Below are 57,671 nucleotides of genomic sequence, written 5' to 3' on the forward strand. Positions count from 1 at the left end.
GTGTGAGTTCTTGTTCTACCGTGGCCAGCCGCAAAGGGTGTCGGAGCTGTTCGATTACATCAACGCGAAGGCGCCGCCAAGTTTCCGGAGGGTCGCTCCGCGTAAGGAGTCAGCGATAACGTCATTGCTTGGCAGATACTCCGGAACGGTCGATGGAATGAAACCCCAATTCTTCTTCATCCGTTCGGGAAGTTATCCAAGCAACGTTTTTGCGCACAACTCGCTTGTAGACCCGGAGGTGCTCTCGGAGCTGTCGGTCGGATCTGATGTGAATTTCAGGATTAGGTTCAATCGGAGCGGACCGTGCGCAATTGACTTGAAGCTGGGGCGATCGACGAAGTGATCGGTTAGAAGCCTTTCTGTGCCAGGACGCTTCCAATGCTTGTGCTTCTCGCAATCCATCGAAAACGGCGGTTCGCAAGTTGGGCCGAGCTGAACTGCTTGGCTTAGCGGACTTGGTCCGAATGCCCCACACACAGCGGACATTCACCAAGGCTAGCACCTGGATGTCGCGAAGAAGGTAACAAGGTGAAACCATCAAACGATGGAAATGCTCGTCGGAGCACGACCGTTTGTCCGCAAGGGTAGCAAGTTAAAACCCCGAATTCTGTGCGCGCATCGCGCTCGCCAATGTTTGACCTTGCTACCTTTGGCGGTTCGATCGGCAGCGAAGTGCTCAAACCATTTAACGCACGCCCCGCGTACGACCGTTTCGGCCTTGTAACCTTTTGATCTGAGCGCCCCAGCTATGCACCGGCCACGAATCGCGATGCCATCGCGGTAAAGCTACTCGAGACCGAGGCTCGATCAAGTTTGCGGAGCTTCACGTAGGTCCGGAAACCCGACAGGCGCGCCGCCCCCTGACGGCATGCGCCTATTCCGGCCCGGTGACGCGAACTACACCAGCGCCTGATGCTCTCGGGCATCAGTTCTTGATCGCTTCCGCGCGAAGTAGGTCGTTGAAATTGAGGTGGTCCACACCTTCTTTATCGCAAACGTCAGGGATTTTTTGTCGCTTGGCGCTATCCTGATCAAGGTTCGTTTTCTTTTCACTGCTGACCACCGGAAGACCAAGAGTCTTCGCTAGCGCAATGATCGTTAGGTCATTCAATCCGATCGTACCTTTGCGATTGCCGTTGTAGTCAGAGATGACTGACGCGTGTCGGACCTTCATCTCCTCGTAGTGCGCCAAGTATGTCTTCCAGTCCCAATTCTCCTCTTCGATTTCCATCTGGAGGGCGGCGCCATTAGCCTTGATGCACTCCCCGATGGGGCCAGGAAGATGTTCGAGCTCCTCGTATATCTCGACTGTCACGGCAAACGTCCCCTCCGTGACCAAACCAGCAACCTTGGCCCAGATGGTCGGGTGGATGTCCTCTGGCATGAACTCCAGAGGGTTGCTCAACCCCGATGTATCGAGGCAATACTTCTTCATTAGTTTCTAAAATGATTCCGGATGTCATCGAGGTGGGCGAGATTTTTGATGCCCATGAACTCCGCCGCATTGTGGTTCGTGATCATTCCGTTCGACCACGCCTCAAGGACAAGTCCAGTGTAAAGGTCGCCGCGCGACGACCGAAATCTTGAGCCATAATATTCGGGTCGACCACCGCCCTTGAAATCTCTCTCTTGCTGAAGAAATTGAGGTCTCTTTACCCGCCAGTAAAACTCTTCCTCGACGTAACCAAGTTCAACGAGGCGAACCAGTGCGGCGTGGCGGCTCACGCAGAAAGCGTTGGCCACGGCGGCAATCCTTGTGTCGTCTATGCCGCTCTCTGGTCGGCGCGGCACCGGATAGAGGACCCGAACGACTTCGGCCTTCGGCATAAGGAAGGCGCCTGCAAATCCATCACACCAATCTTCCACCTGCCGCGCGCGAGTCTTGTTGGGTGCTGTTCCTATTGGCCCACTGATCCCGCTCTCCTTGACGACGACGTGTCCAAGCTCATGCGCAAGCGTGAAGGCCTGCGCGGTAGGGGCTTCTTTGCTGAAGACGAGCACGGGAAGCGGGCTTGCAAAGAGGCACATCCCTCGCGCGCCGAAGGCCGCCAGACCAGAATTCTTCATGGTAATGATGCCGGCGCGTTCTAGGTAGTTCCGGAACGCGCTGATGAACTTCGCCTTGACGTTTCCTTTGCGTGAGTACTGCTCGCTCATCGGCAGCTTCAGCACTTCACGTACGGACGCTGCTGCCGCTTCGGGGCTCTTTCCGAGGGCCCAATAGAACGAGTCGTCAAGGACGGGAGGTTTGATCCTTAGAATATCATAGAGGTCGAGCGCGTTGAGGCGTGTTTCTTCAGCCTCCGCCTGGATTAGAAGGAGCTCGTGCTGCTCGTTCGGGGCTTCAACGTCCGAGTGCAGCCGAAAATCTGGAACCAGCTCCAGCTCTTTTATCTTCGGCCGCTCCTTCGAAAGGAACTCCATGAACGGCACGTCGTAGACATTTGCCAGCTTGCGGGCTTGCTTCACTGTCGGGACGTCTGCACCTGCTTCCCACCGCTGTATATGGTCGGGCGTTACACCGGCTCCTCTTGCGGCGCTATCCAGGGACAGCCGCACTCGTTTGCGCGCCCATTGAAGGACGTCGCGATTGAACGGTGCTCTTTCTTTCTGCGCGGTAGCCATGGCTCGTCACCTTAGCGCAAAATGTAAATTTTATAGTGGGTTCATCGCGCGGCGGTGCGCCGACATGGGGACCGTTCATTGGGAGGCGACCGCCCGACCCATGGCATCGCCTTGCTTGTGCCCTGCGGAGCCCCCGAGCACCGTGGTGCGACAAATTTACATAAGTTATTGTACTTACTGGTGAAATACAATGATTTCGGTTCACAAGAGCGAAAGCTGGATATCGATGCGGTGACGGTGGACTCCAGAAAGTCCTCCGGCGACGGCGGGACCTCGCCGCATTCCGCGCAGCGCCGGCGCAGCTTGACGGCGAAATCAGGGCGCCGGCGCCAAGGCTCGTAGGTCTTGCTGCGCCCCCACCATCCCCAGCGCTTTGCGGTGTGAACGTTGCACTGTCAGCTCCAGATTACATTCAGCTAAAGAAGCTCGCGTTGGTCTGACCCATCGTATCCACGACCAGTGCGCGATCGAGGAACAGATTTCTTGCCTCGCAGCTCGTTTCGGCAATCAAGAGACATCCGTGGCACGCTGCGCCATGAAGCGTTCGATCGTCGTGGGCTGCCGTCGGATCGTGATCGGCGCAAACTGGATCCCCCGAGCAAAGGCGCTCTCGTTCAAGAGCAGACTTGAGGAGCGGCACGAACCGCCGCGTGACCTCGACGAGCCCGCCTAACGTGCCTTGGTTTCCGGCGGAGGCAGTGTAAATCAGAACTCCGCATTGGATTGGCCGTCCAGGAGCACGGGGCAGCACGTAAAGGCGCTCTTTCAACGAGCTTGCGGGATAACCACAATCAATTGCGACTTCACTTATCAAAGCATGCGCAAGAGTATGCGCAAAAATGTACTCAGGTCGTGCTCGCTCACGAACGTTGTTCTCGCTGACCTTCTCGCCACGCGCCCGCTTCTGATTGATCCACGCTGTCGCGCCGCCCTGCAACTGGGTTGCACGCACCAACAACGACGGCCGAGCCAGCCAATCGTTCAAGGCTTCCGGAGCGAATTGTACAAAGAAACCCTCACCAAACTGCTCTACCGCGGGGAGCCAGTCAGGCATCTGAGCGAGCGGGGCGCCGCTGACTGCGAGCCCAACGTCCTCGAGTTCGTCGGTCGCGAGAGGAGCAGGCTCAAACCGCGTGAAGCCGTAAAGGCAGGCTACTTCCCGTAGCCTGTGAACGGCTACGAGGGACTTGATCCCGCTCGCAACAGCGTCTCCGTCCGGATCCCAAATCGTCCGGTCCAACGTCTCTGCATGCAGATGCGCGTCGGGACTGTCTGATCCGATCAACGCGTCACCGCTGGCGAGCAATTGAAACTCTGCGATCCTCGGATCCTCTGCGGTGTCGACCTGCGTTCCAGCACTATGCATCGATTGCAGCCGACTGAAGATCGCCTCATCTGAGTAGGCTTCCAGGCTGGCTCGCAGCGGCGGATTAAACCGGCGCGCCGCCTTGATATCATCAGCCGACCCGCACCCCTCGAGCACCGACCAAAAGGCCTCAATACGTCGCGCAAGCTCGTCCACTCGTTGCGGCAGCGAAACGACCCTGGCGACCTGAGGAAAGTAAGTGTTGATGGCACTCCGTGTGAGCAATCGGAGACCCACAGACGCATTGCATGGATTTGGGTCGCGATCGCCGATCCAGGGCCGCTCCCCGGGGCACGGCCCGAGGCGACCTTGTTGGAAAAGCTCCTCCAGCGACAGCGAAGCGCCGCAGTCGCATGTGATGCGGATATCGCGAGGATCCGCGCTCGTGCCGGCATCCTCCTGCCACATCTGCTCTCGGCAAGGGCCAGAGGCGCCGCCCACACCACGATCACGAAAGCTCTGATGAACAATGCGTCGCCACTCGATGTCCTGCAGGTGTCCGTTCTCGCAACCGCAGACGAAGCGGATCGGTGAGGCCTTCCGGCGCTTGCCATCGTCGCCCTTGTACTCAAGCCGCTTCGGAGGCTCGAGATCCTGGAAGCGAACCAGCCGGCGCCGATTAGGCGGATCCCCAGCAACAGCATCACATGCAAACCAGCGCGGAAAAACGGTCGCCTTGATCCCAGGCGACGGGCGCTTCGGATCTCCCGCATCGATGGGTGGTGTCCGCAACTCGGGGGGACGGTCGGCAACGAGCCTTCCGTCGTCCTTTAGACGCTGATGGAGCAGCCGCGCAAGTCGTACCTCCTCAATGACCCTGAAGGTACCAGTACCGAACATTTCCCAGTGTTCGAGGCCCAGGACGAGCACGGACCGTTCCGGCAGATCCAGCATGGACCCCGGACCGAACACTCCAATCACCTGACCCACCCGAACCCTGTCGTCTGCCATCGTTCGCTCCTCAGCCTAGGGATTGACCGTAGGGGTCGGTGACCTTCAAGACGGACGCATGTTCGACATCACGCATCGACCTGCCTGCTGTGAATTTCCGGTAATCCGGATCAAGAGTACCCAGCAGCGGGTCGAGCGGATCATGGAGGAGCGCTTTTTCCCGCGGATAGCCATAGTAGAGATGTTCTGCGTTGGCGCGCTTGTCATTGGCCAGCGCTTCCCAGGCATCTATCAGCCGCTCTACGGCGTCGCGGAGAGCTGTATGACCGCCGACCACGTCGGCAGCCGGGGCTCGGTCGAGCATCATTTTCAGGATTGTCGCACGGGCTGTCTTGTAGTCGGCGATGTCCCCGGCGCCTGCGTCGGGGGTCAACGCCGGAATGAGGTGGCGGGCTGCGGCTACCAACACGGGCGCCAAGGCACGATCCATGGCGCGGGCCGCCCACGGCGTCACGCTGGTCGCTTCGACAGCGCGATAGAAGCACTCATGGAAATGTCGGAAGCCTTCATAGTGCAGTCGATCGCGTGCCTTGTGCGCATTGAGCAACACCAGCACGAGGCCTGGCTTGTCGGCTTGTCGACCAACACGGCTCGTCGCCTGAATATATTCTGCTGCGGATTTCGGCTGACCCTGCACGACCATTAGGCCGAGCCGTCCGATGTCCAGGCCAACGGAGATCATGTTGGTCGCCAGCGCGACATCCACGCCTTGCTTTGGATCAGCACAAGGTTTGGCCAAAGCGTCCTTTGCGGCAGCGACCTTGTCGGTACTTTCGCGGGAAGTCAGTTCCATGACGTCGCGCAGGCGGCGGTCCGCAAACGGTTCATCGGGCGGCGTGATCCGGCGACGATCGGTGCCGTATGTGGCCAGCTTCGCGCGCACCTCGTCCTCAACGATGCGACGCGCTCCGCCAAGTTCGCGCAGCGCATTGAAATAGCAGAGCGCGGTGAGGTACGCCTCGGCATCTCCGCCGTCCTGCGCCTGCTTCTCGGCTGCCGCGAGCAGTGTCGTCAAGGCTCGCAGGAAGATCAGCTTCGGCCCCTTTCCAGGTGCTGCCATGCCGACATACAGGCGCGCCGGCTTCTGCGAAGGCGGCACCGTGACGGCAAAGAAAGAGTTGCGGCGGCTAAGGCCAGGTGGCGGAAACACCTCCGTCCGATCTCTGTCGAACAGCGCCTTGATCTGCTGCCCGGCGCGACGAACCGTGGCCGTGCTGGCCACGATCTTCGGACGGACCTGCTTGTCGCCCAAGACACGTGTCGCCAGCCGATCGAGCGCCACCTCATAGAGCGCCGCCACCGTACCGAGCGGCCCGCTGATGAGGTGCAGCTCGTCCTGGATGATGAGCGCGGGCGGGGCTAGTGTCCCACCGCCGTAGAGCCGAGTCCCCGAGCCGCTAGGATCTGCGGCGCCATAGAAGCCCCACTGATCCTCCCGGTCGACATGCCCGAAGAACGCGCCGGCCTCGGCGAGCCACGGAAGGCCGGCAAATTTGTCGACGGTCGCGATGATGAACGCAGGTAGCCGCCGGTATATCACCTCGTCGACGGTCAAGATCGGCAGCGACCGCGTCCCGGAGAACGCGCAGCCGGGATTGGCGCAGCGGATTTCCATGTTGCGCGGCGCGTTCACGGTCGGGATGCAGGCGAAACTGTCTTGTGAAAACGGCGTCGAGCACCAAGGGCATGCTTTGATAGGTGCGGGTGCTTCCCGACCGTCGCGCCGGAAACGCCGCACACGAGCGACCGCGGTGTCTTTGCGGCCGTCGCCTGTCTTGCCGAGCCGATTTGGCGAAGCGGCCGACCCAACCCACAATCCGATTTCGATAGGCCAGTCACCGAGGGTGCGTTTATCACCCTCGAGCCATGCAGGTTCGCCTCGCATTAGTTCCAATGCGCAGATCACCCCGCTTGCGCGTGCCAGCTGATCGAGCGTCAAGAGCCTCAGCGTATAACGCATCAGCACCGCGACGCCGGCGCCGAGCGTTCCCCCGTTTGTGATGCGCCGGTGAGCGATCGTCCAGGCCGCTAGACCTAGATACGCCTCGGTCTTGCCGCCTCCGGTCGGAAAGAACAGGAGGTCCACGACTTCCCGATCTGGGTGCAGGCGGTCCTGCAAGCCGGAAAGGTTCAGCAGAATGAAGGCAAGCTGAAACGGCCGCCACTTCGGTACACGCTGTGCTAACGGATCCCCGCCCTGACCGGCATCGCGCTGACGGGCGGCGCGCGCTACCGCCTCGTTCATCGCCCGGAATGCGAGCCGCGCATGCTGATCCCCACTAAGGAGGGCGATGCCTTCGGCAAGGCGGTCACGTGCCTGGCGCGCGGCGGCGACAAGGCGCTGCGCTGTCGCTTGGCGGGGCACGCCCTGGATCGTTGCGATCGTCGCCTGCTGTTCGATGATCCAGTCCTCGTAGTGCGCCGGAAGCTGGCGCAGCGCATCGCGCAACGCTTCCGGACCACTTGCGGCGAGCGCAGCCAGTGCCTCCATTCCAAACTCGACACCGCCGATGTCTTCGTTTGGCTCAACCCGCTCGACCTCGGCGGCCGGCAGGAAATCGGTGTAGGCAGCTCGAACCACGCCATCTTCGTCAGGCTCCCAGCCGGCCGACGTGTTGCACCCAACGGCATAATCCGCGACGTCGCAATAATGGAGGTCGGCGAGAGCTGCATCGAGGTCGGAAGATGCATAGCCGGTGACGTTGGCGCGGGGATAGAGGCCTGGAGCGGAGCGCACCTCGAGCCGCACCTGGAATGCAAAGCTCACATCGATGAAGCGGCGGCGTGTACTGCTACGTCGATTGACCACGGTCACGGTCAATGCCATGACATTGCGCGTAGATCCGTCTGGTTGATCAAGCACGTAGGGCCGCGCGTGCGCCTCGAGGTACAGTGCACCACCGGGACGTTGGACGCCGGCCGAGCCTGGCACGATCACGCGTCTTCCGCGACCATTCGGGACCGGCAAGCGGAGCGTCGCCTCACCGGGCACCCGCTGCCACTGCACATTCCTAAAGGCGGGATCGAACTGCTTCTTCTCGTCAAGGAACACTTCGTCAGGGAGCGGCGGAACGGTCACGTAGTCGCCCCAGTTCAGTGAGACCTCGACTTCCTTGACCGACGCATCGATCAGGACCGTCAGGCCACACGATGAAGGCAGCCTACTTTTCCGCGCCGACGGTTCGTCGTCGGCTGGATCATCGGCTGCGCGTCCGCCACCAGTTCCGGTTTCAGGATCTGCTGGTTCGTCGCTGAAGTGAGGATCGCCTTCATCTTCGATGTTTTCGGCTCCCTCCGGGATGTCCTCGAGCGCTGGCGCGAGATAGCCGGTGAGATACCAGCGAGAAGGGCTGTTCTTCAGCAACTCGCGAGCGATGTCGGCGTCCTCAAGGCTAGGGCCGACGAGATCGCGGCGCAGCGTTTCAACGAGCCGACTACGAATGGCGCCGTTGGAGGGAACGGGAGCTGCTGGCATCAGGTATCAATCTCCTCATCTATTTCGTCGTCCCCCACGACGGTGCTGACCACGCCCATGGCGCGCTCTGCTGCTGCGCGTTCCGCATTCAGCTCGAGGAGCCGACCGAGAACGTTGTCCTTAAACTCCGCCGGCCAGTCGAGCCTCGTTTTCGGCTTCTTGCCTTCGTCGACTTGCTGCTCGATGAATTCAGGAACAGCGCACTCGGCGAGGTCGGGCCAGCCGTACGCGCGCAGGACAACGCGGTCCATTTCGGCGTGCAAGTTGCGCAGATGGGCAACATCGTGCCCGTTCTCGCTGCGAGCGTGGAAGCGGTTGTAGATCTTGGTCAACCCCTCATTGCGATCGAGCATCATCTCAGCGCGAAATGCTTGATAGGATTTGCCAATGTCGTCCAGCGTCCGGTCGGTCTCGAACGCGTGCGGGAATGGAAAAGTGCGGAAGCAGTCGGAAGGAGTGTAGCGAAGATCGTCCTTCATCGATGAGGAGAAAAACCGTGCCCAGAGTTCGTGGACGCGGGACTGAAGCATGGAGAACCAAGCGTCATTCTCGTGCGGAAATGCCACTAGACTAGTATCGGGGATTACGGGCGTCTTGTAGCGGATGATGGCATGATGCGGAGACACTCGTGTTCGGATGAGGATAGAGTTCTTAGACCTAATGATGTTCCACAGTCGAACGCGTGGCCGCCAGAAGGTCCACCAATCAGCCTGCGCAACCTCCTTGCTGCGTCGTGCGCGGTCAGGTTTTACCCGAGCTGCGAGCGCCGCCACGAGTTCGTTGTCGTCGATTGACGCGAGGGGAGTGTCCCCGAAATAGACTATGAAATCAGGTGGTTTTGCCTCTACCGTCGCATTCACAACCTTCCCTCGAGCAAATGGGAATACCCATTTGCCTGACGATGCAGAAGACCGGAACTCGTTCCCCGTGGCCATGAAACCATCGCCATACGGGACCATGCCCTCGAAGGCACCGTCATCGTTTGAAGCAAGCTGGATGGGATCTTCATTGGGGCCGCCGCCAAGCAAGAAGCAAGTAATAGTTGGGACAGCTATTCCGTCCAGAACCGGCGACGGTGCGGCGCCCTTGATGACGTGAATTATACTTACCACAACGGCCGCTTCCCCGGGCCATCTGTAGCGCCGTTGCGCACGAGCAATTGAACCACCCGTATCCAAGATTTTCTTAAGGGCGGCCTTTCGTGTGTCACCCTGTGCGATGGTATTCGAGGCAATAAGTCCAAATGTTGCATCCTCGCGGAGCAGATCGAAACTTCTTCGGAAAAAGTAACTGACAAGATCAGCGCGGTCTCCCGCGTCAGAGAATTGGTCCTTGAGATATTCGACATAACGTTTCGACAATTCGGGCGCAATCCGCGTGCCCCCGAGAAACGGGGGGTTGCCAACTATCGCATCGAAGCCGCCACGGTCCCGTGCAAAGACCTCCGGGAATTCCAGTGTCCAATGGAACGGTCGAACGGGATGTTCGGTAGTGGCCAGTGTTTCGGCGAATAATGCCGCGGCGCCGACCCAGTCACGAGAGTCCAGTTGGGTTTGCACCGCCTTCTGAAATTCGACTAGGCGCTTGATCCGTCCTTTCGGCTTCTCCGCGTGGAAGAAGGCCGAAATTACACCGTTGCCGATCAGGCGTGCCACTTCAAGCTTCGCGTCTATCGCCGTCAGCAGCGGACGCAACTCTGCCTCCGTTGCCCCATCGGCATGGTATCGGATGCGCGCGCGGCCTTCCTCAGCCGCGTTTAAATGATCGCGCACAAGCTTGCCCACAAAAGTGGGAGGCTTGGATGTATCCCAATGCACTGCCGCGATCTGCTCGGTGGTTAGTCCAACAAGGCTGTCGCCACACTTCAATGCATGGTCGAGGAAGGTGAATTCGTGATCGCGCGCGAGCGTTGCGAGCCACAGCGATAGCTTGGCGAGATCGGTCGCGAGTGGGTTCTTATCGACGCCGTAGAGACAACGCTGCGCAACGAGTCGTTTGGCATGCAGATCCGCGTCCTCGTCTGGCGGAATGATCGGCTTCGTGTTCGGCCATCGCTCCCAGGCTTTCACCACACGTCCAGCGAGCGCGCGGCAGACTTCAACCAGAAAGGCACCGGAGCCCATCGCCGGATCGCACACTTTGAGGTCCAGTATTCGCTCCGGGGTCGCATCCGGTCCGAGCCGCGCGAACGCCGGCTCTAGTGCATGGCGCACGATCGGCTCGGTGAGGCTGCGTGGCGTGTAGTGGCTGCCGGTGCGGCGTCGCTCGTCGGTCGGTTGGAGCAGCGGCGTGCCGGGAGGCACGACTTGGCCGCCGGGCGAGCCACGCTCGTCCACAATGGGCCGAAGTGCCGCGACGACGCCGGCGACATCCGTTGCCGCCGCGAGAGGCTTTCCCACCTTGTCCGTGACCGATTTTCGATCAGCCTCTTCCTCGAGGAACGTCGCGCGTTCCGTTCCTTTCTTTGCAGTCAGCGCCGCCACGTCGACGAACACTGGTGTGCGGTCATTCTTGCCGGCGCGGATCGCGATGGCTGGGCCGGGGCGCGTTTCGATCGTGAACCCCATCACAGTCTCGTAGACGCTGCCAATCTGCTCGACGTCGAGAGTGCGATAAGACAGCTGTTCCCCATCGATGTTCAGCAGCAGATCGAGAATGTGCAGAATGCTACCGTCCGATACAATCGGGGGCGCGGGCGGTTCAGCCGGCGCGTCCTGCCCCTGTAGAAACGGAAAAGCTTCGGGGTCGAAGAGTTTCCCGCCGCGGCCGAGGATCCAGCCGGTACCGTCACCACCATGGACGAGGCGGAAGAGCGCCAGCAGGCGCGCCCACGCGCCGCGCCGCTCGTCCATCGTGTCCGGATAGCGGGCAGCGTCGTCGAGCAGGCGCGAATATAAAGAACGAACGCCATAGCCCTGGTCATAAAGCGCTCTCGCCTCGCCATCGGCACGCGATGGGATTAGGTCGCGGTCTTCAGCATAGAGCAGGAAAACAAGGCGCAGCAGAACTGTCAGCAGACCCTCGTAGAGATGACCAGGCCGGCTCGCCGCCAGCGCCTCGATGCGGTCGCGGTCAGCAGAATGCAATCCGCGAAGAAGCTCGTGCAACGCGCCCAGCACCTGAGCAGCAAGCTTGGTCGAGACCTCTGCTTGAGCCTCGCGGCTTTCCTTGAGCAGGCCGATCAGCCGCCGGTCCGGCGCATCATTGTGCAGCCGGAACGAGGAAAGCATCAGCTTGAGCCCGCCCAACATCGGTCGTCCCCCGACCTCGCCGAGAGAGCGAAGCGGAAACTTCAGCCAGCCGCTGGTCTCTCCTCGGGGCGCGAAGACAACACGCAGTTCGTTGTCGGTGAGCAGGAGACCGGCCGGGACATCGGTCTCGCGCAGCAACCGCTCGAGCTGCTGGTGGGGCGTGGCTTCCCAGTCCTGTAGCGCGCCGCGCTGATCGGGTTCGACGCCGGGGGCCTCGAGGCGCACCAGGAGTTGCCATCCCTTATCGGGGTCGGACACCGCCCAGTGCGGAGCCAGGTCGGCGGCGCTTTCCTCGATGCGGATTGACAAGTCTGCCGGCACCGCTGGCCCATCTACCGTACCGGCGACCTGTGTTGCTCGCCAGCCGAGGACTTGCATAAAGAACGCCCAAGGATCGCGCAGTGCCGATCTGTCCTCGTCAGCAGACAGGAGGGCGCGTACGGTTTCAGTGTCGGCGCGGGTCTGCTCCGACGGGTTCAGCCCGTGACGGGCGAGCACATTTGCAGCAACGACGAGGCCGGTCGGCTGGACGTTGCCGATCCACTCGGCGTTGGGATCGATCACAGACATCGTCAGTTGGTTTCCGGCCAGAGATACACGAGGCCGATCGTCTCCAGTCGATCGGCGACGACCGAATAGGCCCGCCGAACTCGCTCGGGCTCCTGCTCAATCTCCGTCGTCAATTTCTCTAGCTTCACCTTCCAGTGACGCCGGTCGCGACGCCGCTGTTCTGCCTCGGCCTGCAGCTCCGGCAGAAGCGAGAGCTGCTTGTCGTCCGACTCGGCATCGGCCCTGGCGACACGCTTGTGCTGGTCTTCCAAGAGACGGCGTAGGGATTTCGCCTCCGCTTCGCCGACCGCGAGCAGCTGTTTGATGGCGGCCGCTTTTTGGGCCTCTGCGCGCTGCCGCAACTCAGGTTCCAGGTCCGCGGCATCCTGCGTCGCCAATTGACGGATGCGTTCGACGACGTTGCCCGCCGGCGATCTCGGATTGCGAAAAGCCTGATCGAGCTGATCCAGGGTAGCTTCTTCCCGCACGTTGCCGAATGGCTTGAGGGGCTTCGTCCCGCGTCCGGCTTCCGTCCAGGCAGACGTGACGAGGATTATTTCTTCATGCAAGCGCGCCGCACCTGGCCCGTACAGGGCGAGACGCCCGAGCAGGATCACGCGCGGCTGAGCGCCAGGGCCAACGACCACGCAAGCTCGAGATAAACCCGACGCGAAGCCCTGGCTCAGGAAACGCGACAGCAGGCGACGAACCAGGCGATGCTCGAGGTGCAGTTGCAGAACACCTTCGGCATCGACCGTGTCCTCGGTGAGCGCCGGCCGGAACGAGATGCTGCGCAGCGGCACCTCCGCTCGCCAGTCCTTCAGCTTCTCGGAGCGCTTCCTGCGCCGGATGCGCAAATCATCGAGTGCCTCTGGCCAGCCGCCGGATGCGAAGAGGGGAGCGTTGGGGTCGAGATTGAATAGCGGCGTACCACCGATCTCGCCCGCCCGCGCGCTATCGAGAGAAATCCCAGCGCGGGCGAGCGCCGTTGCGAACACAGCACACAACCCGTCCGGATCGACGCCTACCTTTTCACGCGAGCGCTCCAGCGTTTCGCGGAGATCGTCGATGTCCTTGGCTTGGCGAGCCCGCCGGGCGCGGGTCTCGTCATCCATCTCGGCGACAGCGGTCTTCTGCAGACCCTCGTCGACTTCCTCATCTATTTCACGCGCCAGCGACTTCGGTCGAGTGATGCCCTCGCGTTCGAGCCGATCCGAAAGTCGATGCGCGATTACCTGGCCGGCCGAGCCAAGTTGCGTCCGGATCAGCTCTGTCTTCCGTACCAGCGCCTCCAGGACGACGTCTTCTTCACGCTGCGCATGAACGAAATACCGACACCAAACCTTCAAAGACGGCTGCAGTTTGCGGTCGATACGGCCGTTGCGTTGCTCCAGGCGCGCCGGGTTCCAGGGGAGGTCGATATGAATGAGATCGTGACACCTCATCTGGAGATTGATGCCTTCGCGCGCCGCATCGGTACAGATCAGAATGCGCAGCGGGTCCTGTGCCGGGTCCGCGTTGAAACGGCGTTTCAGCTCCTCACGACGGATCAGGGGCGTCGCGCCGGTGAACGAGGCGATCCGATCGTCGGCCTGCAGATCGTCGAGCGCCTCGGCTAGCCTTTTTTCAAACCAGCGGCGCGTGTCTTCGTATTCGGTGAAGAGGACCAGACGGTGCTCGTTCCAGCGGCCGCCGGGCGCCATGTTGGTGCGTACCCAATCTGCCAGCCAGGCGATACGACCGTCCGGGCGCTGCGCATGCTCCCTCGCGATCTCGAGCATTTCAGTCACGATGGCGAGATCTGACACCGCAGCTGAAATTGCACCGGCGGCTTCGGCTGCAGCGTCCTCGTCGTCTTGGATGAGCTTCTCGCCGTCTTCCTCGATCGGCTCGTCTTCCGGTTCGGCGCCGCCCTGGACAAATGTTTCTGCTGCCCCCTCGAGGCCGGCACCATCGGCGCGATCAAGGCCCTTCCGATGAACCTCGAGCGTCCTGGCGAACGCCGCAATCGATGACAGAAGCCGCTGCTGCAGGCCGATGAAGCCAAGCCGCGCATTGCCTGCCTGTCGCGCGGGAAGATTTGCCGCACGCGCCCGGATGATCTCGCCGTATTCCGCCAGCTTACGCGCGAGAACCAACTCCGGTGCATCTTCACGCAGATTATCCAGGACAATCGGTTCAACGACCCTCTCCGGAAACTTTTCACCAAAGTGTCGCAAGTCGGACTTGAGCCTGCGGACCATGACCGCATCGAGTTCGCCCGGGCGCACCGGGACACCGCGCGTGAAGCGCTGCGGATCGAGGATTTCGAGCAGGCTCGAAAATGAATTTGAATGTCCGTTGTGCGGCGTGGCTGACAGAAAGAGACGATGTTCGAAACGCGAAGCCAGACCCCGCACGGCCCGGGTGAACTGGCTGTCGATCGCGTAACGCGACCCGCTGGCCGGAGCCGCATGATGTGCTTCATCCAGGATAAGCAGGGCCTGCGCGCGGAATTCGCCCAATAGGTCCCGAAGACCGCCGACGTATGTCTCGTCGACCATCAGCGAGTGCGAGATGATGAACCGCGACCCGGACGACCATGGGTTTGCGGTGTAGCCGCGCTCACGCCGAAGCGTGGTGAGATACTCGCGGTCGACCAGCACGAACGACAGACCGAACTTCGCCTCGAGTTCGTCCTGCCACTGGCGCACCATGCCTGCTGGCGCAGCCACTAGGACGAAGTTGACCCGCCGCCTAAGGAGCATTTCGCGCAGGACTAGGCCAGCCTCGACCGTCTTGCCAGCACCGACGTCGTCGGCAATCAACAGGTTGATGCGCGGAAGCCGCAAAGCCTTTCTCAGCGGCAGCAGCTGATAAGCGTCTTGGTGGATACCCGCTCGAAACGGCGCCTGGAACAAATCACGATCCGCCGCTGTCGCGGTGTTCCAGCGTAGAGTTCGCAAATAGGCCGAAAAAACTGTCGGATCGTCGGTTCCGATCTTTGAGACCGCAGACCACCCCTCGTCGGCTAACATCGCACCGTCAAGTTCCGCGTCCCACAATAACTCGACCGTCTCGCCCTGAGCGTCATCGTCCACACAAGCGAGGCGAAGGGCTCTGAGTTCACTATTGACTGTGCGCTCATCCTCGACAAGCCAACGGCGGGTGCGGACCCGGACGAAGTCACCGGGTTGCGGCGCTCCCGTCATTATATTTTCCCCCTACACCATTGCATCATATCGATGCATGCGCAGGTCGCCAGTTAGACTATGAGCCTAGTAGCTTGCAACCCCCGGGCGCAAATACCCCCATGGCACATGTGGAGCAAGTTGAGGACCCATGCAGGAGAGACTAACCGCATACCGATGCGATTGGAGAAACACTGCCGCCAATCCGTCCTGCGAAGCTCCCTGCGCTGTGGCGTGAGCGCAAAGCGAACGCGGCCTTCCTCAGCTTAAACGTGTTGGGGGTCGTCCGGGTCGACCGAACGGGCGGTCCTCCACGAACCCGCCATAGATATGGTGACCGGGAGAACGATAGAAGCCAGTCAAATAAAATATGCCGCCGACCGCCCCTACGCCGATCCCGACGCAGTCGTCATGCCGCTGCGCTACCCTATGAGGTGCGCGATGCGGCGGAATATTTTGATGACATCCAGGACGTCAAGGTCACCAAGGACATGCTCGACTCCACGCAAAGCACATCGTCGCGCGGAAGAGCGGCCATTTCGAGCCGGAGAAATTCGAGGATCATTACGAGGCGGCGCGTTGGTTCTCGACGGCGAGCTACGCTGCGTTGGCTCGACTGCAGAAACGTCGGTGCGCTACGGCGAGCCAGCGAGCAGCAGCCTGCGCATGCCGATCGATATAGTTGCGGCATCCATGCCGCGCGATCTCCCTCGACAGTCGAAAGCGTAGCGTGGTTAGGATATCCGTTGAGGAGTACGGACCAAACGCCTCGGGCAGATCACGCCAGGGTGCTCCGGAGCGTAAGACCCAGAAAATGCCATTGAGGACACGGCGGTCGTTCACCCGAGGGACGCCTCGCGGCTTATTCGGCAGCATCGGCTTGGTAGTACTCCATTCATAATCGGCGAGTTCGTAGCGCATGATTCGAGCCCCCAGTTTGGGAGCTTGAATCACGGGGCTCTGGCCGAACGCAACGGTCTCTCGGGCCGGCCAGCCCGGGCTTCAGCGCTTATGGACAGAAGCGGACATCAACCAACCGACAATCCGTCGAAAATGACCCTGGCTGTGTGAAAACGCCGCCCGCTGTTATGATCGTCCCGCGATTCTTCGGGGGAATTGATGAAGCGCTTCGTTGCGGGGGCGGACCGCGGGCAGTCGACGCTACTGCCCGAATGCCTCGACGATTTCATTGGCGAGAGCAACCCTGTTCGCGTGATCGACGTGTTTGTCGACACGCTCGATTTGGCCGAGATGAGCTTCGAAGGGGTGGAGCCGGCGACGACCGGTCGGCCGTCGTACCATCCCTCGGTTCTCCTGAAGCTTTACATTTATGGCTATCTGAACCGGGTGCAGTCGAGCCGACGCCTGGAGCGAGAGGCCGGACGCAATGTCGAGGTCATGTGGCTGCTGGGTCGGCTGGCTCCCGATCACAAGACGATCGCAGACTTCCGCAAGAACAATGGCCTGGCGCTACGCAAGGTCTGTGTGCGCTTCGTCGAACTCTGCCGTGAGATGGGGCTTCTTGCGACGGCGAGTGTCGCCATCGATGGCAGCAAGTTCAAAGCCGTGAACAACCGGGACAAGAACTTCACACGGGCGAAGGTGGAACGGCGGCGTGCCCAGCTGGAGGAGAGCGTCGCGCGCTATCTGAGCCAGCTTGATACCGCCGACCGACAGGAGCCGAGCGAGGCGCTGGCTTCGAAGGTGACAAGGCTCAGCGAGAAGCTGACCAAGCTGAAGGAGGAAATGGGCAAGCTTGCCGTCTACGAGAAGCAGATGCTGGCTTCGCCTGATCAGCAAGTCTCCCTGACCGATCCCGACAGCCGTTCGATGGCGACGAGCGGCCGCGGTTCCGGCGTCGTCGGCTACAACGTGCAGGTTGCCGTCGATACCGAGCATCATCTGATTGTGGCACATGAGGTCACGAACAGCGGCTCAGATCGGGCCCAACTAGCCAGCATGGCCAAGCAGGCGAAGGCCGTTCTAAAGACCGAGACGCTCGAGGCCGTGGCCGATCGCGGCTACTTCAGCAGCCTGGAGATCCTCGCGTGCCACGAGGCCGGCGTCACGGTAACTCTGCCCAAGCCGCAAACGTCGGGCGCCAAGTCAGATGGGCGTTTCGGCAAGCAGGACTTTGTCTATTTGCCGGAGGAAGACGCCTATCGCTGTCCAGGCTGGGGAGCAACTGCCATATCGCTTCACGAGCGAGGAAGATGGCAAGGAGATAAGGCGCTACTGGACCACAGCCTGTCAGAACTGTTCGCTCAAATCCCAGTGCACGACAGGGCCAGAGCGGCGGATTCCACGATGGGAGCAAGAGCATCTGCTCGAAGCTGTGCAGCAGCGCCTTGATGCAAATCCACAGGCCATGCGCCAGCGTCGAGAAACAGTCGAGCATCCGTTCGGCACGATGAAGGCCCGCATGGGAGCGACGCACTTCCTCACCAAAACCCTTCCGAAGGTCGCCGCCGAGATGGCACTCTCCGTCCTGGCCTACAACCTCACACGGGTCATGAACATCATCGGAACCAAGCCGCTGATCGCGGCGATCGCCGCCTGAGACACCCTCGGCTCTTGGCTCTCAGAACCGACCTCTCTTGAGACCGTTTTTACACGGCCAAGACCCGGAGCCGACATCGGCCGCTATTTGGCAAGGGGTAATTCTGGCTATACCTGCCCTTCCATAATTGTGGCCTGACCCGATAGGATGCGCCTCCGGACCCCCGGGGGAGATATGGCGCGGCCATCAAAAACGAGAGGCAAGAGGGGCGCGGCGAAAACCCGCCAGGCGAACTCTACGGGCGGCCGCAAAAAGCCCATTAAAAATGGGCGCCGCATTTCTCCGATCTCCGATGTGACCAAAGAGTTGCAGGAGGCCCGCGAGCAGCAAGCGGCTACGGCCGAGATATTGAAGGTCATCGCGGGTTCGCCTGGCGAGCTTGGGCCGGTGTTCGAGGCCATGCTGGAAAATGCCGTGCGCATCTGCCGCGCCAGTTTTGGGACGCTGCTCCTGTACGAAGGCGACAGGTTGCGGCGAGTGGCGCGAATGGCCGCGCAAAGCGTGCCGCAATTGTATGCGCCCGACCAAGAAACGCCGCCACACTTCATCGCGCCGTTTGATGGGGTGCCTTCGCTGCGGCGCCTCGTCGAGACCAAGGCGCTGGTTCACATTGCCGATATTGCGACAGAGCATCCCGACGATCTGATCTACAAGGTCGCCGCAGCCCGCACCGTTCTGATTGTGCCGATGCTCAAGGAGAGCGAGCTTGTTGGCGCCTTTGCCGTCTACCGCAAGGAGGTGCAAGAGTTCAACGACAAGCAGGTCAAGTTGCTGCAAAATTTTGCTGCACAGGCGGTGATCGCGATCGAGAACACGCGGCTGCTCAAGGAACTGCGCGCCCGGACCGATCAAGTGGCGGAGCTTAATCGGGGACTCGAAGCGCGTGTCGCCGAGCAAGTCGAGGAATTGGGCCGGGTCGGACGTCTGAAGCGCTTCCTCGCTCCGCAACTGGCCGAACTGATCGTCTCGCAGGGAAATGAGAAGATCCTCGAAAGCCACCGCAGCGAGATCGTCGTCGTGTTCTGCGATTTGCGCGGCTATACCGCCTTCACAGAGAAAGCCGAGCCCGAGGAGGTGTTGGGTTTCCTGCGCGAGTATCACGGCGCGCTAGGTCCGCTCGTCAGCCAGTTCGAGGGGACGCTCGACCAGTTCTCCGGCGATGGGATCATGGTGTTCTTCAACGACCCCGTACCGATCCCCGACCCGGCCGAGCGCGCGGTCAAGATGGCCATCGCGATGCGCGAGGCTGCGTCGTCGCTGACCGCGGCCTGGCGCGAGCGAGGTCGTGAGTTGGGCTTTGGCGCTGGCATCGCCCAAGGTTACGCGACCCTGGGCCAGATCGGATTTTCCGAGCGCTCCGGATACACTGCGATTGGCACCGTGTGCAATGTGGCGGCGCGGCTGTGCGGCGAGGCCAAGGACGGCCAAATTCTGCTCAGTCAGCGCGTCAATGTGGCACTCAAAGGAAGCGTTGCGACTGAACCTTTTGGCGCGCTTGCTTTGAAGGGTCTCACCCAGCCGGTCGTTACCTACAACGTGCCGCTCACGGCAGGCCAACCGGCTCTCCGCGTTATCGACGGTGGTAATCATTGAATGGCCAGTCAGCGGGTGGAGTCCGGAATTGGCCCAACGCGTCATTTGCCGCGATTGCACAAAGGCCGTCGGTAGCGGAGCGAAGCGGACATTGGCAAAGCTTTATGAGTACGCGCCCTAACACTACTTAGGCAGATTGTCGGTTTTGCTGTGCTTATAGGATTCCCGAATCAATTTTTCAATGATTCATGGGTGGTCGGCTCTTGGAGGGCTGACCATGGCGGGATGGGAAGACGAACTTGAACGCTGGCTGATGCCGTTCTTGGACCGGCTGGGCCATAAGACTCGGCAACGGATGTGTCCTCTGTATGTTGCAGGACTGATTGGTCCTGGCGATCGCAAGAGCGTTCAGCCGATGGCGGGGCGCCTTGCCTCGGGCAACTACGATCAGCTGCACCATTTCATTGCGGACGGTCTCTGGGACGCGACGCCGCTGGAGACGGAGCTGCTCAACCAGGCGGACCGACTTGTCGGCGGCAGGGATGCGGTGCTCGTTATTGATGACACCTCAATGCCGAAGAAGGGCGAACGCTCGGTTGGTGTTGCGGCTCAATATGCGTCGGCTCTCGGCAAAACGGCAAATTGCCAAACGCTGGTGTCTTTGACGCTTGCGCGCGGCGAAGTGCCAGTGATGGTCGCATTACGTCTCTTTCTGCCTGACAGTTGGACAAGCGACGTGTCTCGTTTGAAGCGTGCTCGCGTGCCAGTCGAACACCGAACGCCACGGTCCAAGCCGGAAATTGCCTTGGCCGAGATTGACCGCGCGGTGGCAGCCAACGTGCGCTTTGGATGTGTGCTGGCGGATGCAGGATACGGACTTAGCGCACCATTTCGACAAGGGCTGACAGAGCGCGGGCTGGCCTGGACTGTCGGCATCCCTCGGCACCTCAAGGTGTATCCGGTTGATGTACAGCTCATTTGGCCGATTACCAAAGTCCGCGGGAAACCACGAAAGCACCACGTGCCAGATATCTTATCGATTGCGGCAGAACAAATGCTGGCCAGCGCCAAATGGAAAACCGTGAGTTGGCGCAGCGGAACGAAAGGTCGACTGAAAGCCCGATTTGCTGCTCTCCGTATCCGCACCGCCGACGGCCCTCTCGCAGCGGATTTGGGATAAAAGTCATCAGCATCTCCCGGGAGACGAAGCTTGGCTCATTGGCGAGCAACGTGCCTCAGGGGAGAAGAAATACTATCTCGCCAATCTCCCTGCGGCGACGGATCTGCGCACACTGGCCGCCACCATTAAGGCAAGATGGATTTGTGAGCAGGCGCATCAGCAGTTGAAGGAGGAGCTTGGACTTGATCACTTCGAAGGGCGATCATGGCAGGGTCTTCATCGCCATGCCCTGATGACAATGATTGCCTACGCCTTCCTGCAACATCGTCGCCTCGCATATGCGGGGCGGAAAAAAAAGAATCAACGGGCCTTCGCCTCAGCCAACCATGCCCGCCGTACGTCAAGCCATCGTCGATCTCATCCTGCGGCCGCCGGCTCCGTGGTGTCCGTACTGCCGAAAACAAATCCTTGAAAAACACTGGCGCAAATAGATTCTGCCAAAGTAGTGCTAACCTATAAGCGGCGCATGGTGATGCCGCCAGCGGTTGACTTGGAAGATCAGGCCTGGCTGAGCAGGCGATCCTATCATAGCATCAATGCACTCTTGGTAGGTGGCGTATGAAATCGCGTGCTTGTGGACCACCGTTCCAGATGCAAGACGGTCAGTTGCTTAGCCGAAACTCCACGTCATTCCGATCTGAAAGATGAAGGCAGCGGAGCTGCGAAGACCTCCTCAGGCGACAGCGCGAGCGTTACGAACGTACCCGCGAACCTGCTCCTTAAAGCCACGGCCGTTGAAGTCGCGGACGCGAACTGGGCTCCATCCAAGCGAAACCATCACCTTGCAAAGGTGGCGATAATTGCCCGCAGTACGCTGGCGCTGTGGTACCTCCAAGATGTCCATCAGCAGTTGCGTACTGATCCGCTCCAGGCCGTCGAAGCCCGTCTTGCCACGCACGCGCTCCAGCCGCAGACGCCAGGGGTCTACGGGCTGCGCGGCTTCGGCAGCGGCTGCTTTCACTTTTTCCAGGAATGACACCTTGGCACCCTTCAGATGGCTAGTTGCTTACGTGTAGGAACGCCAGAGCAGGCCAGCGGCGGGTTCAGGATAACACGCAAGCGCCAGTCTCGCGGCGGACAGCTCGTCAGGGCAGAGAATTGGCATGCTCGTGATGGTCAACACCCGGGCGTCGACATCACACGGATAGCGAAGTTCGACGGACCATCCTGCGACTTGCTTTTTTATCCAAAGCGAGTGAGGCCCGACATCGCACTGGTCAAGGTCCAAGACTTTGTAGCGATCCCACGTAATGCCCTTAAATTGTTGGCGCATGCGAGCTACTTCATCCTGGTAAATTTGCTCCACGAAGTCCGAGCGCAACAGGGCCAGGTTACTTGCCCACTCCGCGAAGAAATCGATGTAGGGCTTGTCCAGCGCGGCGCGCGGCAGCACCGCGTCGACGCCGGAGGGAGCTGGACCCTGCCACAACGGTTGCGGTGGCGTGCGCGGCCGATTTGGGACTGCTTCAAGGTGGACGTGTTGAACGGATCGTTTGAGTTGCTGGCGCATGAGTTGCCCCTATAGAGACTGATCGACTGAGCGCGCAGCTCTGCTGCGCCGTTTCGCGGGTGTCGGTGGGGAAACATCCGTCTCGCACCGGTTAGGGCGAAAGCCCTTAACGGTTCGTAGTTATCTCCGGGCGGGTTGCGACGGTTGCCGGGAGGGAGGGCGCTCGTCTCCGGCGATCGGATCGACGTGGCGCAAAAAGCGCGGCCAGACGAGACGCAGATGACGGCGAGCGTTGCTGCCAGCTCATCCAGCCCATTTTTCAATTGCCGCCCTTATTGCATAATCAGGGATCTCCACTTCCAGCCCATCTGCCATGATAGAGAGCACAATAGAGAAATGGCCTGGATAGGCTGGCACAGGGCGACGCAGGCGGAATGGCGCGCCGCAAGCGCCGCGCGGAGATCGACGACGCTGCTGTGACCCAGGGGCCGGCGAGAGCGGCCTAATGGTTCCGGGGGCAACGGCGCGCACTCGGAGCCAGTCGCGCCTATAGCGGGTTTAACGCTCTCTTCGATCCCGGACGCAAGGCGTCGCCGGCCACGGCCGCCTTCTGCTGGGCGCACGGCCGCAGAGCATTCTTCGAACTGGCCGATATCGCCCAGAACGCGCGCCGCGGACGGTCGGCGACAGCGATCTCGCCCGTTGCGCTGGAAGCGGTTCGTCGGATTGACAAGCTGTTCGAGATCGAGCGCGATATCTATGGCGCTGAGGAGCGGCTGCACATCCGCCGGGAAAGAAGCGCGCCACTGCTGACCGACCTTGAGGCTTGGCTGGCGGAATCTGCCCGGCTCTCGCGTTCGCCCAACGTGATCAAGCCGATCAACTATCTGCTCAACCGTTGGGAGGGCTTTGCTCGCCTTGTCCACGACGGAAGGATCTGCATGACGAACAATGCAGCAGAGCGGGCGTCGCGCGGTTTTGCCTTGGGAAGAAAGGCAGGGTTGTTCGCCGGTTCTGATCGCGGCGCGGAGCGAGCTGCCGTGATGGCCACGCTCATCATGACGGCGCGTCTCAACGACATCGATCCGAAAGCCTGGCTTGCCGACGTCTTCGCGCGCATCGCCGATATGCCACAGAACCGCCTGCACGAGTTGTTGTCCTGGAACTGGACGCCTCCTGCGCCGACACCTCCACCCAGGCGGCATAGCCATGCACGTCAACAAGGTTTATGCCGTCTTCACTATCAATCGCGTCGCCAAGGACCTCGGAGAAGACGAGGACTGGCTCTGGGACGTGGCCAACGGAATGGACACAGAGGATGGCGTCATCTGGGTTTACGGCATCGGTGACGACCAGGTCATGGCGTTCACCGACTTCGGTATCGAGAACCTGACCGAGCTCATCAGGATGCACAAGGAAGACCCCGAACTCCTCAAGCGCTTGAATCGGTGAGCCCGTCCGCGGCCTAGCTCGGATGGATACTTTGTTTCTGAAGGCGAACGAAAAGCAGGCCAACTGACGATGCAAACTTCATCATGGCTATTCCCCACGAATTGGCCACTTTTCAGCAGCCTTCTGCGTCTCAATGTATTCGTTCAGAGCCTTCAGTGCGGCTCCTAGTTGGTTGATGAGCTCAAGGTACTTGGTGAGAAATGACCTGACGGTATTGATCTCATCGGCCGAAACTGGCGGCGGCGATAGAAGTAACCGGCTCAGTATCTGTTGACGTATCCGTAGGGTAAGGGAAAGATCGGCATAAAACGGGGCGGTAACGACCTGATCTTCCGAAAGTTTAAGTTGACTTAGTAACTTCTCAACGTCGGTCAGTGTTTGCACAACGCTTGATCTGACACTTTCCCAAACATTCGGCTCTCCTGGGCAATTAACGAAATCCTCTACTGTTGAGACAAGCAGAGCGCATCGCGATTGGCTCAATTCAAGCGCCATGCCAGAAATAGTCGAAAGCTTCTTTCGGGTCTGCCGAGCCTCGTTCCATTTGATGATATCATGGCCGCTGCCAATAGCGGCAGCAACTAGTTTGGTAAGCTTGGCGAGCGTGTCAGCGAGCTTGTCAACGCAGTTTGCGGCATCTTCGAACAATGAGACGTTAAAGTCCATCGCATGCTCCCATTTTCGCGTCGCAACCTCGCGGCTGAAGCGCTACGAGGTTCGCGCCTCTGTCTTCTCCAGTTCCTAAAGCAGGCATTTCGAGTTGAGGCCGCATCGGAGCAAACGGCCTTGAGTCGGTGGCTCGTTGGCCGAAAACTGCGTACCGTGCCGAGGCGCAGCGATGGCTTAATTAGAACCATCTGAGTGTCCCTCGCCGACGCGGCCGGTGACGATCTCGACGTGTTTTTCAGCGGAGGGCGGGCCCCAGGAATTGCTCTCCGGGTCGAACGTTTGAACAACGAACAGATCATCCCCCGAAATGCCCACTTCGACACTTCCGTCTTCACCGTTCTCTCCTTGGCCATGTCCGCTGTCACCGTTATCGCCGCCCGGATCACTGTGCTCACCTTCTTCGCCTTGACCCAATCCATTACCCGGTTCGTCGGGATCACCGGGGTCGGAATTATCGCCGCCGCGGCCACTTCCTCCTCCCTCTTCCCGGCCTCCGCTACCACGGCCGCTGCCACGTTTCGGCGTGCAGAAATATTCAGAGAGACCCGGCAAACAATCCCACTGCTCCGGCATCTCTAGCTCCGGCCGCTCCCTCTCCGCAAAGAAACTCTGCGCTGCTACGACCATCGTTCTCACCAAATTTCGTGTAACGTTGGTCTCTTTTTCCCAATTGTCGTACCAGATCGAAACGACCGTCCCCGCGACCGCCCCAAGGGCAAATGCCGGAAAGACGGCTGCCGTTACGAAGCCGACCGCTGTTGAAGTGATCTCCGCTGCTACGATGGAAAGCACCGTACCAGCTCCTGTCTCAAGCAGGCCAGCGGTTAGATCTTGAAGCGTCTGTTCGTCGCCTGACAAGTATCCTGCGACCTGAGCAGCGGCATACATTGTCAGCGCCAAAACAAAAGTTGACCTGAGGGCGCTGCTTGCGCCTGCGGGTCCCAGTCCCAGCCGAACGATGGCGGGATTATTTGCCAAATACCTCGTTCCCTTCAAATAAGGACGCAACGATGCGTGACCACGTAGGATCACGTATTTCACGCCTCTTATCTCCTTTACGTAATAGCTTCCCGCCACTCCAAGCTCTTGAAGGACATTTGCGCCGCTCGCAACATCCGCAACGATGGAAGCTATTTGCTCTATGCTGAGGCCCGCAATACCCGCCCTAATCTTTAGATCATCGTCAACGTCCGAAAGCGCCAAGGCAAGTTCATTAGCTCCGATAACGACTGACCAAGCCTCCTGGATTTCCATGCGCACCTCCCAATTCCCGATGGCGCTTCTTCCGACCGCCACGCGGTCTTCGTCTCCAGGGAAAGGCGGGAAATTCGGCGTGCCCCCGCCAACCTGATAGCCTGCCGGTGGTCGAATCCCTATCTGGCCGGGATATCTAAGATTGGCATCCGTGCAGGTGTTGATGCTCGCTCATAAAGATCCTCGAAAAACTTTACATAGCGTTCAAACAGATGAGGCTCATCGAGAATCAGCTGCATTTCAATATTCTGGTCGAGACTTCCCTTGCGTAGGTGGGCGGAACCGGTAAACACGGAGTTTCCCGACGCCTCCTGACCTCGCAAAATTATAAGGCGCAGGTGGTTGGTGTTGCCGGGACCTGATAAGTTATGATGATTGGTCATAACGTAGCGCACTTCAACGTTCGGTCTGCGCAACAGAGGCTCCAGGGCTGTCGTGTCCTCTAAACTAACTACGCCTGTGGGCGTCTTAGTCTCGAGTGTCCAATAAAAATCGTCATCGAGGACGACACGGATACGAGACGTGCTCGCTTCGAGAGCCGCAACGACAGCTGGATCTGACAAAAATTGCGCTGAGATCATGATCTCTGCGGCCTGTGCAATTTGCTTCGTCAACTTACTCCGGAACCAATCAGAGTCGGCGGGTAGGATACCAAATCGCACGCCAGGTGCGGCGTCTAATTCTCCGCCATCCCATGACGAAGTGCACCTCCTGTAAGTGGTGGAGAAGAAAGCGATAGGTGCATACCGAAGACCGGTGACTTCGTCCAAAGTTCTGAATAGGCAGTTATATCGAAATGAGAATCCGGCCTTGTCTCTTGAAGCTAAGATTACCCAATCCTCGATATTCGCGTAGAGAGCCTTGTTTAAATTTCCGCTGCCGAACACCGCAACACTAACACCGTTATCGAGCTCAAACTCGATTACTTTTGAGTGGAGAATGTTGACGTTGCCGCCATTGCACTTGTTGTTCTCGGCGAACACGTCGCATCCAACCGCGAAAAATTCGACTCGCTTGCGGCAGCTGGCCATACTCTGCGCAAAGTCCGCTGCGAGGTGGCCTCGCTCATCTGTCGTATGCTGGTAGTAAACCCTGATAGTGGCCTCGTCCGTGAAAGACCGGGAGCAAAGCCAATCCACAAAACTTTTTTCAGAGTAGTAGTAGTCGCTAAGTGCGACTCGGCTGATCTTCCGTTCTCCGATCATTTTATCAATTGTTTTTCCGAGGTCGGATGTCTCGAAGTGCCAGTTGAGGAAGTCGGCGCTGGAGCAATAGTAGCCCCCGGTGGGGCCCGTCATAACGTCCGCGGTTCTATCGGTCGTTTCAACAAGGTAACGCTTTGTGCTGCAGTGTGGATTAGTAAAAACAACATCACTATGAATCGATGGTGTCTGGGCGAGGGCAAGTGGTGGCACGATCATAAAAAAAATTATGATCGCTGCTCTCATTGGACCGTTCCCATGGATTTGTGAAAGGCAACGGCGGAATCGTAAATTGATTGATTGATGAAGTTCCGCACCGAATAATTGAGAAACGCTCTCTCTGCCGTTGCAAAGGCCGTGTAGGCTTGTGCAGTCTGCAAGAAAGCCGTCATGCCAATCCGGCCGTGCTTCTCCTTGCCTGTGTCCAAGAACCTCTTGTATGCGGAAAGAAGCCCGATGCTCTCGGCTGTCGTCGCCATAAATATGGGTCTAGGAGCCCCGAATTCTTTCTCGTGTTGGTGGAGCGAGTAGAGAATGTCACCGATATCCTTCTGCCCCGGATCTTTCTGCAAATATATCACCTCGGTTATGTTAGCGAGATCCATCGCACCAACACATTGGGAACAAGACTCAAGCGTAGTATAAATTGTGTAGCCCTGGAGCATTACGGCGTAGCCGGAAGTTGCCTCTCCGCTCCGGAATCGCCGCGCATTCGTCCGGGTAATGCTGTCGCGAACGGCGCGTATCTCGGCATGCTCTAAGCTGCTATTGAAGTAGTTATTCTCGTTCATTTGGAACGAGACAATTTCGTATCGATTGTTCACCGCCAAGGCGCCGATATTGTGCCCTGTGTATTCGCCGAATTCTCTGTCTGGAAAAAGCTTCCGATACTCCCTACGGAGATATGGATTAGATTTTTCGATCCGCCAATTCGCAAAGACCATGGCGCAAGCGAGCAGCAGGAAAATTTCATGTCGCTCGCGGTCACTTGGCGAAAGCTCTGCTTCGACCGCCGCGGGGGCTTGGCACGTGTTTGACGTTGCCGTAGCTTGTGACGAAGCCGTTTCGTATAGTGCGGCTAGTGTGCCGACCAGAATACCCCGTCGGGAATGGTCTAGCATCGTGCGCCCCCAAATCCCACCTAACTAGTTTAACTCGAGTTGTAGGTTGAGAATAGTTATTCGGCGTGCTACAAATTGTCCCAAGCGATGTGCGGAAATTGGTGATGTCAACATGAATCATAGTTGGGCACGACCATTTCGGTTAACTTCGTACTAGCCTGTCAGACGCCTGAGGCTTTTAAATAAAGGCCGGTGGGCCCTTGCGATGAGCAGTTACCTGCTGGTCGTCGTCGCTCGACCTAGTCCACGCAAGGCGAAATCGGTGCCGACAATGACGCCCAGCGGAGATTGATATCGATGATCTAGGCGCATGGCACTGCGTCCTAGTCCAAATGGAGGTAGCCCTCGAAACGTTTGCCGTCTCACTTCGGCGGCATGCGGACCGTCAATCCTGGCGCCAAAAGTCCTTGAAACGGGTAGGGGATAGCTCGGTATAGCGTACTGTGTGCTGAATATTTTTGTGTCCGAGATAAGCTTGGAGTGCGCGCGTGTCGTGGCCCTTATTGGCGAGAGCATAACCGCAAGCGTGCCTTAACATGTGGGGATGCGCCTTAAAGCTTAACTTGGCTTCGACACCTGCCCGTTCGATCATCCGAGCGAAGCCCGCTGGGGTAAATGGTGCGCCACGCTCGGACGTAAACACGAAGGAAGATTTAGGCTCCTGTTCGCGCTGAAGCCTGCGCAGCGCGCGTAGCTCGTCACCGAGAATTGGGTGCGCGCTTGGCGTGCCTTGCTTGACCCGCCGCACATGTAGCGAAGCGGAGGTAAACTCGATCTGATCCCAGCGTAGATCGTCAGTTCGGAGGCGCGGAAGCCATGTCGGTAGGCCATGAGGATCATGGTCGTATCACGGTGGCCATGGCGATTGGATTTGGCAGCTGCGATCAGCCGCCGCACTTCGTCGTCGGTTAGATACTCGCGCGTTCGGAGATCAGCGTTTTTTCGGCGAAGTGGCGTGTGGATACACCGGGGGCGGTGATCGCCGCGCTTGTGCGTACGCAGACCGATTTTGGTGGCAGGAGAAATTCCCATCCTGCTGAGCGGATATTTGCTAGATTGACCTCTGAAGTGTCGCGGGTCTAACGCGCCATCCCGGGACGAAATTCCAGATGAGATGTCAGACCATCCCTAAAGATAGCCCCGGGAGCCGAACGGGAGCTGGTCCTCTTCCGCTCGATATGATGGCGGTGACCTTTCGCCGAACCTCATTGGAGATGAGAATGGAAGTCTTGATACGAGACAGCAAGCTTACTGACTTAGTATTATTTCGATCACCGAGTATCAGCGCCAGGCATAACCTGATCATCGTTGCGCTAACCATCTCTATTTTTTTTGTGTCCGGCGGGCTTTCAGCGGCATCTCTGAAAGATTTAAGCGGCGCGCGGCTATCGCCTCATCAGATGAACCTGATTGCTGTCACATCGCAGTCCTACAAGGATGGGACGTATAAGTTTGCAAGTCTCGCATTTGCGCTTCACAACGCCGACAATTTGTTTAGGGCCGATCCATCTGCGTGGATGCGTTCATTTGAGATGCCAGTTAGCAAAGAGTTTGATCTCGACTACCCTAGTCGTCCGCTCAAGCAACTCCTCTCCAAGCTGATCACGCATGATCAGGGGCTACAACGTATAGCTGAGGAAAAGGCGAGCCGCTTGGACCACGCCCCCGCTGGGTTTGCAAGAAATATCGATACGGCCGTCGAATGGCTTGCCGGGAAAGGTGGCATTTGGGGGCAGGGTTTGAAGATGACCTATCCAACGATAAAGGGTGCGGTTCTTCGAGACGGACGTCAGCAGCGCTCCGATCTTCCAAACTTGGCGCGTGAGTTCGTGATTGATTGGACCACTTGGGGATGCGATCAGATCCGAGAAGGTACACCTGTTGGCAAAGCCTTGGCGCCATATGCGACTTCTTACCTGGAGTTTAATCCCCAAAACGACCTAACCAATTACTCTCCGGTCGAAAAAGCGACGGTCGCTGCCAGCAAGTTGCTTTCAACTAGTAAGCCGGACGACTTGGCAAGCGAAGTCGGTCTAACTGTTGAGGCACGAGAAGACTTTAGAGAGGCATTTCAGGATTACAAGAAAGCGCGAGAAAAACGAGCCAGCATAGAAGAGAGAGCAAAGAATCTTAATGATAGAGCGGCTCGATTGGAAGGTTATTCGGCTACGTTCAGAGCCATAAGCTACGCGCTGGACGCGCAGGGAGCTGGGGCGGACGTTGGCCGGTGGATGAAGGGGGTGGCCAAGACTTATGATGGGATGGCGGGCCTTGCAAGGAAAGGGCCGACAATGTCTGCGGGAGCCGCTCTGAACGCTTTCTTCAATATGGCGGATGGGCTGACGCAAGCCATCCACGGGATGGATCGAAGCGATACAGATGCGCTCAAAGGATTGTTTGATGAAGTTCGCGAACTCGCGGATTTGGTTCGCCAAATGCGCGATGAGCTGATGCAAAACTACCTTGATCTAGGTCAGAAGCTATCGAGTAATTTTCGTTCCTTGGATCTATTGGCAAATGCATCGAACTACAACGCGGAGGAAATCAAGATCGCGCTCGTCGGAGTCCAGCAGGCAATAGACGCGATGCGGAGGGAATCCACAACGCAAGCGACCGATCTCGCTGGGATCATTTTTCGTGGGGAAGAGCGAAAATGCTCTGTGCTGGACGGAGAGGGGCGAGAGCTGGCCATTCGATCCGTTAGTTTGTTCAGAGAGTGCCGAGATATCTACTCTGATCGCGCAACGATTGATGCCGTAAGTTCCGTTGTCTCGCGATCCAAGAATTCAGACTATCTTGCTTACTTTGGGTCAATCGACGGTTTGCGGCAAATGCTCGATCAGGATGGAAAGGAGTATCCTAACGCCTTAGTCAATCCATCGGTTTGGTACGCCGCATCTGGTCGGTTCCTCGATCTTTTTCGAAACAATCCAGATAAGTTGCAAGAGTTGTCGGTTGTCCCTGCCGAAGATCACTTTCCACAGTTAGATCGAATTATACGCGCCGGTCAGAACCTTCAACGCTTCACCAAAACGGCACTCGTGGATGAGAAGGGACGGCTAAAGGAAGATCGACTGGCTCTGTTCATCGAAACAATTCTTAGCCTGCGAGGTAAGCTGCTTTCAAAGATAGAAGATCAAATCGAAAATAAGTCGGCCGAAATTGATCCGCTACTTGGTTTTGTGCAGCCGTATGACAAGACCTTTCCGTTTGAGTTGCTTTCCAAGCCTCTAACGAAATGCGAGAATGCCGCACTGGATTTCAAGTCGTACAATAATCTCTTAATAGTGGTCCATGGACCTAACACGCAATGGCTGTACGTCGGCAGATTTAACGACAACGTTTATGGTCAGAACCTGGGACGGCTGGACGCCGACATCAAGAATTTAGACTTCCGCAAACTCAGGCTCGATGCCTCTTTCATCCGAGCACTTCCATCTTATGTGCCGTTGGTCGAACAGTTCAACCAAAGGGCCTACGTGCTTAGCCCGTGTGTGTCTAAGTTAGCTCTCTCGAATCTGAGCCAAAGCTCTCAAGCAACGTCGGTCGATGCAGATATAAGTATAGACGTTAACGTCAGGCGGATCTCGCCTGCGGGCTACGACTTCCTCAAGCTGGTGACAATGCGAGGAAGTATACACGCTTCAGTCGAGCCAAAAGACGGACTGACCGAACAGGCGCTCCTTTCTGCTGACGCTGGCGAGCACGCAAACTTCTTCGGGACCCGAGTGTTTCCGATAGTCTGGGAGCGGGCCATTTTTGGTAAGTTCGACAAATTTCTGAAGTCGGCCGAAGATCAGAAGTCGTCTGAAGTGAGATCAATCTTTGAGGATGCATTGAAGGACCGGATTGTTTCCTTCCAAGATCGAATGAGGCAGCTCGTAGCGGCTTCGTTTGAGGTTGACGAGGATGAACTTAGCCAGGTTCAGAGGAACTTGATCAGTCTGAGTAAGATTGGACTTGATGATAGTCTTCCGTCGGTACGGAAGTGGGAAGACACACTGGCTGATCGCAAGTTGTTCAAGTCTCCGCGCGAAATTATTGCGGAGGTGCTTGGCGGCGGTAGCAACTTGGAGAAGCAGCGGAAAGAGCTGGACAATTTATCCGGCCTTCTCTCGACCGAACTAGATGAAATGAGCCGCGATCCCGATTTTCGACCGCCGCCAGATCCCTTTGCGAATAGAATAGGCGAGCTCGAGAAGTTGAGGTTCATCCGATTGGCGGCGGATCGAGGCGCACAGAACCGGCGATAGTCGGTCCTGGGCTCTACCGCCGATCTGCCCAAAAGATAGCTAGCTGCTCGTCTTGAGGCTGCGGGGTGTCCTGCAGGATCGAGCACGTTGTAACCTCGATGACTTTCACAAAGCTTCCGTGCGGACGTCCGACCGGGTTGATCCATTGCCGGGCGGCGGTATGCTTGCGGACTATCTCTGAACGAGTTGAGTTTGACGACCAACCGGCGTACGCATACGACGAAGACCGCCTGATTGACGCATGCGCGCGGGCACAGTGAGCTCTATGATCGGTTGGGTGATGGTCAGGCGGCCAGCTGACCGGCAGGCTTATCGGCCTGGCGCAGGAGCTTCCATTCCCAGGGCAGCAGTTCGTGCAGGCGCGACGCGGGAAGATCGGCGATCCGGGCCAGGACGTCGGCGAGCCTGGCCTTGGGATCGACGTCGTTGAGGCGACAGGTCGTGATCATCGTCAGCATGATGGCGGCACGGTCGGCGCCGCGCTGGCTGCCGGCGAAGGTCCAGTTGCGCCTTCCCAAGGCGATGCCTCTCAATGCGCGCTCAGCGCAGTTGGTCAAGCAGATCCTGCCATCGTCGAGGAAGCGGGCGAAGCCGTCCCAGCACCTGAGCATGTAATTCATAGGCTTCAGGACCTCGGAGGAACGCGACAGGGTTTCGCGCTCGCGGAGCAGCCAGGCATGCATGTCCTCGAGAAGTGACTTACTCTGTTCCTGGCACACGGCGCGCCGCTCGTCGGTGCCGCGGCCATTGATGGCGCGCTCGATCTCGAACAACGCATCGAGGCGTCTGACCGCCTCCAGCGCGATCGGAGAGACCGGTTTGCCCTTCCTACCTTCCCGAGCATTTTTCTCGATGTCGGCCAGTTCGAAGAAGCCCCGCCGCGCATGGGCAAAGCAAAACGCCGGCGTCATCGGCAGCGCCTTCTTCTGCAGGTCGAACAGCGGCTCGAAGCCACTGTAACAGTCGCACTGCAGGATACCCGCGAAGGCGGCCAGATGCTTCTGGGGATGCTCGCCTCGTCGGTCGCTCGAGGCGTAATAGACCGCCGCCGGCGGCGCAGGCCCGGCGAAGGGCCGGTCATCCCGCACATAAGTCCAGATCCGCCCGGTCGTGCACTTGCCCTTCGCCAGGATACGGATGGTGGTGTCATCGCCATGAAGGCGCTCGGCCGCGAGCACATGGCGTTCGATCAAGTGGAAGAGCGGCATGACGGCGAAGGTCCCGTGGCCGACCTGGTCGGCCAGCGTCGACAGCGGCAGGTCGATCCCCTCGGCCTTGAAGCGCGCGCTCTGGCGGTAGAGCGGCATATGCATGCCGAACTTGTCGAACAAGATCGTCGCCAGCAATTGTGGGCCGATGAAGCCGCGCGGCTTGGCGTGGAACGGCGCCGGCGGCTGGCTGATCTTCTCGCAATCGCGGCAGGTAAATTTCTCCCGTACCGTCTCGATCAGCTTGAAGCGCCGCGGGATCTCCTCCAGCGTCCCGGTCACATCCTCACCGATCTTCGCCAGCCGCGATCCACCGCAGCAGGCGCAGGTCGTTGGAGCATCAATGACGACGCGCTCGCGTTCGATGTCGTCCGGCCACGGCTTGCGCACCGGCCGCTTGCGCATGAAGGGGCGGACGTTCTGCGTCTTCGCCGCTGCGGCCTGCGCGGCAAGCTCATCCTCGCTCGCTGTGGTGACGAGCTCTTCCAGCTCCAGCTCCAGCTGCTCGAGCAGCCGTGCCGTGCGTTCGGAGCGTTGCCCGTGCAGTTCGCGTTTCAGCTTCTCGATGCGCAACTCGAGATGCGCGATCAGCGCCTCGGTATCCGACAGTTGCGCCTGCGCATTCGCGGCTTGCGCCTGCCAGTTGGCAGCCACCGCCTCAGCTCGCAGCCGTGCCTCACGCTCGGCCTGCAGCGCCGCCAGGGCACTGACGAGGTCCGATGGAAGATCGTCCGGCTTCGATATCATGAAGCCATTGAATCAGATCAAGCAGCAGATTCAAACTGCAAAAGCGGCTATCCGACCCGCGTCGGCCGATGGGTTTCTTGAGGGTTACGCCAATCGATCCCGGACAGCAGATAGAGTGAGCAGTTCTCCTAAGAACTGGCGAAAGCGTGCATCCCTATAAGCTAGGATCGCCAAGAGGAACCTGTACACTCGGGTGTCTATGTCTAGACCTTGAAACGCAGTCAGGTTGAAGTTGGCGAATACATCTTATTTAAAAGTGGCCAGGCACCTTCGTGTTGAATGTGAATGTTCATCCAAGTTCGTTCAACTTTGAAGGTGTCGGATGTTGCGACCCAATGAAAGACTACAGCGCGCCCAAGCTTAGTCTCTCCAGTTTTTTCGGGATTATCTAGGTGCTGATCCATCCGTCGCCGAAGGTTGTCAGTTAGGCCGACGTATAAAACCTCGCCCGAAAAAGTGGTCAACACATAACAGCCCGGCGCGTCCGGGACGAAGCGTTCGTGGCTCCTTTTGAACGTCACTCGATGGGTGGGTTGAGGAGACAATAGGGCAATATTCATAGTTCAATCTGAGCGGCTGTGTTCATAGAGACCTTGTGCAGGGCTTTCGACATTTCTTGCGACACAACGTTGATTGCACCTGCGTTTAAGAAGCTCGCTTTGCTGCCCTTTGACCACCAATCAGGGTGGCCCACGCCTGCATAGTCGCCTTCGACGTTCTCAAAGCAGTCCCCAAGCAGCTTCTCCATGGTTGGGACGGTAAAACTGCCCCGATCTAAAAGCTTCATGAAAAATGGAATCGAAAACTTGCAGAAGAGCTCGACGCCATTGTATTTGTACAGCACAGAGGCATTACCATCATCCAGCTGCGCGGCGACGGCCCTCCAGTAATTCAGAAAGATCTTCTTTTCTTTTTCGAAATCGTTGAAGCTCGATAGAGGATTGTTGGCTGTGAGCACGTACTTGACGATGGCCTTTACAAACGACCGCTGATTTATCGTGGCACCGTCTCCATCAGAGTTTGCCATCAGAATTTTGCCCTTCCACGGCGACCCTTCCGCTTTGTTAAGGTAGTCAACAATCTTAATTGCCTTTTCGACCTCGCCACGCTCTACGGTTTTCAGAATCCATTTCGGAAGGCTCGGAAGGTCTTCAACATCCAAGGCATCCGTCAATCGAGCAATAATGCGCTGTTCAACGGCCTTATCGACACTCTTCTGGGTCGTGTTGACGATTAGGAAGTGGCACATCTGCGCAATTTTCGGAAGGCCAACAGCTATGTTTACAGGAATCTCAAAATCAAGGACGCGCGAATCCTTAAGGGCAGCCATTTTGAGGCCTTCCAGGCGGTGCTGACCGTCGACCACGCTGAGAGGACATAGGATTGAGGTGTCAATCTCAATGGTGCTTTCCTTTTCATTGAATGGAACCGTTTTATCCGTCGCTAAGAAAACGGAAGTGGGCAAGAAAGCATCATGGCTGTCTTGCCCTTTGATGATGTAGTCAGCCAATTTTTTGGCCCGCGCTGTATTGAGCAAGCGTTGATACCCGTCACTAGCTTCGTCCGCGGGGTCGAGAGTTTCGACGCTATAAAAATTGCTGGTCACGATGTCCTTTACCCTGAGCGCGGTCGCGTACAGCGTCAGAGCACCTTGTTTGACCCGAGCAGCAGGAATAACGATTTTTGACACGATGGTTTTTCCCTCAGAAATGGAAGGCAAATGCCTACGGGAGTTTTAGTTGTAGGACGCTCGCAATACGACGCAGAATAGGTGAGTCAAGGTCGCGGATGCAACCTCAGTACTGCCACTCATCAACGTCTTTACCGATTGAAACCGGCACGCTGAGTTATGCGTTCGGAACGGCGCGGTAAGACGCGTCTCATTCTGGCATGCGGCTGAATTCATTAATTAATTTGACCCAATCATCCCGGAATGTCGTTCGGTAGGCTTTCCCTGGACAAGCCTGCTTTATGAGATCAATCGCCTTCTCCTTGCGCTGGACCACATACGGCTTCTCGCCGCGAGCGGTATAGCCATCAATATCCACCGTTGTGCTGAAGTAGTTCTCGCACCAACCGTCGGCCACGCAATGTACGGCCGGGCCGGTTATCACGATTTGGGTTAGCAGCGGCTCTGACAGCAGAACAAAGCGAGAAGCGTTGTTGAGGTCGACAACGCCGTCAGACCCGATGCCGCCCATGGTGTAGGCGGAAAAGTCTTCTTGACTCTTTCCCTTAGAGAACTCGGTGAATTCTCACTTTCGAAAAACGCATGGTTCAGGGGAACTGATGATCCATTTGTATCGGACATAGGCGCTGTTCTGGATCTTTTGATTTATCTCGTCGCTCGACGTGCCGATCCCATTGCGCCCGATCCTCCAGAACTCGATGGATTGATCGACAATCTGCCGCTGGAGTGGGCTTTGCTCCCCTGTTCTGCCTATGCTGTTTTCTTCGATGTTGTAGAGGGTGAACATCACGGCATCCATCAGCTCGGCATTTTCCTTTGAAAGCTCTTGCTTGCATCCGCCGAGGGCGAGCAACGCCGTCGCGATGATTGCTAAGCGTCGCATTTCTACCCCTGTCCACCGTGCAATTCTAAGGGATACCCAGGCCGGGCTTCAATGTCTTCCATGTGAGGGCCGCGGGGACCGGTGCACGGAATGTGGGTGCTCGTGGACGACGCGACTTGGCATGACGCACAGCCGCGTCATACCACTCGACGATTTGCGAAGCGCTCGGCAGCGTCAATGTCCTTTGCGATCAGAGCCGCCTGTGATGGTGACGGCACAATCGTCCTATCTATCGGATGCACAGGTGACGGCGGGTTTCGGTCAGCCGAGCCGTTAGCATCGATAAGCTCTCCACATCTCGTTGGGCCTTTTGGAAGCCGAATGCGAGCGCCTACGACGTAGTGTTCTCGATCGCCAGCCGTTTGCACTCGCACCGCTTTGACTTTGTTCGCGGTGGCAGTCGCGAGGTCGCGGAAGAACCAACTTTTTGAGGTAGGTTGCAGGCCGCTGTCGCGGGCATAAGCAACGTAGGCCGAATACAGTACATCCTTCTCCACCTTAGCTGTTGCATCCAGTGTTAGGCACTCCTGCACAAATGCCATGATGGGAGAGCCCTCGCGAGCCAACTCCTCCCGTGTTTCAACCGAACAAGCGGGCTCCGCAATCGGCCCTCTCTGTCGCATTCGCCGGAGACCAGCGAGTGACCAGAGCAGGATCGCGGGAAGCTCCGGTCTGATCTTGTTCTCGAACAGGTGTCGATCTTCACGCCCGTAGAATGAGGCGCGCGTATGATAAGTAATTATCCGGCTCGCGAGCGCACCTGACGCGTCTTTCAGCTTTGGCATTTCGTTGCTGATCAGCCACAGCTTGCAGGGCAAAGTCCCAGTCCAGTGGCTCTTGTTCTTGCGATCAATCGTGAACAGACCTCGGCCGCTGAGCTTCAGCACGTGTTCCGCCAGTAGGTCTTTATCGCACTTGGAACCAAGCCGCATGTCGCCGACTACAGCGAGCTGCCTGCCGATCAGCTGCGACATGCCGAAGTTGGTGCCCAGACTATCGAGAGTGGGGCCGCAGATTACAGTCGGCGAGAGCAGGGATTGCAAGGTGTGGCGCGTGGTATCCTTGCCGCTACGCTTGTCACCCAGCAGCATGAATACCTTTTCCTGCGACATGTCAGCTGACAGGCAATAGCCGAAGGCCTCCTGCAGTGATCCGATTTGATCAACTTCGCCGTTGAAAATTTGATCTAAGAAGTTGAGCCACTCCTTTGGCGTCGGAGCGTCTGGGTCGTAGTCAAAGCCGACTCCGTGCGGGGTAAATAGCATGGGGTCGGGTGGCGTGAACTCGTTCGTGTTGATATTTAGAATACCATTCGGGAAACAGATCAGGTCCGCGGGATTATGTCCGACACGACCGTCGAGCCAATGCGGCTGCTCAACCGTCGGTAACACGTGGCCGAGAGCTTTGAGTGCTTCGCCAGTTTCGCTGACGCTAACTTTGTTCGGTGCGAACGGAACTACTTCTTCCTTCTTGGCACGCACGACCTTTTTGCTGCACGTATCCAAGAAGCCATAAAGTTCTGCCCGGATCGTAGCCTCATCAATGATGGTGTAGTGACCAGCCTCATGATCGTAGTAATCGTCGCGGTAGTGGTAGAGGTGCGGGCGCTTGATGCTGCGGTAGATGCGAGCGCGAGCCATGTGGTCGTCCGCCGAAACGAGGCGATCTAAATTCGCTTGATCGGTCCCCGCTGGGCTTGGCGCCGCGGCTTCGGGCCGGATATTCAGTGGTGACTTACCTTTCGCGAAGTGTGGGCACGGCTTGCAGCGCTCGCAGCCAGCAGCTGAGATAGCGCGGCAGCTGGGGTAACCAAGTCCTCGCGTAGCTCGGTCTGATGTCTTCTGCTCGTGGAGTGCCTGCGTTTCATCCTTGGTGTAGGCGGCATGCCCCTTAGAAATCTCGTGTGCGAAGGCATTGCCGTTTTTCATGAAAGCAGTACACGCTACGGATAGGTGCCATAGCGGGTAGTCCAGATTGGCACCGCCGTTGGCCAGCGCGTCCCGTAGAAAGGGGCATCCGGACGCGGCGAACACCGGCCGAGGATCAACGAGGTGCAGCACGCTTGGCATGCAGCCATCTTGCAGCGACGTATCTGCGGAGTTTAGAATTGCAAACGCCGCATCCGGCGCGTCGAATGAGCTTTCGTTGCCGGGGACGATTGCGGTGGTTGAGACGGGAGCCTTTGGATCACGTGCCGAGAGCGCCAACGCCTTCAGGTGAGCAAGTCGCGCGTCAAAATCATAAGTCGGTCCCCACTGCACCACCTGCACGAGGTGCGGCGGGTTAAACTTGAAGTTGTGCGTTTCGGGGAGTCGAAGGACGCGGGCAGGGTCGGCAGTGACCGCAGGGTCGAGTTTAAAACCTTCGCGGAGCGCGGCAGCCTTGACACCATCTGCATATGGCCGCCACTCGGCAACCGTCAACGCCCGGTCTGAGGCCCAATGGGCGTGAAAGCCGCCACCGGTTTCCACAATGGCGGACGGCTCCGGCAGGTTCACCTTCTGGCGGAACGCAGTCAGCGCCGCGTAGGCGGTCGCCAAGTCGGGATAGTGGTTGGGGTCGTCCGGTTTAACGTCGACGTCGATGTAAACCGACTTGAGAGTGAGTGCCTTGTCGGCATCTCGTACCGCGCGGGGCGGCTTGCCGACTTCCTTGATTGCACCGCAGGTGCTTTGCTGGGCCATGCCGACGTAGGAATGGTGGAGGAAGCTCTTCCAGTCCGCCCACAGCACGCGTTTGATGAACTCATTTTGGTCGCGGTAGGCCCAGCCAACGAACCACGGCCTACCGTGGTTGTTCTTCTTGCTGGTGTCGCTCGGGTTTTTATTGTCGAGGAACGTGTGATAGTTGGCCCAACCAGGACCTTGCGGCCCCGGCCAGTCAATTACCAAATTCAAGAACTTGCGAATGATCTCAGCGTCAGCCACGGGCTTACCTCTGCAGCAAGCCTGCGAGGCGGGCGTCCAGATGAGCATCCATGCGGTTCACCACGTCGTGAATAGTCTTGCTGTCTCGGGCGAGGCGAGTACGGACAGCGCCTACTCTGACGAACTGAGGGAGGCTTTTTACCGTGGCGGTAACACCCGTCTTTTCATCCGACAGGATCGCGATCAAGCAATCCTTGTTCCTGGCGCGAATTGGGAGGTTATAAACGAAGTTCATCATTCGCCTCCGTCGCCGGGAGGCGCTAACAGGTCGCCGAGGCCGTATCGAACCAGACGTCCGAACTTCACGAACGGCGGCCATTGGCCTTTCGAGCGTCTCACCGAGAGGGCCGACTCGGTCAGGCGGGTGACGAGCGCTGTCTCTGCCGGCGTGAGCAGGGCCTTCGCGGGAAGGCTATAGATTTGCTCTAGCGAGCGCGGAGCCATCCTCGGCCGCTCGTTTTCAGCGTTTGCGCGCTTAGAACGAGGATTGGAAGAGTTCGTGTCTATCATCATGGATCACCTCCATGATGCTTAGAGCAACATCTAGCTTACGCTTTCGTATATCATTGAGGCCATGCGTCGAAGCGGGTCACTGGGTCGTTTTTGCTGTGCCCCACCGGTGCCGGCGAACGTGAGATAGTGTCCCGCTCCGTTCCGTACCCGACCAGAAGCAGCTTGAGCCAGGTTTCGCGCTGGGACAACGATGGATCGCGCCGCGATCTCATTGGAGCCAGTTGCTCCAATTCAACCCTCTCGCGGGCTCGCTGTGGTGAGCGAAGCAACTGCATCGCTCAGCGCTTGACGTGCGTCTTCACCTGCCAGACGCACATAGGCCTTTGCCGAGGCGATGCTTCGATGGCCGAGTCCGGTTGCAATCAGGTGCGGGCTTGCACCCGTTCTGGCCATCGCGGTGCCAACCGAGCGGCGGATGTCATGAATACGAAGATTTTTTATTTTTGCCCGACGCAGCACTCGCGCCCACGCCTTTGGCAGGCCCACCAGATGGCCAGCCCCGATAGCGCTTGGGAACACCCATGGCTCGCCGGCCGAGCGCTCCAACTGCTGCCGAAGCAGCTTGACGGCCGGTTCTGTGAGCGGAATCGGGGTAGCTGTTTTGTTCTTCGCGACCTCTGCCGGTATCGTCCAGATGGCAGCGCCAAGATCGATATCCTCCCAGCGCATGCTGGCGACACTCCCGCGGCGGGCGCCGGTGAACATCAACATCAGGAAGACGCTGACCCAGGGCTCTCGCTCCGCCTCGATCGCCTTCATAAGGTTTTCGAGTTCATCCGATTTCAGAACACGGGACCGCGACGTTTCCTGGAACCGGATCAAACCCTTCGCCGGATTGACGGCCAGCCGGTCTGATCGAACGGCAAAGGTTAGAAGGGCCGACAAAAATGCGGCAACGCGATTGGCGGCAATCGGGCGGTCGGCTCCAATCCGATCAATCAGCCCCTGGCAATCGCTACGGGAAATCTCTGCCAGGGCCTTCTTGCCAAGAGCCTGGCTCAATTCGGTCTCCCAGCGCTGTTTGTCTCGGCGCCAAGTCCGATTGCGTTGTTTCAAATGAGAGAGATAAGAGGGCCACAGATCGGCCAGTCTAGTCTTGCGTGCGCGAGCGGCCTTCCGCAAGGCGACCGGATCATCGCCTTTAGCGATTTCTCCGGCGATCGTTCTCGCAGCCTGGCGAGCATCATCAAGTCTAAGACCGGGGTAGCGACCCAGCGTAATCCGCTGAGTTTTTCCGTTGATTTTCTTGACGACTACAAGCGAGCGTCCGCCTGTCGACGCAACCCGGACAGCGAGTGAGGGCGCGACCGTATCGTAAATGTAGGCCGCGCCGACTGGCGGCTTTGCGAGGTTAGCGATACGTTGCTCGGTCAACTTCAGACGTGTAGCTGGAGCGCGTTTGGATGCTGGCGGCAACTTGATTAATGGCAACGTGGTACTCATTGCGACGGCTCGATTTTGCAACCCCGTTGCAACCGGGAATGCGAATGAATGAAAACTCTAGCAAACGAGTTGGAAGAAAATCGTAGCGCTTTCAAGTGCAGTGATGTCACGACAACGAGAGACAACGAAGGCAGCGAGACTGAAAATCGCAGTGTCGGTGGTTCGATCCCGCCCCTGGGCACCATTTCCGTTTGACCAGCGCCCGGTGCTCCCCGCTGCGCCTCAACTCGCGTACAAATAGTTCGGCAGCCACAGCGTCATGCCGGGCCAGAGATACATGATCACCATGCACAGGATCACGATCAGCATGTAGGGCATCATGCCGGCGAATATCTGGTTCAGCGTAACGTGCTTCGGGGCGACGCCCTTGAGATAGAACGCCGACATCGCGACCGGCGGCGACAGGAACGCGGCCTGCAAGTTCACGAACACCAGCGTGCCCCAAAGGATCGGATCGATGTTGAAGTGCTTCAGCATCGGCAGGAAGATCGGCACGAAGATGATGATGATCTCGGTCCATTCGAGCGGCCAGCCCAGCAAGAAGATGATCGCCTGCGACAAGATCATGAACTGCACGGGCGTCATGTTGAGCGACAGCACCCAGCTTTCCAGCAGCGCCTGACCGCCGAGAATGGCGAACACCGCCGAGAACAGCGCCGAGCCGACGAACAGCCAGCAGACCATCGCGGTCGTCTTTGCGGTCAGGAACACCGCTTCCTTGGTGCGCTTCCAGTCGAGCGTGCGGGCGTGGAAAGCGAGGATGAAGGCGCCGGCGGCGCCGACGCCGGCGGACTCGGTCGCGGTCGTGATGCCGAACAGGATCACCCCCAGCACCACGACGGTGAGGATGCCGAGCGGCATCACCGACGACGTCAAGAGCTTCAACACTTCGAAGCGTTCGCCGTCCATGCGCAAGTAAGAGCGCGCCGTCCACGCCGCCAGCACGGCGACTGAGATCGCGAACCAGACGTAGAACTGGGTGTCCGGTCCCTTTTCAGCGGGCGACAGCTCCTTCGGCTCGACCGGGCTGCCGAGCTGCTGCAGGCCTTCGACGGCTCCGCTCGCGGCGCCGGCCTGCTGGTGGATCACGACGTACCACCAGACCGTGCCGAGCGCGGCTGCGGTCATCAGGAACGGCACCAGCGAAATGAGGAAGTTCTGCACGATCGCGCCATAGCCCATCGGCTTGCCGTCGATCTGGAGCGTCTTCGCCTTTGCGGGCGAGAGCAGCGCCTGGAACAGGCCGACGAACAGGTTCGGCGAATACAGCGCCGCGAAATTCCTGATCCATTCGGGCACGTTGACGCGGGTCTGCTCCTCCGCCAGCGGCGGGGCGATCTTCGGGTTGATCATCGCCCAGCCCACGACATAGACAAGGTAGAGGAACGCCAGGAAGAAGCCGGGAAGCATCGCCGCCGCATAGAGCTTGACCACGGACTGGCCGGCGACCGCGGCATAGACGATGATCATCACCGAAGGCGGGATCAGGATGCCGAGCGTGCCGCCCGCGGTGATGACGCCGGAGGCGAGCTTCACGTCATAACCGGCGCGCAGCATCGGGTTGAAGGCGATCACGCCCATCAGCACCACCACCGCGCCGACGAGCCCGGAGGCGATGCCCCAGAACGTGCACACGATCAGGGTCGCGACCGCGAGCGAGGCGGGCAGGCGGCGGAAGGCGAGCTGGATCGAATAGAACATCTTGTCGACGAGGGCGCCGCGCTCCATCACATAGCCCATCAGCACGAACAACGGGATGGAGATCAGCACGTCGTTGGTCATCGCGCCGTAGGTGCGCTGGACCATCAGCTCGAAAACCTTGTTGTGCGTCCAGTTCTGCGACGGGTCGTAGAAGGCGATGAAGCCGAAGAACATGCCAAGGCCCATCAGCGTAAACGCCGTGGCAAAGCCCATCATGATGACGACGACGATGAGCGTCAGCATCAACAGGCCGAGCGCGGGATCGCTCATGTGTTCAGGTCCCCGCCCATGCCGCGTTGCCGCGCCATTTCATCGATGCGCGCCGCGCCCTCGATGGCGAGCTTGCGCGATTCCTCGTCCACGAATTCAGAGTGCGCGAGCTGCTCCCCGATGACGTCGGTCTCGGCGACGTCGGCAAGCCGGCTCGGCCATTCGCCGGTCTTCAGGCACACGATGCAGCGGATGATCTCGCCGATCCCCTGCAGCATGATCAGCGCGCCCGCGATCGGGATGACGGTCTTGAAGTGGTAGACCGGCGGGCCGTCCGCCGTGACGTTGGAATGCTCGTTGATGTGCCAGGAATCCGCGGCGTAGAAATAGCCTGCATAGATCAGCGCGGCGATGCCCGGAATGAAGAACACGAAGTAGAGAACGAGATCGAGCGTGGCCTGCGTGCGCGGCCGCATCGAGGAGTACAGGAAGTCGCCGCGGACATGGGCATTCTGCGCCAGCGTATAGGCGCCGCACAGCATGAACAGAGACCCGTACAGCATGTTCTCGGCGTCGAAGATCCATGCCGTCGGCATGTTCGCGGCGTAGCGCTTGAACACTTCGATGCAGACGACGCTCATCAGGACGATCATCAGCCAGGCGGTCGCCTTGCCGACCCAGGTCGAGATGCCGTCGATCTTGTACAGTAAGCTCTGGACGCTCATGTGATACGGTTCGGCATAAAAACGATCCCAACATAGCACAAGGCTCCGTCCGGAGGGTGGTCCGGACGGCGCCCTTGCCGGGTTTATTTCGGCATCAGAGTTTCTTGGCGGCGGCGTTGGGCCCGAAATAGTGGTCGTAGGCCATGCGGCGGTTCACCACCGTGTCCTGCTCCCATTGTGTCGCACGCTTGGCGAACGCGATCTGCGACTGCACGATCTCCTTGAACAGCGGGTTCTCTGCCGCCTTCTTCTGCACCACGCCGTCATAGATCTCGAGCTGCTGCTTCAGGATGGCATCGGGGGTCTTGTAGAACTTGACGTTGTCCTTGGTCTGCAGCTCCACATAGTCCTTAGAATAGCGGTCGATCGCCTTCCAGGACATATCTGCCGAGGCTGCGTCCACCGCGTTGGCGATGATCGCCTTCATCTTGTCCGGCAGCGCGTTGTACTTGTCCTTGTTGAACGTGATCTCGAACTGCTCGGCGTTCTGATGATAGCTCTGCAGCATGCAGACCTTGGAGACATCGGGGAAGCCGAGTACGCGGTCGGAGGTGGCATTGTTGAACTCCGCCGCGTCCAGGAGGCCGCGGTCCATGGCCGCTACGATTTCGCCACCGGGCAGCGCGTTCACAGCAGCGCCCATCCCCGAATACACATCGATCGAGATGCCGACGGTGCGGAATTTCAGACCCTTGATATCCTCGGGCTTGGTGATCGGCTTCTTGAACCAGCCGAACGGCTGGGTCGGCATCGGACCGTACGGGAACGAGACGACATTGGCGCCGATCGATTCATAAAGTTTTGCGAGCAACTCCTTGCCGCCGCCATAGCGGTGCCAGGCCAGCAGCATGTTGGCGTCCATCGCAAAGCCTGGTCCCGAGCCCCACAGCGCCAGCGCGGTCTGCTTGCCGTAGTGATAGACCAGCACGCCGTGGCCGCCGTCGAGCACGCCCTTGGAGACGGCATCGAGCAGGCCGAAGGCGGGCACGACAGCGCCTGCCGGCAGCACTTCGATCTTGAGCTCGCCGCCGGTCATGTCGTTGACCTTCTTGGCGTAGTCGAGGGCGTATTCGTGGAAAATGTCCTTTGACGGCCAGGTGCTTTGCCAGCGCATGCTGATCGGCCCCTGGGCGCTGACGACGCTCGGCGCGGCTACCGTCGCGGCGGCCCCCGCAGCAGCGACCTTGAGAAAGCCGCGGCGGTTCGGAGTGCTGCCCTTGTTTGATTTGGTCATGACTGCCTCCTCCCCTTGGAATAGCGATCCCTTGCGGATCAGCCCCTTTTTTTATTGGAACAAGTCAAAATCTTGCGCAGGGGTTTGGCAAGAATGTTCGGAATGATGCGACGCTACGACGCGGACTGCGGTGATGACGCGCCGCACGAGGACCAGACCACGATGTTTACGAAAGTCGTTGCTGTTGCAGGTGCGGCGCTGATGCTGGGCGCTTTTGCGGTAACTACCGATGCCTTCGCCCAAGGTGTGGGCAGTAGTTATGGTTATAGAGTATCCCCGTCCGGCAACCTCGTGCTTCGGGGAGCACCAACCCGGTCATCCGGCAACAGCAACCACAGTGGAGCGAGGGTTAATCCGCCGGCCGGCCTGAATAACGGGTCGAACTTTGCTGTAGGTGGCCCGTCCACTGGGGTGCGGGTCATCACTCGTCAGTAGCCAGACGCCTGTTTTGCTGGATAAACGGACCCATCGCCAACGAACCGCGCATGTCCCCCGGCGGAGCCAGCTCCCCGCCAATAACTCCCGCGATTGTGGATTTCACGATGCCGCGAACCTGCGCCACATGTTGTCGTCGATCAGACTAGGCAGTTCGCGCGCACACGATCCTTCAGCCGCGCAGGCGCTGTCGACGCGACCGGCAGGACTGGAGCAGGCGGCCCTTGCAGGCCGCCTGCGTAGATTAGCCTGAGAGCGGACGAGCTCTATTGGCAGGGGTGCTGGAGTCCGTCGGACCCTTTGAAGAAGGTGCCGGGCCTGCAGACGATGCCGTTGTGCGAGGCGTAGGCACTCCAGTCGCCGTTCCAGGCGTAGTAGTCGCCATATGCGGCGGGCCGATCGTAGGTGCCGTACGCGGCGTAGGAGTTGCGCCAGCCGCCGAAGGGAGCGGTCGCGATCGCCGCGGCTGTTCCGACTGCAGCGCCGGCCACGCCGGCGGCGGCCCCCACCGGTCCCACGGGTTCGCGATAGGCGGTTCGCCGCTGATAATAGCCCCTCCTGCTGTCGTACGGGCTCCCGGCTCCTCTATTGAGGCAGTTGGCGCTGGCGAATTGAGATGAACAGGCGGCCGGATTGGAGAAGACCGCTTGCGCCGATGCGGGGCTCGAAACTGCCGACGCCACTATCACAGCCGCGCCAAGAACTCTTAGACTCATCATGGCTTGCTCCCTGGGTTTGGTTTGCTTGCGAGCCTTGCGAAGCTTGGCGTGACCGAATGCCAGGTCCGCAAGTTCCCGTTTTCTCGCACCTAACCAAATGCAACCTCCGGCAGTGGTTCCTGTGCATCTCGTGCGCAGCATCAAATCGACGTGACTTGCTGATCGATTTGGAATGCCGGCTTCAGCAGAGGCGGCATGGGTGCGGCAGGGAGTCGCGTCGACTGCGGATGTCGCGATCAATCCCCAAACGACGTAACGGCAATTCCATTTGTCAGGCGACTCTCGAGAGAGAGGCGAGAATGCAAATTGATGAAAGGTTGCATCATCGCGGAACCGCACGATGACCGCGCCAAGTTGCATCGGACCTGCGCGCGATGTTTGGCACAAACTGCATAAGTTGTGTGATGCGAAAGCATCAACTGCCAACAAACGGCAACGCCCGTTTCGGATCGCCACATTCGAGTTGATCTTCGTCCTGATAGTCGGATGATGATTTGCGATCTTGAATTGTAGCCGCTCCTGCTTTTTGCACCGCGACCAAGCAACTCGTTCTTTTCAATTTGACGTTGTTGAGAACGACAGGTTTGGAAGGCGGCGCAAATGAAGTGCTTTACCGGCTCGACTCTCCTTGTATCTTGCGCGCGCAATCGCATGGAACAGGCGTCGACGCGCGCCGCCCTGCAATCATTGGTCCCGTTCTTCAGGAATAAGCCGAGACCATGTGTCGCGGTCTGTCGGACCCAGTTCCGGCTCGCCGCGCTTGCCTTGATCGCATCGGGCGCGCTGGTTGAGACGGCCTCGGCTCAGTCCTGCACGGTGGCGCCCGATTCCACCGTGACCCTCACAATGGGAACTTGCACCATTGCTTCCGGTACGACGCTTACCGGAACACCCGCTGTTCACGCGAGCAACGGCACCACCCAGATCACCACGGGCAACGTCACCATCAATCCCGTCAATGGCGGCAGCGTCGGCGGATTGGCCGATCAGTTTGGCAGCATCATCTTCAGCAACGGATCCAGCATCAACGGCAATTGGAGCACCGCCGCGTCGGCGCAAAGCGGCGGCACCATCGTCTTTCAGTCGGGCTCGACCATCAACCCGGCTTTCGGCGGCGGAGGAACCGCACTGAGCGCCGATGGAACAGGCAGCCTCATCAACGCAACAGGTCTCACCGCGAATCTCAATGGTGCCGGCAACAACGTCGCTGCGAAGGCGACCAATGCCGCTGCGATCGACCTGCTGAACAGCTCAATCACCTATGCAGTGGGTGGCGGTGGCAATACCGGTCTGTGGGCGACCGGCGCCGGCAGCCAGATCACATCGACGGGCACGACCATTTCGATGCCCGGCGGCGGCGGGAACGATGTCGGCGCGCGGGCGGACACGGGCGGGGCGGTCACGCTTCTCCAGAATACCGTGACTGTCGAGGGCAATGGCGGCGGAGAGACCGGCCTGCTGGCGCAATCGGCGGGAAGCACGATCAAGGCAACCGACACGGCGGTCACGGTTGCCGGCGGTGGCGGAGACGTCGGCGCCAAGGCACTCGACAGCGGCGCGATCACATTGAGCGGCGGCAGTGTCTCCGCGACAGGCAGCGGCGGCGGCGAGATCGGCCTCCAGGCGAGCGGCAGCGGCAGCACGATTACGGCGACTAATGTCGCCGTGTCCGTTCCAACCAGCAGTGGCGGGGCGGGCACTCAGGCCGTGTCTTCGGGCTCGATCGTGCTGAATACGAGCAGTGTCAGCACCGGCGGCAGCTCCGCCATCGGGCTCCAGGCGACCGGAGTCGGCAGTTCCATCAGCGGCGGTGCAAACACGATCAACACCAGCGGTGACAATGCCGTCGGTGTTCAGGCGGACAACGCCGGAAGCGTCTCGCTCCAAAACGCAACGGTCAAAACCTCGGGTGCGTCGGCGGCCGGTTTGCTGGCGACTGGGACAAATTCATCGATCAGCGTGATTGGCGGCACCGTAATCACCTCCGGCGCGAACGCTCCTGCCGCATCCGTGACGGGTGGCGGTTCGCTGAATACGACCGCGGATCTGACCGCGAACGGCGCCAATTCAAACGCCCTCGCTGTCAGCGGCGGCACTGCGACCGCTTTCGTATCGATCCTGACCAGTCCGAACGGCGCGTCGGTCGCCGCGACTGGCGGCACAAGCAGCGTGACCTTGAGCGGCGTGCAGGCGGTCGCAAACAACGGCCAGTGGCTGAACGTCAGCGGCGGCTCGACGCTGAGTCTGCTCTCGGACGGCTCGACGGTGCAGGGAGCCGCGCTCACCGACGGCAGCAGCAGGTCCGACGTCACGCTCAGAAACGGCTCGTTCTGGACGATGACCGGCAACTCGAACGTCACGAATCTGACCAACACCTTGAGCGAGATCCAGTTCGCACCGCCCGTTGGCGATCCGACGCTGCTGTCGAGCTACAAGACGCTGACCGCGGTGAACTACGTGGGCCACAGCAGCACTATTGGGCTGAATACGTACCTCGGCACGGACGGTTCGCCATCGGACAGGCTCGTCATCAATGGCGGCACGGCAGGCGGCAACACGTTCCTGAAGATCAGCAACACCACGGGCGCCGGCGCGCTCACCACCGGCAATGGCATTCTCGTGGTCGATGCGATCAATGGCGCGACGACGACGGCTGGTGCCTTCAGCCTGTCTCACCCGGTCTTGGCTGGCCCTTACCAATATTCGCTGTTCCGTTCGAGCGTCGACGCCAGCAACCCGCAAGCCTGGTATTTGCGCAACACCATCGACTGTGTCGCTCATCCCAATCTGCGTGCCTGCGGCGGTGGCGGTCTTATTAACTGCTCCAATCTTCCCAACGTGCCGAGGTGCGGAGGAGGCGGAGGAGGCGGCGGTGGCGGTGGCGGCGGCGGTGGTGGAGGCGGCGGCGGTGGTGGAGGCGGAGGAGGTGGTGGCGGCGGAGGCGGAGGCGGAGCCGACGGTGGCGGCGGCGATATTCCCGACTACCGCGAGGAGACTTCGGTCTACGCGGCAATTCCATCGATGACGCTGTTGTACGGACGCAGCCTGCTCGACACGCTGCATGAACGTGTGGGCGAGGAGGAGGACGAACGCTTCCGCGCCAATCCCGAGAACGCCAGGGTCGGATGGGGTCGCGTGCTTGGCGTCAACGGCGTGCACCAGGGCGACAGCTTCGGCGTGTTGGGCGGCGAAGCCGGACCGCACTTCAGCTATGATTTCCTGGCGCTGCAGGCGGGCATGGATGTCTATCGACACGACAGTCCCGATGGTTCGCGCGACCAGGCGGGGGCGTATTTCGCGATCGGCGGTGCGCGCGGGCGGGTCACCCATTTCGATGGCAGCCAGGGTGACAACACCTTCGCCGCATACACGCTCGGTGGCTACTGGACGCATTTCGGGCCGACCGGCTGGTACATCGACTCGATTCTGCAAGGCACGTTCTACGACATCACGAGCAGCGCAAATCGCGGCATTCCGGCGCTCAAGACCGGCGCTCAGGGTGGGGCTGCGTCGGTGGAGGGCGGATATCCCTTCAAGTTCGCCGGCGGCTTCTTCATCGAGCCGCAGGCGCAACTTGTGTATCAGAACATCAACATCAACGACGCCAGCGACATCGCGGCGCAAATCCGCTTTGCGGACGTGGATTCGCTCGCGACCCGGATCGGTGCCCGCTTTGGCCGAACATGGGCGGTCGATGACAGTTCGCGCACGCTCACGGCCTGGATTCGTCCGAGCTTGTGGAACGAATTCCTCGGCAATCCGAAAACATTGTTCTCGTCGGACACCGGCTTCGTTCCATTCCAGGCGAGCCTCGGCGGCCTGTGGGGCGAGATCAATGCTGGCATCAGCGGACAGGTCACGTCGACCACGTCGCTTTATGCCAACGCTTCCTATCAGAGCCGGTTCGACGGTGGTGGCTTCTCCTACAGCGGGAAAGCCGGACTGCGCGTGAACTGGTAGCGCGCGAGGGCGTGACGCCGGCACAGACGGGGTCGGCGAAACGCACTCGTGCGGACTTCAGACGCAAACTCACCTGCCGATCGACGCGGCCACAGGCTTCGTTGCCGCAGTTCGCGCACACCCGGCCAGATTGGCCGGACGCTCCGTGATCCCGAACGCGGTGGAAGTGCAGTAGTCCGGCATCGGACGAGGCGATGCCTAACAGACCCTCACGCTTTGCTGAACATACGCGTAGCCGTTCCACACGTTTCGCGTCTGATAGCAGGAGTTGTAGGCCGTGGCGGCGCCGATGGCGGCGCCAGTCGCCAGGCCGGCTGCGGCAGCTCCGGCGCCCCAACCGCCTCCATAGTAACCGCCACCGCGGTAATAGCGGCCGCCGGCCCAACGCGCGCCGCCGCCGTGCCAGCCACCGGCATGCCATCGCGTGCCGCCGCCATGCCAACCAGGCCGCATTCCTCCGCCGTGGAAGTGCGCCGATCGAGCGCCGGCTCCTCCGCGCCGGGCTTGTGCGTCATAGGGGAGTATCATTGCTGCAGATGCGATGAAGCTGAGAACCAGCAAAGCCTTGGTTGGTCGCATATCCGGACTCCTTGTAAGGGTGTCGCGATCAATCCCGCTGAACGAGCTTCGTTCCGTTGGTTCAACTGCGTGTCATGCTGGCACAAACTGCATGCTCAAAAAGCGCGTCGCGGCTTCGGAGGCAAGCGCGGTTCGCGGCAATTGTTGAGCTCGATCCTCCGGAGCTCGGCTGCGCAAGGCAGGTACGAACGTGTTCGTACCTTGAAGACCTCCCTGCATGAAACAATGCTGATGCTCACGTGCCGGCGCCGCGGGATTGGCAGGCCGGCACGGCAGCTGGTCCACTACAGGGAGGAGACGACCATGTGGAAGACAGGAGTGCTTGGCACGCTGATTTTGCTCGTCGCGGTTCCGGCAAATGCGGCTACGAAGAATAGTGGCAAGAATGTCGATGCAATTCGTGCTGAATGCTTCAGGCAGGCGAATGAAGCCGCCGCCGCCGCCGGCGCGAACATGACAAGTGGGGCGACTGGCGCCCGAAACTCGGCGGGCTATTCCGCCTATCGGGATTGCGCGCGCAAGAACGGTATTCGCCCGTAAGCATCGCTTTGGTTTCCGCTAACCCATGGAAGGCCGCCTTCGGGCGGTCTATTCCATGCGCAGTGAAGAGCGGCGACGGCGGGATGACCGTCGAAAGCTGAAGATGCCGGCTGAGCGGCGCCGAAGCGGCAGGGAAGGTCAGCTTGCGACGAGAGCCTGGGCTTTGCGCAATCCGGTCATGAGGGCGTCGACAACCTGATCCGCCGCTCCATTGCGGCGCAAGAAGCCGGCCGGATCATCGGCCAGCGCTTTGTACCGCGACATCCCTTTCAAGGCCGTTTGCGTTGCATCGCGGCGCCCCAACTCTGTATTCGCTATCGCAATCAATAGTTGGCTGAATCCGGAATCGCGCAACGATGCCGTCTCGGCGACATCGAGCATCTGCTTGTATTCACCCTTCAAATAAAGATCGACTGCAACAAAATGAAAATACCAGCCCGGGGGATGCATCGTGCGCTCGATCGCGCGTTTGAGCATCGGAACTCCTTCCGAGAAGTTCCCGCGGATGGCAAGACGCCAGCCGAACTGGGCAAGTATGTCGGGATCGTTGGGGTTGAGATCGATCGTCAGATGGCTGATGCGATCGCTATCGGCATAACGTCCCGTGAAATGGTAGGCCGAAGCCAGGGCCTTCAGCGCCAGGGGATTGTTCGGCTGCAGGGCGATGGCGCGCGACGTGGCCTCAAGGGCCTTGCCATACTCCGTTTGCGGATTGCCGTCGCTTGAATAGCCCAATCGTCCGGCGTCGAGATGCAGCCATCCAAGCATGGCCCATGCATCGCTGTATTGCGGATCCCGCTGAACGGTTTGCTGAAGGCACTGCATGGCTGGATCGAAGTCGACGCGCCGGAAAGTGCTGCGGTAGGCCTGAGCGCGCAGGACGCAGAGATAGCTTTCCATATTCCTCGGTGGGTCCGCGCGAATGTCGTTTCTGACCACGCCGTAGGATTGGCCGACGACCGTTGCGATTTCGCTTGCGAGCTCGCGCTGGACATTCATGAGCGACTGAGGATCGAACGGTCGAGCATATGTCCGCATCCATACGATCTCGTCGTTCTCGGCGTTGAAGACAGTCGTTGTGACTTGCACTTCTTCGGCGCTCGTTTGAACGCTTCCGCGGACGACGTAGGAAGCACCGAGAGGACGACCAGGTTGGGACGCTTCGTCGCCTTTTGCGGAAGACCCGTTCGGGGGCGACGTGTAGAGCCGGAATCCTCCGAATCGAAACAGGTTGCTGGTCAGTTCCTGTCCCATGCCGATGGCGAAGAGCCGGGTGTCCTCCCCGGGAGTTAGCGGCGTGAATGGCATCACGAGGACCGCGGGTTCGCGTGGCGTCATTGGGGACGGAGGTGGTCTTGCTGCAAGCCATATCCAAGCCGCCACGCCGGCTGCCAGCGCGGCAGCGATGGGCGCATGGCGCCTGATGTCAGGCCTGGCCGTCCAATTCGCACGTGTAGCAGCAGCAGTTGTCGAACGATCGTGGAGGTCGAGAGCATGTTCGCGACGTGAAGCGTCGGCGATATGCATTTTGTGCCACTCAAAATGGGGCACATAGGAGCCTTTTGGAATTGTGATGCGTACCGGATCATCCCGGCCCGAATCCACGTAGTAGCTGTCGAGGTCGCGGCGCAATCGTCGAGCTTCAAGACGGACGACAGGGTCAGCCTGGGGATCGAAGGAATGGTCGCGCCGAAACACGGCCAAGGCAATTGTGTAGCCTTTCAGGCTTTCAGCGCGGCCTGCAAGCGTCTCGTCGACAATGAAACGAAGGAAAGCTTGCCGCCGTTCGCTCGCCTGGAAATGCGGACTCGAGAGGATGCGGTCCAGCTCTTTCGCTACATGCGCCGGCGGCACCGCGGAATCATCACGACGCGGGACCTCGGATGAGCCGCTGACGGCATCGTGAGCGAAGGGTACATCAGGCATCAACCGGCAACCCCAATCGTCGGTCGACGGTAGGCCTTCCCAGTACATGTTGCAACTCGTAAGCGACGCAAGCAGCCGGCGCCGATGCGACAGCTTTCGATCATCAGAACAACGAGTTCCCCACCGCAGCGACGGCTGGTCGCATCAGCCTTGAAGCCATCGCGCCTGAGACGGCACCGCTCGCGTCACACCGCGTACGAACATGTTCGTACCTTGAAGCCCCGATGAACCAGCAGCAAAGGTCGCATTGGCCACAAGCGAGTTCGTCATGGAGGAGTTCCGCGCGATTGTGACCCGCTTTCCGCTGCGCGAACTTGACATTCGGCGCTGCTTCAATCGCGACGCGCAGTTTAGAGCGATTTGCGCAGATTATGACGAAGCTGTGAAAGCGCTTCGTCGTTGGCAACAAGCGGCAGAGCAAGGAGACCGCGAAGGAAGTCGGAAAGCCGCGGATTACGAACGGCTGGTTGCCGAACTGGAAGCCGAGGCCCTGGTTCATCTGAACCGGCCGTGATCGAGGGGGCGTTCGCATAACTGGAGCAGTGCGTGAACTGGAGCACTGAGTGGACAACGCGATTTTCGTCAACCTTTCGATATCAGGCGTGCTTGCCGCGGGCATGCTGCGTGCTGCGATCGGTCAGACACAGGACCTGCGCAGCGAGGCCGCCGAACCGACCAAGCACGCAATCGGCCGCAACGAGTAACTGGAGGCAACCTTCTTGAATATTGCCGAGAGACCGGTCGCGAACGTGGACGAAACCGGCGCGTCGGACAGCGTCTTCATTCCCGGCGGCGCGTTTCGCATGGGATCGGATCGGCATTATCCGGAAGAAGCGCCGTCCCACATGGTGAGCGTCGACGGGTTCTGGATGGACCGCACGCCGGTGACGAACCGGCAATTCAAGCAGTTCGTGCGTGCCACGGGCCATGTCACCTTCGCCGAGGTGGCTCCGGATCCAGCGAACTATCCTGACGCGCTGCCGCATCTGATCTTCGCCGGCTCGCTGGTCTTCACGCCGCCGGATTACCCGGTCGATCTGCGCGACTACAGCCAATGGTGGAGGCTGCTCAAAGGTGCGAACTGGCGCCATCCCTATGGTCCGAAAAGCAACATCAAGTCGCTGGACGACCATCCCGTGGTGCATGTCACCCATGCTGACGCACTCGCCTATGCGCGATGGGCCGGCAAGGATCTGCCGACGGAAGCAGAGTGGGAGTTTGCTGCGCGCGGCGGCCTCGATGGTGCTGAATATGCCTGGGGCGATGAATTCGTGCCGGGCGGCGTGCATCAAGCCAATACTTGGCAAGGTCACTTTCCGTTCGAGAACCGGTGCGAGGACGGCCATGCGCGCACTTCGCCCGCGATGACCTATTCGCCGAACGGCTATGGCGTGTTCGACATGATCGGCAACGTCTGGGAGTGGACCAGCGACTGGTGGGCTCCGAAACACCGCGCCGATGCAAAGAAGGCCTGCTGCATTCCCCAGAATCCGCGAGGCGGCTCCGAGCATGACAGCCACGATCCGTCGCTGCCGCTCAGCAGGATACCACGCAAGGTGATCAAAGGCGGTTCGCACCTCTGCGCGCCGAACTATTGCCGGCGCTATCGACCGGCGGCGCGCCATGCCGAGCCGATCGACACGTCGACCAGCCATCTCGGATTTCGCTGCATCACACGTTCAGGGAGAAAGTGATGACTGAGAAGACAACGACAGAGACCTTCAGCCGCCGCAACCTGCTCGCGGCCTCGAGTTCGCTCGCCACCATCGCCGCCTTCTCGGCGATGGCACCCATCCAGACAGCCCAGGCGCAAGGGACCACGCAACCCTCGAGCTCCGCCGGCGGAGCAAAGCCGAACATCATCCTGATCCTGTCGGATGATTTTGGCTACGGCGATTCCGGGCCCTACGGCGGCGGCGAAAATCGCGGCATGCCCACCCCGAGCATCGATCGTCTCGCGAATGAAGGAATGCAATTCATGTCCTTCTACGCGCAGCCGAGCTGCACGCCTGGACGTGCCGCGGTGCAAACCGGCCGGATTCCAAATCGCAGCGGCATGACGACGGTCGCGTTCCAGGGCCAGGGCGGCGGCATGCCGGCGGCGGAATGGACGCTTGCTTCTGTTTTGAAGACCGGCGGTTACAAAACGTTCTTCACGGGCAAATGGCACCTCGGCGAGGCCGACTATGCATTGCCGAGCGCGCAAGGCTACGACGAGATGAAGTATGCCGGCCTTTATCATCTCAATGCCTACACCTACGCCGATCCGACCTGGTTTCCCGACATGGACCCCGAACTGAGGGCGATGTTCGAGAAGGTCACCAAAGGCGCACTTTCCGGAAATGCCGGGCAGCCGGCGAAGGAAGATTTCAAGATCAACGGCCAGTACGTCAACACGCCGGACAAGGGCGTCGTCGGCATTCCCTTCTTCGACGACTACGTCGAGAAGGCCTCGCTTGAGTATCTGGACCGCAACAAGTCATCGGGCCCGTTCTTCATGAGCATCAACTTCATGAAGGTGCACCAGCCCAACATGCCGGCGCCCGAATTCCAGGGCAAGTCGATGTCCAAGAGCAAGTACGCCGACTCCGTGGTCGAGAACGACACGCGTATCGGCCGTATCATGGACAAGGTGCGGTCCCTCGGCCTCGACAAGAACACCTATGTGTTCTGGACCACGGACAACGGCGCCTGGCAAGACGTCTATCCGGATGCCGGCTACACTCCGTTCCGCGGCACCAAGGGCACGGTTCGCGAGGGCGGCAACCGCGTCCCGTCGATCGCATGGGGTCCGGGCATCAAGGCCGGCTCGAAGAATTCAGACATCGTCGGCGGCCTCGACTACATGGCGACGTTCGCGAAGCTTGCCGGCGTGAAGCTGCCGGAGAACGATCGCGAGGGTAAGCCTATTATCTTCGACAGCATGGACATGTCGCCGATCCTGTTCGGAACCGGCAAGTCCGAGCGCAAGAACTGGTTCTATTTCACGGAATCCGAGCTCTCGCCTGGCGCAGCCCGTGTCGGCAACTACAAGGCGGTGTTCAATCTGCGGGGCGACAACGGCGCAAAGACAGGCGGTCTGGCGGTCGACAGCAACCTCGGCTGGAAGGGACCGGAGTCCTACGTGGCGACCGTTCCGCAGGTCTTCGATCTCTGGCAGGACCCCCAAGAGCGCTACGACATCTTCATGAACAACTACACGGAGCACACGTGGTCTCTGGTCACCATCAATGCGGCGATCAAGGATCTGATGCAGACCTATGTGAAGTATCCCCCACGGAAGATTCAGAGCGAGACCTACGCGGGACCGATCACCATTCAGCAGTATGAGCGCTTCGCGTTCTTCAGGGATCAACTCGCCAAGGACGGCTTCCAGATCGGCTTGCCCACAGGCAACTAGAGCACGCGCACAGAGCGGCCCCGGAACGCGGGGCCGTTCTGACTTGCTTTATGTGAGAACAGGAAAGGGGGACTCATGACGGGGAATCCGGTCGGTCGTCGTTCGGTCCTTGCAGGTCTTCTGATATCGGCTGCGACAGCGGCCTCGGGCGATCATGCGCTTGCGCAGGAAGATCCCCTGCCGTCCTGGAATGAGGGCCGGTCGAAGAAGTCGATCCTTGACTTCGTCGCCGCGGTGACGCGGGAGGGAACACCGGATTTCGTGCCGGTGCCGGAGCGCATCGCGACATTCGACAATGACGGCACGCTCTGGTGCGAGCAGCCGATGTATGTCCAGCTCGCATTTGCATTGGATCGGGTGAAAGCGTTGTCCGGCAAGCACCCGGAATGGAGACGCAAGCAGCCCTTCCAGGCCGTGCTCGACAACGATCTCGCTTCCCTCGCCAAGGCTGGCGAGAAAGGCCTGGTCGAACTGATCATGGCGACGCATGCCGGCATGACCACGGCAGAGTTCGAAAAAATCGCCAGCGATTGGATCGCGAGCGCGCGTCACCCGAAATTCAATCGGCCATATACGGACCTCGTCTACCAGCCGATGCTGGAACTGCTCGCCTATCTGCGGGCCAATGGCTTCAAGACCTTCATCGTCTCGGGCGGCGGCATTGAGTTCATGCGACCATGGAGCGAGCGGGTCTATGGCATTCCGCCCGAGCAGGTCGTGGGATCGAGCATCAAGACCAAGTTCGAGATCGACAAGGGGAAGCCGTCACT

General features: G+C 59.4%; 37 protein-coding genes and 5 pseudogenes (2 of these 42 cut by a window edge). 16 read left to right on the top strand and 26 right to left on the bottom strand.

What is annotated here, in order from left to right:
• Positions 1–343: the end of a P-loop NTPase gene (locus QA639_RS04620; RefSeq protein WP_283089257.1), read on the top strand. It extends 2,798 nt beyond the left edge of the window; 343 of the gene's 3,141 nt are visible here — the last part of the coding sequence; the start codon falls outside the window, past its left edge; it ends in the stop codon at positions 341–343.
• A 582-nt stretch (positions 344–925) separates the two neighbouring features.
• Here the strand turns inward: QA639_RS04620 and QA639_RS04625 are convergent.
• The 6 genes from QA639_RS04625 to drmD all read right to left on the bottom strand — a co-directional run bounded on the left by QA639_RS04625 (position 926) and on the right by drmD (position 15,408).
• A complete protein-coding gene (locus tag QA639_RS04625) occupies positions 926–1,384 on the bottom strand; it encodes a DUF4411 family protein (protein WP_283089258.1) in 459 nt (152 codons plus the stop codon).
• A gap of 50 nt (positions 1,385–1,434) precedes the next feature.
• Positions 1,435–2,625, bottom strand: a complete 1,191-nt coding sequence (locus tag QA639_RS04630) for a helix-turn-helix domain-containing protein (RefSeq protein WP_283089259.1) — start codon at positions 2,623–2,625, stop codon at positions 1,435–1,437.
• A 412-nt stretch (positions 2,626–3,037) separates the two neighbouring features.
• Entirely contained in the window at positions 3,038–4,942 is a 1,905-nt protein-coding gene (drmB, locus tag QA639_RS04635) for a DUF1998 domain-containing protein (protein ID WP_283089260.1), read from the bottom strand.
• A 10-nt stretch (positions 4,943–4,952) separates the two neighbouring features.
• Positions 4,953–8,417, bottom strand: a complete 3,465-nt coding sequence (gene drmA, locus QA639_RS04640; protein ID WP_283089261.1) for a DISARM system helicase DrmA — start codon at positions 8,415–8,417, stop codon at positions 4,953–4,955.
• The gene (locus QA639_RS04645; RefSeq protein ID WP_283089262.1) at positions 8,417–12,238 is read right to left on the bottom strand and encodes an Eco57I restriction-modification methylase domain-containing protein; all 3,822 of its coding nucleotides are present in this window, start codon (positions 12,236–12,238) and stop codon (positions 8,417–8,419) included. Before QA639_RS04645 ends, drmA begins: the two co-directional genes overlap by 1 nt.
• Positions 12,239–12,240: 2 nt before the next feature.
• Complete coding sequence (gene drmD / locus QA639_RS04650) at positions 12,241–15,408, bottom strand: DISARM system SNF2-like helicase DrmD (protein WP_283089263.1); 3,168 nt, start codon at positions 15,406–15,408, stop codon at positions 12,241–12,243.
• 404 nt (positions 15,409–15,812) lie between these two features.
• Between drmD and QA639_RS04655 the strand changes: the two are divergent.
• Positions 15,813–15,964, top strand: a pseudogene (locus QA639_RS04655) (non-homologous end joining protein Ku); the annotation flags it as partial.
• Between the two features lie 179 nt (positions 15,965–16,143).
• On the opposite strand, the pseudogene QA639_RS04660 reads toward QA639_RS04655, so the two are convergent.
• Positions 16,144–16,263, bottom strand: a pseudogene (locus QA639_RS04660) (transposase); the annotation flags it as partial.
• 243 nt (positions 16,264–16,506) lie between these two features.
• On the opposite strand from QA639_RS04660, the pseudogene QA639_RS04665 reads away from it, so the two are divergent.
• The 3 genes and pseudogenes from QA639_RS04665 (at position 16,507) to QA639_RS04675 (ending at position 21,072) form a co-directional block, all read left to right on the top strand.
• Positions 16,507–17,947, top strand: a pseudogene (locus QA639_RS04665) (IS1182 family transposase).
• A gap of 174 nt (positions 17,948–18,121) precedes the next feature.
• Positions 18,122–19,540 carry an adenylate/guanylate cyclase domain-containing protein gene (locus QA639_RS04670; RefSeq protein WP_283089264.1) on the top strand — a complete coding sequence of 473 codons (1,419 nt, stop codon included), beginning with the start codon at positions 18,122–18,124 and terminating at the stop codon, positions 19,538–19,540.
• 181 nt (positions 19,541–19,721) lie between these two features.
• Positions 19,722–21,072, top strand: a pseudogene (locus tag QA639_RS04675) (IS701 family transposase).
• A gap of 261 nt (positions 21,073–21,333) precedes the next feature.
• Here QA639_RS04675 and QA639_RS04680 read toward each other — a convergent pair.
• The gene (locus tag QA639_RS04680; protein ID WP_283089265.1) at positions 21,334–21,639 is read right to left on the bottom strand and encodes a hypothetical protein; all 306 of its coding nucleotides are present in this window, start codon (positions 21,637–21,639) and stop codon (positions 21,334–21,336) included.
• Between the two features lie 27 nt (positions 21,640–21,666).
• Positions 21,667–22,170 carry a hypothetical protein gene (locus tag QA639_RS04685; RefSeq protein ID WP_283089266.1) on the bottom strand — a complete coding sequence of 168 codons (504 nt, stop codon included), beginning with the start codon at positions 22,168–22,170 and terminating at the stop codon, positions 21,667–21,669.
• A 485-nt stretch (positions 22,171–22,655) separates the two neighbouring features.
• Here QA639_RS04685 and QA639_RS04690 point away from each other — a divergent pair.
• Positions 22,656–23,279, top strand: a pseudogene (locus QA639_RS04690) (IS66 family transposase); the annotation flags it as partial.
• Positions 23,280–23,319: 40 nt separating this feature from the next.
• Entirely contained in the window at positions 23,320–23,562 is a 243-nt protein-coding gene (locus tag QA639_RS04695; RefSeq protein WP_283089267.1) for a hypothetical protein, read from the top strand.
• An 87-nt stretch (positions 23,563–23,649) separates the two neighbouring features.
• Here the strand turns inward: QA639_RS04695 and QA639_RS04700 are convergent, their stop codons facing one another.
• The 5 genes from QA639_RS04700 to QA639_RS41835 all read right to left on the bottom strand — a co-directional run bounded on the left by QA639_RS04700 (position 23,650) and on the right by QA639_RS41835 (position 28,556).
• Entirely contained in the window at positions 23,650–24,228 is a 579-nt protein-coding gene (locus QA639_RS04700) for a hypothetical protein (RefSeq protein WP_283089268.1), read from the bottom strand.
• A 177-nt stretch (positions 24,229–24,405) separates the two neighbouring features.
• Positions 24,406–25,485, bottom strand: a complete 1,080-nt coding sequence (locus tag QA639_RS04705) for a hypothetical protein (RefSeq protein WP_283089269.1) — start codon at positions 25,483–25,485, stop codon at positions 24,406–24,408.
• A gap of 119 nt (positions 25,486–25,604) precedes the next feature.
• Complete coding sequence (locus QA639_RS04710; RefSeq protein WP_283089270.1) at positions 25,605–26,933, bottom strand: phospholipase D-like domain-containing protein; 1,329 nt, start codon at positions 26,931–26,933, stop codon at positions 25,605–25,607.
• Entirely contained in the window at positions 26,930–27,808 is an 879-nt protein-coding gene (locus QA639_RS04715) for a deaminase (RefSeq protein WP_283089271.1), read from the bottom strand. The genes QA639_RS04710 and QA639_RS04715 overlap by 4 nt, the downstream gene beginning before the upstream one ends.
• A gap of 385 nt (positions 27,809–28,193) precedes the next feature.
• Complete coding sequence (locus QA639_RS41835; RefSeq protein WP_428841135.1) at positions 28,194–28,556, bottom strand: tyrosine-type recombinase/integrase; 363 nt, start codon at positions 28,554–28,556, stop codon at positions 28,194–28,196.
• Between the two features lie 472 nt (positions 28,557–29,028).
• Between QA639_RS41835 and QA639_RS04720 the strand changes: the two genes are divergently transcribed.
• On the top strand, positions 29,029–32,061 hold the full coding sequence (locus tag QA639_RS04720) for a hypothetical protein (RefSeq protein WP_283089272.1): 3,033 nt from the start codon (positions 29,029–29,031) through the stop codon (positions 32,059–32,061).
• Positions 32,062–32,345: 284 nt separating this feature from the next.
• On the opposite strand, the gene tnpC is transcribed toward QA639_RS04720, so the two are convergent.
• The 4 genes from tnpC to QA639_RS04740 form a co-directional block, all read right to left on the bottom strand.
• Positions 32,346–34,016: an IS66 family transposase gene (gene tnpC / locus QA639_RS04725; protein WP_283089273.1), complete on the bottom strand. Its 1,671-nt coding sequence runs from the start codon at positions 34,014–34,016 to the stop codon at positions 32,346–32,348.
• A 221-nt stretch (positions 34,017–34,237) separates the two neighbouring features.
• Positions 34,238–34,576: a GIY-YIG nuclease family protein gene (locus QA639_RS04730; protein WP_283089274.1), complete on the bottom strand. Its 339-nt coding sequence runs from the start codon at positions 34,574–34,576 to the stop codon at positions 34,238–34,240.
• Positions 34,573–35,706, bottom strand: coding sequence for a DGQHR domain-containing protein (locus tag QA639_RS04735; RefSeq protein WP_283089275.1), 1,134 nt, complete (start codon positions 35,704–35,706; stop codon positions 34,573–34,575). Before QA639_RS04735 ends, QA639_RS04730 begins: the two co-directional genes overlap by 4 nt.
• A gap of 190 nt (positions 35,707–35,896) precedes the next feature.
• Entirely contained in the window at positions 35,897–36,217 is a 321-nt protein-coding gene (locus tag QA639_RS04740) for a hypothetical protein (RefSeq protein WP_283089276.1), read from the bottom strand.
• Between the two features lie 21 nt (positions 36,218–36,238).
• Between QA639_RS04740 and QA639_RS04745 the strand changes: the two genes are divergently transcribed.
• Positions 36,239–36,526, top strand: a complete 288-nt coding sequence (locus QA639_RS04745) for a hypothetical protein (RefSeq protein WP_283089277.1) — start codon at positions 36,239–36,241, stop codon at positions 36,524–36,526.
• A gap of 200 nt (positions 36,527–36,726) precedes the next feature.
• Here QA639_RS04745 and QA639_RS04750 read toward each other — a convergent pair whose 3' ends face one another.
• The 7 genes from QA639_RS04750 to QA639_RS41710 all read right to left on the bottom strand — a co-directional run bounded on the left by QA639_RS04750 (position 36,727) and on the right by QA639_RS41710 (position 46,856).
• Entirely contained in the window at positions 36,727–39,516 is a 2,790-nt protein-coding gene (locus QA639_RS04750) for a DNA primase family protein (protein ID WP_283089278.1), read from the bottom strand.
• Positions 39,517–39,520: 4 nt separating this feature from the next.
• Positions 39,521–39,751 carry a hypothetical protein gene (locus QA639_RS04755; protein ID WP_283089279.1) on the bottom strand — a complete coding sequence of 77 codons (231 nt, stop codon included), beginning with the start codon at positions 39,749–39,751 and terminating at the stop codon, positions 39,521–39,523.
• 509 nt (positions 39,752–40,260) lie between these two features.
• Entirely contained in the window at positions 40,261–41,472 is a 1,212-nt protein-coding gene (locus QA639_RS04760; protein ID WP_283089281.1) for a tyrosine-type recombinase/integrase, read from the bottom strand.
• A 222-nt stretch (positions 41,473–41,694) separates the two neighbouring features.
• Entirely contained in the window at positions 41,695–43,443 is a 1,749-nt protein-coding gene (locus QA639_RS04765; protein ID WP_028333711.1) for a TRAP transporter large permease, read from the bottom strand.
• The gene (locus tag QA639_RS04770) at positions 43,440–44,108 is read right to left on the bottom strand and encodes a TRAP transporter small permease subunit (RefSeq protein WP_028333710.1); all 669 of its coding nucleotides are present in this window, start codon (positions 44,106–44,108) and stop codon (positions 43,440–43,442) included. The genes QA639_RS04765 and QA639_RS04770 overlap by 4 nt, the downstream gene beginning before the upstream one ends.
• Positions 44,109–44,202: 94 nt before the next feature.
• A complete protein-coding gene (locus tag QA639_RS04775; protein WP_028333709.1) occupies positions 44,203–45,342 on the bottom strand; it encodes a TRAP transporter substrate-binding protein in 1,140 nt (379 codons plus the stop codon).
• 701 nt (positions 45,343–46,043) lie between these two features.
• Entirely contained in the window at positions 46,044–46,856 is an 813-nt protein-coding gene (locus tag QA639_RS41710; RefSeq protein WP_346283718.1) for a hypothetical protein, read from the bottom strand.
• A 240-nt stretch (positions 46,857–47,096) separates the two neighbouring features.
• Between QA639_RS41710 and QA639_RS04785 the strand changes: the two genes are divergently transcribed.
• Both QA639_RS04785 and QA639_RS04790 read left to right on the top strand, forming a co-directional pair.
• Positions 47,097–50,456, top strand: coding sequence for an autotransporter family protein (locus QA639_RS04785; protein WP_283089282.1), 3,360 nt, complete (start codon positions 47,097–47,099; stop codon positions 50,454–50,456).
• An 882-nt stretch (positions 50,457–51,338) separates the two neighbouring features.
• Entirely contained in the window at positions 51,339–51,575 is a 237-nt protein-coding gene (locus QA639_RS04790; RefSeq protein ID WP_157344177.1) for a hypothetical protein, read from the top strand.
• Positions 51,576–51,713: 138 nt separating this feature from the next.
• Here QA639_RS04790 and QA639_RS04795 read toward each other — a convergent pair whose 3' ends face one another.
• Positions 51,714–53,549, bottom strand: coding sequence for a tetratricopeptide repeat protein (locus tag QA639_RS04795; protein ID WP_244978554.1), 1,836 nt, complete (start codon positions 53,547–53,549; stop codon positions 51,714–51,716).
• Between the two features lie 220 nt (positions 53,550–53,769).
• Here QA639_RS04795 and QA639_RS04800 point away from each other — a divergent pair, with 220 nt between their 5' ends.
• The 5 genes from QA639_RS04800 to QA639_RS04820 all read left to right on the top strand — a co-directional run.
• A complete protein-coding gene (locus tag QA639_RS04800; protein WP_244978553.1) occupies positions 53,770–54,015 on the top strand; it encodes a hypothetical protein in 246 nt (81 codons plus the stop codon).
• Between the two features lie 49 nt (positions 54,016–54,064).
• A complete protein-coding gene (locus tag QA639_RS04805; protein ID WP_244978552.1) occupies positions 54,065–54,205 on the top strand; it encodes a hypothetical protein in 141 nt (46 codons plus the stop codon).
• 99 nt (positions 54,206–54,304) lie between these two features.
• Positions 54,305–55,195 carry a formylglycine-generating enzyme family protein gene (locus tag QA639_RS04810; RefSeq protein ID WP_244978559.1) on the top strand — a complete coding sequence of 297 codons (891 nt, stop codon included), beginning with the start codon at positions 54,305–54,307 and terminating at the stop codon, positions 55,193–55,195.
• Positions 55,195–56,901, top strand: a complete 1,707-nt coding sequence (locus QA639_RS04815) for an arylsulfatase (protein WP_028333700.1) — start codon at positions 55,195–55,197, stop codon at positions 56,899–56,901. Before QA639_RS04810 ends, QA639_RS04815 begins: the two co-directional genes overlap by 1 nt.
• A gap of 75 nt (positions 56,902–56,976) precedes the next feature.
• On the top strand, positions 56,977–57,671 hold the 5' portion of the coding sequence (locus QA639_RS04820) for an HAD family hydrolase (protein WP_157344166.1). The gene runs 316 nt beyond the window's last position; the window shows 695 of its 1,011 coding nt (coding positions 1–695); the start codon lies at positions 56,977–56,979; the stop codon falls past the right edge of the window.

Origin of the sequence: Bradyrhizobium pachyrhizi (assembly GCF_029714545.1) — a bacterium.
Taxonomy (GTDB): domain Bacteria; phylum Pseudomonadota; class Alphaproteobacteria; order Rhizobiales; family Xanthobacteraceae; genus Bradyrhizobium; species Bradyrhizobium pachyrhizi.

Bases quoted from the DNA above. Each gene is read 5' to 3' on its own strand.
- QA639_RS04695 (WP_283089267.1), top strand. From the start codon at position 23,320: ATGCACGTCAACAAGGTTTATGCCGTCTTCACTATCAATCGCGTCGCC.
- QA639_RS04755 (WP_283089279.1), bottom strand. From the start codon at position 39,751: ATGAACTTCGTTTATAACCTCCCAATTCGCGCCAGGAACAAGGATTGC.
- QA639_RS04785 (WP_283089282.1), top strand. From the start codon at position 47,097: ATGAAGTGCTTTACCGGCTCGACTCTCCTTGTATCTTGCGCGCGCAAT.
- drmD (WP_283089263.1), bottom strand. From the start codon at position 15,408: ATGACGGGAGCGCCGCAACCCGGTGACTTCGTCCGGGTCCGCACCCGC.
- QA639_RS04810 (WP_244978559.1), top strand. From the start codon at position 54,305: ATGGGATCGGATCGGCATTATCCGGAAGAAGCGCCGTCCCACATGGTG.
- QA639_RS04645 (WP_283089262.1), bottom strand. From the start codon at position 12,238: ATGTCTGTGATCGATCCCAACGCCGAGTGGATCGGCAACGTCCAGCCG.
- QA639_RS04800 (WP_244978553.1), top strand. From the start codon at position 53,770: ATGGAGGAGTTCCGCGCGATTGTGACCCGCTTTCCGCTGCGCGAACTT.
- QA639_RS04740 (WP_283089276.1), bottom strand. From the start codon at position 36,217: ATGGGCGGCATCGGGTCTGACGGCGTTGTCGACCTCAACAACGCTTCT.
- QA639_RS04685 (WP_283089266.1), bottom strand. From the start codon at position 22,170: ATGCGCCAGCAACTCAAACGATCCGTTCAACACGTCCACCTTGAAGCA.
- QA639_RS04705 (WP_283089269.1), bottom strand. From the start codon at position 25,485: ATGGAAATCCAGGAGGCTTGGTCAGTCGTTATCGGAGCTAATGAACTT.
- QA639_RS04765 (WP_028333711.1), bottom strand. From the start codon at position 43,443: ATGAGCGATCCCGCGCTCGGCCTGTTGATGCTGACGCTCATCGTCGTC.
- QA639_RS04775 (WP_028333709.1), bottom strand. From the start codon at position 45,342: ATGACCAAATCAAACAAGGGCAGCACTCCGAACCGCCGCGGCTTTCTC.
- drmA (WP_283089261.1), bottom strand. From the start codon at position 8,417: ATGCCAGCAGCTCCCGTTCCCTCCAACGGCGCCATTCGTAGTCGGCTC.
- drmB (WP_283089260.1), bottom strand. From the start codon at position 4,942: ATGGCAGACGACAGGGTTCGGGTGGGTCAGGTGATTGGAGTGTTCGGT.
- QA639_RS04625 (WP_283089258.1), bottom strand. From the start codon at position 1,384: ATGCCAGAGGACATCCACCCGACCATCTGGGCCAAGGTTGCTGGTTTG.
- QA639_RS04710 (WP_283089270.1), bottom strand. From the start codon at position 26,933: ATGAGAGCAGCGATCATAATTTTTTTTATGATCGTGCCACCACTTGCC.
- QA639_RS04730 (WP_283089274.1), bottom strand. From the start codon at position 34,576: ATGAATATTGCCCTATTGTCTCCTCAACCCACCCATCGAGTGACGTTC.
- QA639_RS04670 (WP_283089264.1), top strand. From the start codon at position 18,122: ATGGCGCGGCCATCAAAAACGAGAGGCAAGAGGGGCGCGGCGAAAACC.
- QA639_RS04770 (WP_028333710.1), bottom strand. From the start codon at position 44,108: ATGAGCGTCCAGAGCTTACTGTACAAGATCGACGGCATCTCGACCTGG.
- QA639_RS04715 (WP_283089271.1), bottom strand. From the start codon at position 27,808: ATGCTAGACCATTCCCGACGGGGTATTCTGGTCGGCACACTAGCCGCA.
- QA639_RS04700 (WP_283089268.1), bottom strand. From the start codon at position 24,228: ATGGACTTTAACGTCTCATTGTTCGAAGATGCCGCAAACTGCGTTGAC.
- QA639_RS04630 (WP_283089259.1), bottom strand. From the start codon at position 2,625: ATGGCTACCGCGCAGAAAGAAAGAGCACCGTTCAATCGCGACGTCCTT.
- QA639_RS41710 (WP_346283718.1), bottom strand. From the start codon at position 46,856: ATGCAACTTGGCGCGGTCATCGTGCGGTTCCGCGATGATGCAACCTTT.
- tnpC (WP_283089273.1), bottom strand. From the start codon at position 34,016: ATGATATCGAAGCCGGACGATCTTCCATCGGACCTCGTCAGTGCCCTG.
- QA639_RS04720 (WP_283089272.1), top strand. From the start codon at position 29,029: ATGGAAGTCTTGATACGAGACAGCAAGCTTACTGACTTAGTATTATTT.
- QA639_RS04795 (WP_244978554.1), bottom strand. From the start codon at position 53,549: ATGTACTGGGAAGGCCTACCGTCGACCGACGATTGGGGTTGCCGGTTG.
- QA639_RS04790 (WP_157344177.1), top strand. From the start codon at position 51,339: ATGTGGAAGACAGGAGTGCTTGGCACGCTGATTTTGCTCGTCGCGGTT.
- QA639_RS04760 (WP_283089281.1), bottom strand. From the start codon at position 41,472: ATGAGTACCACGTTGCCATTAATCAAGTTGCCGCCAGCATCCAAACGC.
- QA639_RS04815 (WP_028333700.1), top strand. From the start codon at position 55,195: ATGACTGAGAAGACAACGACAGAGACCTTCAGCCGCCGCAACCTGCTC.